56 protein-coding genes and 1 riboswitch (1 of these 57 cut by a window edge) are annotated in these 55,236 nt (G+C 64.3%); of the genes, 30 read left to right on the forward strand and 26 right to left on the reverse strand.

Annotated elements, in window-relative coordinates; translation table 11 throughout:
* The 3 genes from AC04SH_RS19950 to AC04SH_RS19960 form a co-directional block, all read left to right on the forward strand.
* Positions 1-164, forward strand: the 3' portion of a protein-coding gene (locus AC04SH_RS19950) for an electron transfer flavoprotein subunit beta/FixA family protein (protein ID WP_488576335.1). Its footprint begins 586 nt before the window's first position; 164 of the gene's 750 nt are visible here — the last part of the coding sequence; the start codon falls outside the window, past its left edge; the stop codon is at positions 162-164.
* A 23-nt stretch (positions 165-187) separates the two neighbouring features.
* Entirely contained in the window at positions 188-1,117 is a 930-nt protein-coding gene (locus AC04SH_RS19955; RefSeq protein WP_477236050.1) for an electron transfer flavoprotein subunit alpha/FixB family protein, read from the forward strand.
* A 119-nt stretch (positions 1,118-1,236) separates the two neighbouring features.
* Positions 1,237-2,115, forward strand: a complete 879-nt coding sequence (locus AC04SH_RS19960) for a 3-hydroxybutyryl-CoA dehydrogenase (protein WP_352585434.1) — start codon at positions 1,237-1,239, stop codon at positions 2,113-2,115.
* 85 nt (positions 2,116-2,200) lie between these two features.
* Here the strand turns inward: AC04SH_RS19960 and AC04SH_RS19965 are convergent, their stop codons facing one another.
* From AC04SH_RS19965 to AC04SH_RS19975, 3 genes are all read right to left on the reverse strand, one after another.
* A complete protein-coding gene (locus AC04SH_RS19965) occupies positions 2,201-4,081 on the reverse strand; it encodes a PAS domain S-box protein (RefSeq protein ID WP_488576531.1) in 1,881 nt (626 codons plus the stop codon).
* 252 nt (positions 4,082-4,333) lie between these two features.
* Positions 4,334-4,972 carry an NrsF family protein gene (locus AC04SH_RS19970; protein WP_477236045.1) on the reverse strand — a complete coding sequence of 213 codons (639 nt, stop codon included), beginning with the start codon at positions 4,970-4,972 and terminating at the stop codon, positions 4,334-4,336.
* Between the two features lies 1 nt (position 4,973).
* Positions 4,974-5,510, reverse strand: coding sequence for a sigma-70 family RNA polymerase sigma factor (locus tag AC04SH_RS19975; RefSeq protein ID WP_112562252.1), 537 nt, complete (start codon positions 5,508-5,510; stop codon positions 4,974-4,976).
* Positions 5,511-5,714: 204 nt separating this feature from the next.
* Here AC04SH_RS19975 and AC04SH_RS19980 point away from each other — a divergent pair, with 204 nt between their 5' ends.
* From AC04SH_RS19980 to AC04SH_RS19990, 3 genes are all read left to right on the forward strand, one after another.
* On the forward strand, positions 5,715-6,722 hold the full coding sequence (locus AC04SH_RS19980) for an iron ABC transporter substrate-binding protein (RefSeq protein WP_477236043.1): 1,008 nt from the start codon (positions 5,715-5,717) through the stop codon (positions 6,720-6,722).
* 154 nt (positions 6,723-6,876) lie between these two features.
* A complete protein-coding gene (locus AC04SH_RS19985) occupies positions 6,877-8,448 on the forward strand; it encodes an ABC transporter permease (protein WP_477236041.1) in 1,572 nt (523 codons plus the stop codon).
* The gene (locus AC04SH_RS19990; protein ID WP_477236039.1) at positions 8,445-9,527 is read left to right on the forward strand and encodes an ABC transporter ATP-binding protein; all 1,083 of its coding nucleotides are present in this window, start codon (positions 8,445-8,447) and stop codon (positions 9,525-9,527) included. The genes AC04SH_RS19985 and AC04SH_RS19990 overlap by 4 nt, the downstream gene beginning before the upstream one ends.
* A 12-nt stretch (positions 9,528-9,539) precedes the next feature.
* Here the strand turns inward: AC04SH_RS19990 and AC04SH_RS19995 are convergent, their stop codons facing one another.
* The 5 genes from AC04SH_RS19995 to AC04SH_RS20015 form a co-directional block, all read right to left on the reverse strand.
* Positions 9,540-10,343 carry a phosphodiesterase gene (locus tag AC04SH_RS19995; RefSeq protein WP_477236037.1) on the reverse strand — a complete coding sequence of 268 codons (804 nt, stop codon included), beginning with the start codon at positions 10,341-10,343 and terminating at the stop codon, positions 9,540-9,542.
* Positions 10,344-10,419: 76 nt separating this feature from the next.
* Entirely contained in the window at positions 10,420-11,520 is a 1,101-nt protein-coding gene (gene ugpC / locus AC04SH_RS20000) for a sn-glycerol-3-phosphate ABC transporter ATP-binding protein UgpC (protein ID WP_477236035.1), read from the reverse strand.
* Positions 11,521-11,530: 10 nt separating this feature from the next.
* A complete protein-coding gene (locus tag AC04SH_RS20005) occupies positions 11,531-12,445 on the reverse strand; it encodes an ABC transporter permease subunit (RefSeq protein WP_477236033.1) in 915 nt (304 codons plus the stop codon).
* Between the two features lie 7 nt (positions 12,446-12,452).
* Positions 12,453-13,337: a carbohydrate ABC transporter permease gene (locus AC04SH_RS20010; RefSeq protein ID WP_142866426.1), complete on the reverse strand. Its 885-nt coding sequence runs from the start codon at positions 13,335-13,337 to the stop codon at positions 12,453-12,455.
* 165 nt (positions 13,338-13,502) lie between these two features.
* Complete coding sequence (locus AC04SH_RS20015; protein WP_477236029.1) at positions 13,503-14,855, reverse strand: extracellular solute-binding protein; 1,353 nt, start codon at positions 14,853-14,855, stop codon at positions 13,503-13,505.
* Between the two features lie 281 nt (positions 14,856-15,136).
* Here AC04SH_RS20015 and AC04SH_RS20020 point away from each other — a divergent pair, with 281 nt between their 5' ends.
* The gene (locus tag AC04SH_RS20020; RefSeq protein WP_488576336.1) at positions 15,137-16,180 is read left to right on the forward strand and encodes an endonuclease/exonuclease/phosphatase family protein; all 1,044 of its coding nucleotides are present in this window, start codon (positions 15,137-15,139) and stop codon (positions 16,178-16,180) included.
* Between the two features lie 127 nt (positions 16,181-16,307).
* Positions 16,308-18,755, forward strand: coding sequence for a bifunctional diguanylate cyclase/phosphodiesterase (locus tag AC04SH_RS20025; RefSeq protein WP_488576337.1), 2,448 nt, complete (start codon positions 16,308-16,310; stop codon positions 18,753-18,755).
* A 98-nt stretch (positions 18,756-18,853) separates the two neighbouring features.
* On the opposite strand, the gene tlpA is transcribed toward AC04SH_RS20025, so the two are convergent.
* The gene (gene tlpA, locus AC04SH_RS20030; protein WP_477236023.1) at positions 18,854-19,549 is read right to left on the reverse strand and encodes a thiol:disulfide interchange protein TlpA; all 696 of its coding nucleotides are present in this window, start codon (positions 19,547-19,549) and stop codon (positions 18,854-18,856) included.
* A gap of 35 nt (positions 19,550-19,584) precedes the next feature.
* Between tlpA and argH the strand changes: the two genes are divergently transcribed.
* The 3 genes from argH to lysA all read left to right on the forward strand — a co-directional run bounded on the left by argH (position 19,585) and on the right by lysA (position 22,597).
* Positions 19,585-20,985: an argininosuccinate lyase gene (argH, locus tag AC04SH_RS20035; protein ID WP_488576338.1), complete on the forward strand. Its 1,401-nt coding sequence runs from the start codon at positions 19,585-19,587 to the stop codon at positions 20,983-20,985.
* A 71-nt stretch (positions 20,986-21,056) separates the two neighbouring features.
* The gene (locus AC04SH_RS20040; protein ID WP_488576339.1) at positions 21,057-21,263 is read left to right on the forward strand and encodes a hypothetical protein; all 207 of its coding nucleotides are present in this window, start codon (positions 21,057-21,059) and stop codon (positions 21,261-21,263) included.
* 65 nt (positions 21,264-21,328) lie between these two features.
* Complete coding sequence (gene lysA, locus AC04SH_RS20045; protein WP_488576340.1) at positions 21,329-22,597, forward strand: diaminopimelate decarboxylase; 1,269 nt, start codon at positions 21,329-21,331, stop codon at positions 22,595-22,597.
* 20 nt (positions 22,598-22,617) lie between these two features.
* Here lysA and AC04SH_RS20050 read toward each other — a convergent pair whose 3' ends face one another.
* Positions 22,618-22,920 carry an ArsR/SmtB family transcription factor gene (locus AC04SH_RS20050; protein ID WP_112562241.1) on the reverse strand — a complete coding sequence of 101 codons (303 nt, stop codon included), beginning with the start codon at positions 22,918-22,920 and terminating at the stop codon, positions 22,618-22,620.
* Between the two features lie 50 nt (positions 22,921-22,970).
* Here AC04SH_RS20050 and AC04SH_RS20055 point away from each other — a divergent pair, with 50 nt between their 5' ends.
* From AC04SH_RS20055 to AC04SH_RS20065, 3 genes are all read left to right on the forward strand, one after another.
* Complete coding sequence (locus AC04SH_RS20055) at positions 22,971-23,912, forward strand: threonine/serine dehydratase (protein ID WP_477236017.1); 942 nt, start codon at positions 22,971-22,973, stop codon at positions 23,910-23,912.
* Positions 23,913-24,049: 137 nt separating this feature from the next.
* The gene (locus AC04SH_RS20060) at positions 24,050-26,662 is read left to right on the forward strand and encodes a TIGR02302 family protein (RefSeq protein WP_488576341.1); all 2,613 of its coding nucleotides are present in this window, start codon (positions 24,050-24,052) and stop codon (positions 26,660-26,662) included.
* A 41-nt stretch (positions 26,663-26,703) separates the two neighbouring features.
* A complete protein-coding gene (locus AC04SH_RS20065; RefSeq protein ID WP_488576342.1) occupies positions 26,704-27,075 on the forward strand; it encodes a glyoxalase superfamily protein in 372 nt (123 codons plus the stop codon).
* A gap of 22 nt (positions 27,076-27,097) precedes the next feature.
* On the opposite strand, the gene AC04SH_RS20070 is transcribed toward AC04SH_RS20065, so the two are convergent.
* Positions 27,098-27,961: a LysR family transcriptional regulator gene (locus tag AC04SH_RS20070; protein WP_488576343.1), complete on the reverse strand. Its 864-nt coding sequence runs from the start codon at positions 27,959-27,961 to the stop codon at positions 27,098-27,100.
* A gap of 228 nt (positions 27,962-28,189) precedes the next feature.
* On the opposite strand from AC04SH_RS20070, the gene AC04SH_RS20075 reads away from it, so the two are divergent.
* Entirely contained in the window at positions 28,190-29,137 is a 948-nt protein-coding gene (locus AC04SH_RS20075; protein ID WP_488576344.1) for a DMT family transporter, read from the forward strand.
* 6 nt (positions 29,138-29,143) lie between these two features.
* On the opposite strand, the gene AC04SH_RS20080 is transcribed toward AC04SH_RS20075, so the two are convergent.
* The 3 genes from AC04SH_RS20080 to AC04SH_RS20090 form a co-directional block, all read right to left on the reverse strand.
* Entirely contained in the window at positions 29,144-29,515 is a 372-nt protein-coding gene (locus tag AC04SH_RS20080) for a response regulator (protein ID WP_112562237.1), read from the reverse strand.
* 64 nt (positions 29,516-29,579) lie between these two features.
* A complete protein-coding gene (gene hpt / locus AC04SH_RS20085) occupies positions 29,580-30,122 on the reverse strand; it encodes a hypoxanthine phosphoribosyltransferase (protein WP_023673315.1) in 543 nt (180 codons plus the stop codon).
* 26 nt (positions 30,123-30,148) lie between these two features.
* Positions 30,149-30,787 carry a hypothetical protein gene (locus AC04SH_RS20090; RefSeq protein WP_488576345.1) on the reverse strand — a complete coding sequence of 213 codons (639 nt, stop codon included), beginning with the start codon at positions 30,785-30,787 and terminating at the stop codon, positions 30,149-30,151.
* A gap of 180 nt (positions 30,788-30,967) precedes the next feature.
* On the opposite strand from AC04SH_RS20090, the gene ftsE reads away from it, so the two are divergent.
* The 3 genes from ftsE to AC04SH_RS20105 all read left to right on the forward strand — a co-directional run bounded on the left by ftsE (position 30,968) and on the right by AC04SH_RS20105 (position 33,469).
* Entirely contained in the window at positions 30,968-31,627 is a 660-nt protein-coding gene (gene ftsE / locus AC04SH_RS20095) for a cell division ATP-binding protein FtsE (protein ID WP_023685344.1), read from the forward strand.
* Entirely contained in the window at positions 31,620-32,609 is a 990-nt protein-coding gene (locus tag AC04SH_RS20100) for a cell division protein FtsX (RefSeq protein ID WP_488576346.1), read from the forward strand. The genes ftsE and AC04SH_RS20100 overlap by 8 nt, the downstream gene beginning before the upstream one ends.
* 134 nt (positions 32,610-32,743) lie before the next feature.
* Positions 32,744-33,469, forward strand: coding sequence for a YdcF family protein (locus tag AC04SH_RS20105; protein ID WP_488576347.1), 726 nt, complete (start codon positions 32,744-32,746; stop codon positions 33,467-33,469).
* A 5-nt stretch (positions 33,470-33,474) separates the two neighbouring features.
* Here AC04SH_RS20105 and AC04SH_RS20110 read toward each other — a convergent pair whose 3' ends face one another.
* On the reverse strand, positions 33,475-34,107 hold the full coding sequence (locus AC04SH_RS20110; RefSeq protein WP_488576348.1) for a pyridoxamine 5'-phosphate oxidase family protein: 633 nt from the start codon (positions 34,105-34,107) through the stop codon (positions 33,475-33,477).
* Between the two features lie 115 nt (positions 34,108-34,222).
* On the opposite strand from AC04SH_RS20110, the gene AC04SH_RS20115 reads away from it, so the two are divergent.
* Together AC04SH_RS20115 and AC04SH_RS20120 are read left to right on the forward strand one after the other, a co-directional pair.
* Entirely contained in the window at positions 34,223-35,128 is a 906-nt protein-coding gene (locus tag AC04SH_RS20115; protein WP_488576349.1) for a LysR family transcriptional regulator, read from the forward strand.
* A 90-nt stretch (positions 35,129-35,218) separates the two neighbouring features.
* Positions 35,219-36,019, forward strand: coding sequence for a lysophospholipid acyltransferase family protein (locus AC04SH_RS20120; RefSeq protein WP_488576350.1), 801 nt, complete (start codon positions 35,219-35,221; stop codon positions 36,017-36,019).
* 18 nt (positions 36,020-36,037) lie between these two features.
* On the opposite strand, the gene AC04SH_RS20125 is transcribed toward AC04SH_RS20120, so the two are convergent.
* From AC04SH_RS20125 to AC04SH_RS20135, 3 genes are all read right to left on the reverse strand, one after another.
* Positions 36,038-36,664, reverse strand: coding sequence for a LysE family translocator (locus tag AC04SH_RS20125; RefSeq protein WP_488576351.1), 627 nt, complete (start codon positions 36,662-36,664; stop codon positions 36,038-36,040).
* A gap of 85 nt (positions 36,665-36,749) precedes the next feature.
* On the reverse strand, positions 36,750-37,697 hold the full coding sequence (locus AC04SH_RS20130) for an aldo/keto reductase (RefSeq protein ID WP_488576352.1): 948 nt from the start codon (positions 37,695-37,697) through the stop codon (positions 36,750-36,752).
* Between the two features lie 117 nt (positions 37,698-37,814).
* Positions 37,815-38,336 carry a gamma-glutamylcyclotransferase gene (locus AC04SH_RS20135; protein WP_477235991.1) on the reverse strand — a complete coding sequence of 174 codons (522 nt, stop codon included), beginning with the start codon at positions 38,334-38,336 and terminating at the stop codon, positions 37,815-37,817.
* A 122-nt stretch (positions 38,337-38,458) separates the two neighbouring features.
* On the opposite strand from AC04SH_RS20135, the gene AC04SH_RS20140 reads away from it, so the two are divergent.
* Both AC04SH_RS20140 and AC04SH_RS20145 read left to right on the forward strand, forming a co-directional pair.
* Positions 38,459-39,457, forward strand: a complete 999-nt coding sequence (locus tag AC04SH_RS20140; RefSeq protein ID WP_488576353.1) for a DUF2125 domain-containing protein — start codon at positions 38,459-38,461, stop codon at positions 39,455-39,457.
* A 65-nt stretch (positions 39,458-39,522) separates the two neighbouring features.
* Positions 39,523-40,446, forward strand: coding sequence for a sugar kinase (locus AC04SH_RS20145; RefSeq protein ID WP_488576354.1), 924 nt, complete (start codon positions 39,523-39,525; stop codon positions 40,444-40,446).
* Between the two features lie 7 nt (positions 40,447-40,453).
* Here the strand turns inward: AC04SH_RS20145 and AC04SH_RS20150 are convergent, their stop codons facing one another.
* Both AC04SH_RS20150 and hisC read right to left on the reverse strand, forming a co-directional pair.
* Positions 40,454-41,389: a prephenate/arogenate dehydrogenase family protein gene (locus AC04SH_RS20150; RefSeq protein ID WP_477235985.1), complete on the reverse strand. Its 936-nt coding sequence runs from the start codon at positions 41,387-41,389 to the stop codon at positions 40,454-40,456.
* 4 nt (positions 41,390-41,393) lie between these two features.
* Entirely contained in the window at positions 41,394-42,503 is a 1,110-nt protein-coding gene (hisC, locus tag AC04SH_RS20155) for a histidinol-phosphate transaminase (protein ID WP_488576355.1), read from the reverse strand.
* A 129-nt stretch (positions 42,504-42,632) separates the two neighbouring features.
* Positions 42,633-42,710: riboswitch (SAM riboswitch) on the forward strand.
* Between the two features lie 61 nt (positions 42,711-42,771).
* Here hisC and metX point away from each other — a divergent pair.
* The 3 genes from metX (at position 42,772) to AC04SH_RS20170 (ending at position 45,813) form a co-directional block, all read left to right on the forward strand.
* Complete coding sequence (gene metX, locus AC04SH_RS20160; RefSeq protein ID WP_477235981.1) at positions 42,772-43,941, forward strand: homoserine O-acetyltransferase MetX; 1,170 nt, start codon at positions 42,772-42,774, stop codon at positions 43,939-43,941.
* Positions 43,938-44,552 carry a methionine biosynthesis protein MetW gene (gene metW / locus AC04SH_RS20165; protein ID WP_477235979.1) on the forward strand — a complete coding sequence of 205 codons (615 nt, stop codon included), beginning with the start codon at positions 43,938-43,940 and terminating at the stop codon, positions 44,550-44,552. The genes metX and metW overlap by 4 nt, the downstream gene beginning before the upstream one ends.
* A gap of 325 nt (positions 44,553-44,877) precedes the next feature.
* Positions 44,878-45,813, forward strand: a complete 936-nt coding sequence (locus AC04SH_RS20170) for a glycosyltransferase family 2 protein (protein WP_112562217.1) — start codon at positions 44,878-44,880, stop codon at positions 45,811-45,813.
* 28 nt (positions 45,814-45,841) lie between these two features.
* Here the strand turns inward: AC04SH_RS20170 and AC04SH_RS20175 are convergent, their stop codons facing one another.
* From AC04SH_RS20175 to AC04SH_RS20185, 3 genes are all read right to left on the reverse strand, one after another.
* On the reverse strand, positions 45,842-46,642 hold the full coding sequence (locus AC04SH_RS20175; protein ID WP_488576532.1) for a DUF1194 domain-containing protein: 801 nt from the start codon (positions 46,640-46,642) through the stop codon (positions 45,842-45,844).
* 62 nt (positions 46,643-46,704) lie between these two features.
* Positions 46,705-48,528 (reverse strand): ABC transporter ATP-binding protein/permease, encoded by a 1,824-nt coding sequence (locus tag AC04SH_RS20180; protein WP_488576356.1) that lies wholly within the window; start codon positions 48,526-48,528, stop codon positions 46,705-46,707.
* Positions 48,529-48,657: 129 nt separating this feature from the next.
* Entirely contained in the window at positions 48,658-49,440 is a 783-nt protein-coding gene (locus tag AC04SH_RS20185; RefSeq protein ID WP_488576533.1) for a class I SAM-dependent methyltransferase, read from the reverse strand.
* Between the two features lie 109 nt (positions 49,441-49,549).
* Between AC04SH_RS20185 and gloB the strand changes: the two genes are divergently transcribed.
* Together gloB and AC04SH_RS20195 are read left to right on the forward strand one after the other, a co-directional pair.
* Positions 49,550-50,317 (forward strand): hydroxyacylglutathione hydrolase, encoded by a 768-nt coding sequence (gene gloB / locus AC04SH_RS20190; protein ID WP_488576357.1) that lies wholly within the window; start codon positions 49,550-49,552, stop codon positions 50,315-50,317.
* 25 nt (positions 50,318-50,342) lie between these two features.
* Positions 50,343-50,777 carry a cupin domain-containing protein gene (locus AC04SH_RS20195; protein ID WP_488576358.1) on the forward strand — a complete coding sequence of 145 codons (435 nt, stop codon included), beginning with the start codon at positions 50,343-50,345 and terminating at the stop codon, positions 50,775-50,777.
* Here the strand turns inward: AC04SH_RS20195 and AC04SH_RS20200 are convergent.
* The 3 genes from AC04SH_RS20200 to AC04SH_RS20210 are packed head-to-tail and all read right to left on the reverse strand — an operon-like array spanning position 50,752 to position 53,156.
* Positions 50,752-51,426 (reverse strand): lysoplasmalogenase, encoded by a 675-nt coding sequence (locus AC04SH_RS20200; RefSeq protein WP_488576359.1) that lies wholly within the window; start codon positions 51,424-51,426, stop codon positions 50,752-50,754. The two genes, AC04SH_RS20195 and AC04SH_RS20200, sit on opposite strands and share 26 nt — an antisense overlap.
* The gene (gene yddG / locus AC04SH_RS20205; protein ID WP_488576360.1) at positions 51,423-52,310 is read right to left on the reverse strand and encodes an aromatic amino acid exporter YddG; all 888 of its coding nucleotides are present in this window, start codon (positions 52,308-52,310) and stop codon (positions 51,423-51,425) included. The genes AC04SH_RS20200 and yddG overlap by 4 nt, the downstream gene beginning before the upstream one ends.
* A 45-nt stretch (positions 52,311-52,355) precedes the next feature.
* A complete protein-coding gene (locus tag AC04SH_RS20210; RefSeq protein WP_488576361.1) occupies positions 52,356-53,156 on the reverse strand; it encodes a DUF3108 domain-containing protein in 801 nt (266 codons plus the stop codon).
* 261 nt (positions 53,157-53,417) lie between these two features.
* On the opposite strand from AC04SH_RS20210, the gene rpmB reads away from it, so the two are divergent.
* The 3 genes from rpmB to AC04SH_RS20225 all read left to right on the forward strand — a co-directional run bounded on the left by rpmB (position 53,418) and on the right by AC04SH_RS20225 (position 55,196).
* Positions 53,418-53,714 (forward strand): 50S ribosomal protein L28, encoded by a 297-nt coding sequence (gene rpmB, locus AC04SH_RS20215; RefSeq protein WP_023670682.1) that lies wholly within the window; start codon positions 53,418-53,420, stop codon positions 53,712-53,714.
* Between the two features lie 122 nt (positions 53,715-53,836).
* Positions 53,837-54,517 carry a queuosine precursor transporter gene (locus AC04SH_RS20220; protein ID WP_488576362.1) on the forward strand — a complete coding sequence of 227 codons (681 nt, stop codon included), beginning with the start codon at positions 53,837-53,839 and terminating at the stop codon, positions 54,515-54,517.
* Positions 54,518-54,521: 4 nt separating this feature from the next.
* The gene (locus AC04SH_RS20225; protein WP_488576363.1) at positions 54,522-55,196 is read left to right on the forward strand and encodes a polyamine aminopropyltransferase; all 675 of its coding nucleotides are present in this window, start codon (positions 54,522-54,524) and stop codon (positions 55,194-55,196) included.
* Positions 55,197-55,236 lie beyond the last annotated feature (40 nt).

Raw genomic sequence — 55,236 nt, forward strand, 5'->3', positions numbered from 1 at the left:
AGAAGCCGCTCGACGAAAAGAGCCCGGCCGATTACGGCGCCGACGTCAAGCCGCGCCTCAAGGTGATCAAGACCGAGGAGCCGAGCGGCCGCAAGGCGGGCGTCAAGGTCAAGAGCGTCGCCGAGCTGGTCGACAAGCTCAAGAACGAAGCCGGCGTTTTGTAAGCGATCGGGAAAGGAACAGATAAATGACCATTCTCCTCATCGCAGAACACGACAACGCAAGCCTTTCCGACCAGACCGCCAAGGCGCTGTCGGCTGCCCTGCAGATCGGTTCGGACGTGCATGTGCTGGTTGCCGGCAAGGGCGCCAAGGGTGCTGCCGATGCCGCCGCCAAGCTGAAGGGCGTCAGCAAGGTGCTGCTGGCCGAGGCAGACGAACTGGCCGAGCGCCTCGCCGAACCGACGGCGGCACTCGTCGTCTCGCTGGCCGGCGCCTACGACACCATCATTGCCCCGGCGACCTCGTCGGGCAAGAACATCGCGCCGCGCGTGGCGGCCCTGCTCGATGTCGCGCAGGTGTCGGAAATCATCGAGGTGGTTTCGCCTGATACCTTCAAGCGTCCGATCTATGCCGGCAACGCCATCCAGACGGTGCAGTCGAGCGACGCCAAGAAGGTGATCACCGTGCGCACGGCTTCCTTCCAGGCGGCGCCCGAAGGCGGTTCGGCCGCGGTCGAGACCGTCAAGGCAGCGGCCAATCCAGGCCTGTCCACCTTCGTCGAGAACAAGCTGTCGGAGACCGATCGTCCGGAGCTCACCTCGGCCAAGATCATCATCTCGGGCGGCCGCGCGCTCGGCTCGGCGGAGAAGTTCCAGGAAGTCATCCTGCCGGTCGCCGACAAGCTCGGTGCCGCCGTCGGCGCCTCACGCGCTGCGGTCGATGCCGGCTATGCCCCGAACGACTGGCAGGTCGGCCAGACCGGCAAGGTCGTGGCTCCCGACCTCTACATTGCCGTCGGCATTTCCGGCGCCATCCAGCACCTTGCCGGCATGAAGGATTCGAAAGTCATCGTCGCCATCAACAAGGACGAAGAGGCGCCGATCTTCCAGGTTGCCGACTACGGCCTGGTCGGCGACCTGTTCGTCATCCTCCCGGAGCTGCAAAAGGCGCTTTGACGCTCTCTGCCAAAGCGTATTAAATTGTGAAGGGTGGGGTAGACGAAGCTGCCCCACCCTTTTAGTTTGCACTGCACAAAAAGCAGGCCGCCAAGGCCTTTTCGATGGGATCGCTGCAAATGGCCAAGATCGAGACGATCGGCATTATTGGCGCCGGCCAGATGGGCGGCGGCATCGCGCATGTGTCCGCGCTTTCAGGCTTCAAGGTGCTGATCTACGATATCTCGCCCGACCGTATCGAGAAGGGCATTGCCACCGTCAGCGGCAACATGGCCCGTCAGGTTGGCTCCGGAAAGCTTGACGAAAAGCTGCGCAACGAAGCGATGGCGCGCATTTCGGCGGCTCCCGCCATGGCCGATCTAGCCGGTGCCGATCTGGTGATCGAAGCGGCGACCGAGGACGAGACGGTCAAGCGCAAGATCTATGCCCAGCTCTGTCCGCAGCTCAACCCGGAAGCTATCCTGGCGACCAACACCTCGTCCATCTCGATCACCCGCCTGGCCGCGCAGACCGACCGTCCCGAGCGGTTCATAGGCATACATTTCATGAACCCGGTGCCGTTGATGAAGCTGGTCGAACTGGTGCGCGGCATCGCCACCGAGGACCAGACCTTCGAGGCAGCCAAGAACTATGTGAAGCAGCTCGACAAGACGATCACCGTCTCCGAGGATTTCCCGGCTTTCATCGTCAACCGCATCCTGCTGCCGATGATCAACGAGGCGATCTACACGCTCTACGAGGGCGTCGGCTCGGTCGACGCCATCGACACCGCTATGAAGCTTGGCGCCAACCATCCGATGGGACCGTTGCAGCTCGCCGACTTCATCGGCCTCGACACCTGCCTGTCGATCATGCAGGTGCTGCATGACGGCCTGTCGGATTCGAAATATCGCCCCTGCCCGCTGCTGGTGAAATATGTCGAGGCCGGCTGGCTTGGCCGCAAGACCGGACGCGGCTTCTACGACTATCGCGGCGAACACCCGGTTCCGACGCGCTAACCATCAGAACGCTAGAGCAATTCCAGGAAAAGTGTGTAACGGTTTTCCGTCTGGAATTGCGTAAAAACAAATGCTTAGAGCGCCGTCAGGACGCTGCCGCGAGCGGCGGCTCGGCTTGGCCCTTTGACCCGTTATCGTCAGGCGCCACGGAAACACAGCCGCGACCGGCGGCCTTGGCCGCATAGCAGGCGGCATCGGCGCGGGCGATGATCTCGTCGACTTCGCCGGCGCGGATCGGCGCCACACCGATGCTGGCATCGATCGCATGCGGCCGGCCGTCCCAGGTGAACTGCAGGCCGCGGATGGCGTCGATGATCGAGCGGGCGGCAATCTTGGCGCCGGCGCTCGACCCCGATTTCAGGATGACCGCGAATTCGTCGCCGCCGAGCCGGGCGACGATATCCTCCGGCCCAAGCGCGCCGCGAATAGCCTCGGCAACCCGCCTCAGCAGGGCGTCGCCGGCGGCGTGACCACCAGTGTCGTTGACCAGCTTGAAATGGTCGAGGTCGATGAACATGAAATGATGCTCGCCCGCCGGTGGTGCCGAGCCGGCCTTGCGGCTCCGGTCGATCAGCTCTTCCATGGTGCGGATGAAGCTTGAGCGATTGGCAAGGCCGGTCAGCGCGTCATGCGCGGCGGCGTAGGCGAGCTGGCGCTGCAAGGCGCGCGCATCGGTGAAATCCTGGAAGACGATGACCAGGCCGCAGAATTCCTGGCGCTCGTTCATTATCGGCGACACCACATGGCGAATGCTGCAGCGCGTGTCGTCACGGCGGATCAGCACCGCGCGGCTGTTCTGGTCGGCGGGGGTGGAGCCGCCGAGCGCCGGCCGCGTCATGCCGATCCTTTGCCCGGTCTCCTCATCCACCGCCCAGTAGACATGGCCAAGCGTCTTGCCGAGCGCCTCGGCGCCGGCAACACCGGTCAGCTTTTCGGCGACCGGGTTCATGAAGGTGATGCGGTTGGCGGCATCGGTGCAGATGACAGCGTCGCCGATCGACTGCAGCGTTACCCTCAGCCGTTCCTTCTCGTCTGCCAGCATCGCCGCCGACACGATCAGGCTTTCCTCGGTCTGCTTGCGCTGGGTGATGTCGGTCAGGCTGCCTATGGCCCGGATCAGCCGGCCTTCGCTGTCGCGCTCGAGCGTCTTGCCGCGATCGAGGATCCAGACCCAGTGGCCGTCCTTATGGCGCATCCTGAACTCGGCTTCGAAGAACGGTGTCTTGCCCTCAAGATGCGCGCGATCGGCCTCGGCCACATTCTCGCGGTCGTCGGGATGGATCATCGTCAGCCAGCGGTCGGGGTCGCCGTCCAGCTCGCCCTCGGCATAGCCCAGCATCTTCACCCAGGCGGCGGAATAGGTGGTGCCGCCCTTGCGCATATCGAGGTCCCAGACGCCTTGTCCGGCGCTGGCCAGGGCAAAGTTCCAGCGCGTTTCAGCCTCGGCTATGCGTGCCTCGGATTGCTTGCGCGCGTCGATATCCTCGATCTGCGAGACGAGGTAGAGGGGACGGCCGCTCTTCTCGTCGCGAATGATGGAACCGGCAAGATGGGCCCACACCGGCGTGCCGTCCTTCTTGAGGTAACGCTTTTCGAACTGGAAGGCGTTGACGGTGCCCGCCCGGATGCCGTCCATGGTCTCACGGCCGATCTGTAGGTCGTCGGGATGCGTGATCTGGAAGAAAGTCAGCGCCTCGATCTCTTCCTTGCTGTAGTCGAGCATGGCGGCGAAGGCCGGATTGGTTTCGTGGATACGGCCATCGAGGCCGACAATGGCGATGCCGATCGCCGAATCCTCCATGGCGCGCCGAAAACGCTGCTCGCTCTCGGCGATCTGCCGGCGGTCGTCGAGTATCCGGTAAATGAACAGCGCGGCGAGCATCAGCGCAACGGCGGCGACCGGCACCGATATCAGCAGACAGAGCTTCAGCACTTCGGCGCTGACGTCGAGCCGCGACAGCAGCATCGCCACGACGGCGGCGCAAAATCCTCCGGCCGCGAGCACCAAAGCCACGTGACCGTCAGCCCGCAGGCTTTTTCGTTTCCATCGCGTCACCGTGCATGCCACCCCGTGCGCAACACATTTCTGCGGGAAACCTTGGATGATCGATTTTAAGGAAAGGTTGCGCCTGAGCCACCGGCAACACGGTTAACCCGCAAACAATTGCCGGCATGATTAAGGATCGGTGATTATTGCGGGCTATCTCAGGCGGGCCGGTTACCAGCGCACGAAGAACCGTCCCCCGAGCGCGCCGAGCCCGGCAAGGACGGCGATGGCGAGCGTATACCAGGTGGCGACGAAAAGCGGCGAATCGTCGAAGCAGTGCGCGGCATAGAAGGTCGCCGCCAGGCCGCCGGCGAGCAGGCCTGCGACCGCACCGGCAAGCACCGGCCGCGTCGGCGCGCCATAGCGCAGCATCCACAGGAACACAGCAAGCGGCCCGATGCCGATCAGCGGGATGAAGCCCATGCAGATCATCATGTTGGAGCCGACCATGCGCGTGCTCCACATCGGCTCCGGCACCATGAACAGTTCGAGAGCTACGGCCACAGCCACAAGCAGCGGCGCAGCCGCCATCCAGGCTGCGGCTCTCGCCGTCGAAGCGCCCGGTGTCGACAGTGCCCGGATCAGGCCAAACGCGGTGATGGCAAGCACGATGGTGAAGACGAATTTCGCCAGGAACCGCATCGTGTGCATGGCGATCATGATGTCGGGACGTGGCCCGATGGTGAGAAAGAAGACCACCGCCGCGATCACCACCGCCGCAGCCGCAGCCATCCACCAGGCCGAGCGCAGCGGCATCGCCTTGCTGCTGATATCAGCGTCGAGTGCCTTGATGAGATCTTCGGTTCTCATGTCACTGCCGCCCGAAGCGTTTGGCGATCGCGGCAAGCCCGCGATGCAGCGACACCCTGACCGCCGTCTCGCTGACACCGAGCTTGGCTGCCGTCTCGCCGATGGAGCGGCCATCGACAGAGATGGCCGAGACCACGGAACGCTGCGCCGGCGGCAGGCCGTCCAGCGCCCGATTGATGTCGCGTTCGCTGACGGTCTCGGTTTCCGGCTCGGCAAAGGTCTCGGCGATCTCGTCGATCTCGATCTCGATGCGCCGGCCGCGCCGCCGGAAGGCATCGATCAGCTTGAAGCGGGCAATCGCATAGATCCACGGCAACACCGGCGCGTCCTGGCGCCAGGTATGCCGTTTCACATGAATGGCCAGCAAGGTTTCCTGCACGACATCCTCGGGATCGACCCCGCCCTGTACGATCTTGCGCCTGACAAAGCCGCGAACCAGTGCGGCAATCCGGTGCAGAAAGTCGGCGTAGGCCCTTTCGTCTCCCGCGATTGCGGCCCGCATCAGCCGGGAAAGCTCGGCCTCATCCTTGCCGCTCACAAGAGTTCACTCCCCGATCTTCGCGCTTCGGCGCTGATTTGTTACGTGGCCAACGAAATAATGTCCAAGCCAAAGTGCCGCAAAATCACGAAAGTTTGCGGGCGAGCGACGGATTGAAGCAGCCCACCAATGTTGACTATGGTATTCAGGTATCGGTAGGTGCAGCCGTGCAAAACCAGAACCGCTGCGATCGAGGATGACGCCATGAAATATGCTCTTTCCACCCTGGTCGGCGCCACCGCGCTGGCAATCGGCATGATCGCCGGTCCGGCGATGGCGGAAGATGCCGGCATCATCGTCTACAACGCCCAGCACGAGAGCCTGGCCAAGGAATGGGTCAATGGTTTTACCAAGGAAACCGGCATCAAGGTCACGCTGCGCAATGGCGGCGACAGCGATTTCTCCAACCAGATCGTCGCCGAGGGCGCTTCTTCGCCAGCCGACGTGTTCCTGACCGAGAACTCCCCGGCCATGACCCTGGTCGAAGCGGCGGGCCTTTTCGCGCCGGTCGACGCCGATACGCTGGCCCAGGTTCCGGCTGAATTCCAGCCGAGCAGCGGCAAATGGGTGGGTGTCGCGGCGCGCAGCACCGTCTTTGCCTACAACAAGACCAAGCTCACCGCCGACCAGCTGCCCAAATCGATGCTCGATCTCGCCGATCCGAGCTGGAAAGGCCGCTGGGCCGCCTCGCCGTCGGGCGCCGATTTCCAGGCCATCGTCAGCGCGCTGCTTGAGCTCAAGGGCGAAGCTGCAACCGCCGACTGGCTGAAGGCGATGAAGGAGAATTTCACCGCCTACAAGGGCAACGGCACGGTGATGAAGGCGGTCAATGCCGGCGAGATCGAAGGCGGCATCATCTACCACTATTACTATTTCGGCGATCAGGCCAAGACCGGCGAGAACAGCAAGAACGTCGAGCTGCACTATTTCAAGAACCAGGACCCCGGCGCTTTCGTCTCGATTTCCGGCGGCGGCGTGCTGGCCTCGAGCAAGCATCCGAAGGAAGCCCAGGCGTTCCTGAAATGGGTGACCGGCAAGGGCGGTCAGGACGTGCTGAAGAGCGGCACGTCCTTCGAGTACGCGGTCGGCAAGGGCGCCGACTCTAATCCCAAGCTGGTGCCGCTGGCCGATCTGCAGGCGCCGAAGGTCGACCCGGCAAAGCTGAACTCCAAGAAGGTGACCGATCTGATGACGGCAGCCGGCTTGCTTTAGTCCGCGTTCGTCCTAAAAGGGCAACGTTTGCGCTCCTGCGAGGCTTTCCGCAGGAGCGCTCTGTTTTCGGGATGGCATTGTCCATGACGACACATTGCGTTTCCGGCCGCGCCTGCGGCGCCCCCGCTCCGGCGGCAGTGGCGCGGCCGAGCTGATGCAATCTGCGGTCGATCTCGCACGTTCAGGCCAGGCAGCCGGGCGCTCCCGCCGGCAGCCCATGTCCTGGATCGCTCTTGCCGCCATCATCGTCTCGCTGCTGTCGCTGCTGCCGCTTGCCTTCATCATCTGGATCGCGGTGCAGACGGGCTGGGACACTGTCTCGGACCTGGTCTTCCGGCCTCGCGTCGGCGAACTTCTGATCAACACCGTGCTTCTGGTGGCGCTCGTTGTGCCCATCGCCATCGTCCTGTCGATGGCGCTGGCCTGGCTGACCGAGCGCAGCGACCTGCCCGGCGCCCGGCTGTGGGCCTGGCTGTCGGTGGCGCCGCTGGCCATTCCCGCCTTCGTGCACTCCTATGCCTGGATTACCCTGGTGCCGGGACTGCACGGCCTTTGGGCCGGCGTGCTGGTGTCGGTCCTCGCTTATTTCCCGTTCCTCTATCTGCCGATCGCGGCGTCGCTGCGCCGGCTCGATCCTGCCTTGGAAGACGCCGCCGCAGCGCTCGGCCTCGGACCGTCGCGGGTGTTCGCACGCGTCGTGCTGCCGCAGCTGAGACTCGCCATTTGCGGCGGCGCGCTGCTGGTCGGCCTGCATCTGCTGGCCGAATACGGCCTCTATGTCTTCATCCGCTTCGACACGTTCACCACAGCGATCGTCGACCAATTCCAGTCGACCTTCAACGGCCCCGCCGCCAACATGCTGGCCGGCGTTCTGGTGACCTGCTGCTTCGTGCTGCTCGCTCTCGAGGTGCTGGTGCGCGGCGAAGAGCGCTATGCCCGCGTCGGCTCAGGTGCGGCGCGCCACCGGCAGCGCAGCAGGCTCGGACGCGCCACGCTGCCTTGCCTGGCTCTGCCTGCCATCACCACGCTGCTCGCCATCGGCGTGCCCTTCGTCACCATCGGCCGCTGGCTGGTCGCCGGCGGCGCCGATGTCTGGCGTTTCGACGAGATCGGCCTGGCGCTTGGCCAGACGCTGTTCCTGGCGCTCGCCGGCGCCCTGCTTGCGACCATCGCCGCCATGCCGATGGCATGGATCTCGATCCGGGCGCCGGGGCCGCTGCAGCGGCTGCTCGAGGGCTGCAACTACATCGTCGGCTCGCTGCCCGGCGTCGTCATTGCGCTGGCGCTGGTCACCATCACCGTGCGCATTGCCATGCCGCTCTACCAGACGCTGTTCACCATCCTGGTCGCCTATGCCCTGATGTTCCTGCCGCGCGCTCTGATCAGCCTCCGCGCGTCGATCGCGCAGGCGCCGATCGAGCTTGAACGCGCCGCCGCCAGCCTCGGCCGGCCGCCGCTGAAAGCGCTGTGGTCGACGACGATCCGCCTTTCGGCGCCTGGGGCCGCGGCCGGCATGGCCCTGGTGGCGCTCGGCATCATGAACGAACTGACCGCCACCCAGATGCTGGCGCCCAACGGCACGCGCACGCTGGCCATGGCGTTCTGGTCCTACAGCGGCGAGATCGACTATGCGTCCGCCGCGCCTTACGCCTTCATCATGGTGGCGATGTCGCTGCCGCTGACCTGGCTGCTCTATGTCCAGTCGAAACGGATGGCCGGACGATGAGCTTTCTCGAAATCAGCGGCCTCACCAAGCATTACGGCCCGGTCGCCGCGCTTGCCGGCGTCGACCTCAGCGTCGCCAGCGGCAGCCGCACCGCGATTGTCGGCCCGTCCGGCTGCGGCAAGACGACGTTGCTGCGGCTCATCGCCGGCTTCGAGGCGCCCGACCAGGGCCGCGTCGTGCTCGACGGCGAAGTGCTGGCCAATGGCGGCCATGCGGTTCCGGCGCATCGCCGCGGCATCGGCTTGGTGGCGCAGGACGGCGCCCTGTTTCCGCATCTCAGCATCGCCGACAATATCGGCTTCGGCATGGCCCGCGGCGAGGACCAGCGCACCGAGCGCATCGCCGAGCTTGCCTATACGGTCGGGCTCGACAAGGCGATCCTCAAACGCCGCCCGCACCAGCTCTCGGGCGGCCAGCAGCAGCGCGTGGCACTCGCCCGCGCCATGGCGATGAAACCCAGGCTGATGCTGCTCGACGAGCCGTTCTCGGCGCTCGACACCGGCCTGCGCGCCTCGATGCGCAAGGCGGTTGCCGAATTGCTCGAAGCTGCCGGGATCACCACCATCCTGGTCACCCACGACCAGGCCGAAGCGCTGTCGTTCGCCAGCCAGGTCGCGGTCATGCGTGACGGGAAGTTCTCGCAGGTCGGCACGCCGCGTGAACTCTATCTGCAGCCGAAGGACCGGATGGTCGCCGAGTTCCTTGGCGACGCCATCATCCTGCCGGCAAAGGTTTCAGGCGGCTTCGCCACCTCCTCGCTCGGCCGCATCGCCGTCGATAGCAAGGAGCGCCGCGACATCGCCCGCATCATGCTGCGGCCGGAGCAGGTGCAGGTGAACCGCACGTCGCGCGAAGGCATGTCGGGCCCGCCGGGCACGATCTTCGCGGAGGTGACGGACTCGGAGTTCGCCGGCTCGATGTGCACCATTGCGGTGCGGCTGTTGAACAACCCCGATCCGCCTGACGCAGCCGCGATCGGCAACACGCCGCTGATCCTGCGCAAGCCGGGCATGGACGCGCCCGCCGTCGGCGAGATCGTGCGCCTGACCGTCTCCGGCAAGGCGCACGTCTTCGCCTAGCGAGATCAGCTCCTAGTCAACCCTCTGGCCCGTCGCCGGTGACCAAAGCGGCCAAGTCTCGAGGAAGTCGTTGTTGTGCACGACCACGCGTCGCGCGGCGGCGTCGATGAGCACGATGCCGTAGGTCGGTGGCGCCTGCTCGACAACCTCCTCACCGACGAGGTCGAGCATGAAGCGGGCATGCAGGCCACGCTGCGCCGTGAACGGAATGCCGACGACCGTGCCGGCAATGTCGCGGTGGACGTGGCCGAAGAAGATATGGCCGACATTGCCATGGCGCGTCAAAAGGTCGAGGAAGCGCTGCGGCCGTTCCAGCCCGAGCGGATCGAGCAGCGGCAGACCGAGCTCGACCGGCGGATGATGCAGGAAGATGTAGGCCTGCCGTCCCGCCGCCTCAGTGAGCCGCGTGTCGAGCCAGGCAAGCCGTTCGTCACAGAGTTCGCCAGTGACGCGGCCTTCGGCCAGGCTGTCGAGGAACAGCAACGATGCTTCCGGCGTATCGACGACCGACTGCACGAAGCCATTGTCGTCGGTCGGGTTTTCGGGAAATGCCGCCACCAGATTGGCCCGCCGGTCGTGATTTCCCGGCAGCAGCCGGTATGGCAGCGAAAGCCGGCTCAAGGCCGATTTGAGATCGGCGTAGCTTTCAGGCGCCCCGGTCTCGGTCAGGTCGCCGCTGAAGACACAAAGGGCGGCATCACCATGGCGGGCATTGATGTGGTCGATGCAGCGGTCGAGCCGCTCATGCAGGTTCGCGCCATAGCGGATCTCGCCGCGCCGTCCCAGATGGACATCGGTGACCTGGATGATTTTCATGCGAACTTTTCCCTGGGAGATTGCTTTGCCGTCCGTCCGAAGCGGACGGAAATGCGCTTGCCGATGGCTGCAAAAATCAGAGTGCCGGTTCCGGCACCGAAGCCTTGAACACGTCGAGGCGGCTGCCGGTCTCCGACGAGAAGAAGTGCAGGTCGGCTTCAGAGAACTGCAGGCCGACCGTGCTGCCCGGCACCGGATGCACGGTCTCCGACGTCACCACCGAGAATGGTGCACCGTCGAGATCGACATAGACGACGCGTCCGGCGCCGAGTTCTTCGACCAGGTCGACGGTCGCTTCGAGAGCGCCCGGCGTGCCCGCCGCAACCAGACGTACGGACTCCGGCCGGATACCGACCGCGACCTTGCTGCCGACCGGCAGGCCGGTGCGCGAAACGTTGAGCTTGCGGCCGTCGCCAAGCAGCGACAGGCCGTCGAGCGTCACCGTGCCTTCGAGCATGTTCATTGCCGGCGCGCCGACGAAGGTGGCGACGAAACGGCTCGCCGGGCGGCTATAGACTTCGGCCGGCGTTCCGACCTGTTCGACGCGGCCGCCATTCATCACCACCAGCCGGTCGGCCAGCGTCATCGCCTCGACCTGGTCGTGGGTGACGAACACCGAGGTAGCGGCGAGCCGGCGGTGCAGTTTGCGGATTTCGGAGCGCATCTGCACGCGCAGCTTGGCGTCGAGGTTGGACAGCGGCTCGTCGAACAGGAACACCTTCGGTTCGCGGATCATGGCGCGACCCATGGCGACGCGCTGGCGTTGGCCGCCGGACAGCGCCATCGGCTTGCGGTCGAGCAGATGCTCGAGCTCCAGCGTGCGGGCAACCGCCTGGATGCGCTGGGTACGCTCGTCGGCGGGAACACCCGATACTTTCAGCGAATAGCCGATGTTCTGCGAAACACTCATATGCGGATAGAGCGCGTAGTTCTGGAACACCATGGCGCAGCCGCGCTCGCGCGGTTCGAGCTTGTTGACCACCGTGCCGTCGATGGCGATCGTGCCGCCGGAAATATCCTCCAGCCCGGCGATCATGCGCAGCAGCGTGGACTTGCCGCAGCCGGATGGGCCGAGAATGACGACGAACTCGCCGGACGCGAAGTCGAGGCTAACGCCGTGCACGACCTGCATCTTGGCGTAGCTCTTGGTGACGTCGCGGATGGTGATGGAGGCCATTGTTTGCTCCTTATTTTTCGGTGGCGATCAGGCCGCGCACGAACCAGCGTTGCATGAGCACCACGACGACCAGCGGCGGCAGCATGATGATAAGCGTGCCGGCCATGGCAATGTGCCATTCGGGCGCGCCGCCGACATTGGGGATGAGCTGCTTGAGTTCGGTCACCGCGGTCGCGTGCGACTGGTCGGTGGTGATGAGCAGCGGCCACAGATACTGGTTCCACGCCCACAGGAACATGATGGTGCCGAGTGCGGCCATGTTGTTGCGCGACAACGGCAACAGGATATCGATGAAGAAGCGCAGCGGTCCGGCGCCGTCCATGCGCGCTGCCTCGGTCAACTCGTCGGGAACGGTCAGGAAGAACTGCCGGTAGAGGAAGGTGCCGGTGGCGGTGGCGATCAGCGGCAAGATCAGACCGGGAAAGGAATTGAGCATTCCCAGGTTGAGCGCGACATGCACGCCCGAAACCTTCTCGATCAGCCAGGATAGACCGGTAAGATCCATGATCGTCTGATAGGGTTCGAGCACATTGGCGACGACCGCATAGGTCGGCACGATGCGCACCTCCAGCGGCAGCATCAGCGTCACGAAGATCAGCCAGAAGATGAAGGTGCGGCCGGGATAGCGGAAATAGACGATCGAGAAGGCGGTGAGCGCCGAGATGATCACTTTGCCGGCGGCGACACCGGTCGCCATGATGAAGCTGTTGAGCAGCTTCGGCCCGAGGTCGGCCGTCACCCACGCCGTCTTGATGTTGACCCAGAAGTCGCTGCCCGGCAGCAGCGACATCGGCACGTCGTTGACGTCCTTGAGGTTGTGCGATGCGGCGATGGCCACGATGACGAACGGCGCGATGCAAAATACGAAGCCGACGAACAGGATCACATGGGTGAAGAAATTCAGCAACGGAGTGCGCTCTACCATGGTCATCTCACCTGTAGTGCACGCGCCGCTCGATGAAGCGGAACTGGAAGATGGTGAGCACGATGATGAGCAGCATCAGGATGATGCTCTGCGCGGCGGCGCCGGAATAATCGAGCCCTTTGAAGCCGTCCGAATAGATCTTGTAGACCATCAGATTGGTGGCGTTGGCAGGGCCGCCCGAGGTCATGATGTCGACGATGCCGAAGGAATCCTGGAAGCTCTCGGTGATGTTGATGACGAGCAGGAAGAAGATGGTCGGCGTGATCAACGGGAACTGAATGTCCCAGAAGCGCCTGATGACGCCGGACCCGTCCATAGCCGCCGCCTCGATCAGCGAGCGCGGTATGGCCTGGAACGCGGCGAGGAAGAAGATGAAGTTATAGCCGACATATTTCCACGAAAAGGCAACGATGATCGAAGCCATGGCATCAGCGCCGTCAAGGCCGGGATCCCAGAAGCCGGGCCAGACCTGGTTGACGACGGCCATGAAGCCGGCTTCCGGCGCCAGAATGAAGCGGAACGCCAGCGCCAGCGCGGGCGCGGCGATGCCGTAGGGCCATATCAGCACCACGCGGTAAAAGCGCGAGCCGGCAAGCTGGCGATCGGTGAGCGCGGCAAGAACGAGCGCGATGAACATCGCCAGGCCGGTGCTGATGCCGGCGAAGATGAGGCTGGCGCTGATCGAGTTCCAGTAGTCGGCGTTGGACAGGATCGAGCGGAAATTGTCGAGCCCGACCCAGATGTTGCCGCCTCCCCAGGGCTGCTGCAGCGTCAGCGACCAGTATACCGCCTGGCCGGCAGGCCAGTAGAAGAAGGTGAAGATCAAAAGCAGCTGCGGCACCGCGAAGAGGATGCCGATAGTCCACCTGCTGAAGGTAACGCGTTTTTCCATTGATCCGCCCAGGCCGTTGAACCGCCGGCCCGTTTTCCTGCATGAACTAGAGCATGGTCCCAAAAAGTGGGTACCGGTTTTTGGAAAAGATCATGCTCCAAAGAGGGCTAGATACGAAATGGCCGCCCGTCGATTCTTGGCGGGCGGCCATACCGGTATCCGGGGTCAGGGCAGAGTCTTGCCCGGATAGGTCTGCTGGAAGCGCTCAAGGATGGCGTCGCCGTTCTTGACCAGCGTGTCGATACCTTCCTGGACGCTGACCTTGTTGGCGAAGATCGCCTGCATCTGGGTGCCGAACTCGGCGCGGATCTGGGTGAAGTTGCCCAGACGGATGCCGCGGGTGACTTCGGTCGGCTCGGACGCCGTCAGGCTGGCGATTGCGGTTTCACGGCCCTTGTAAGGCGCCTTGTCGTAGAAGCCGGTGGACTTCATGTACTCGAAGCCCGACTTGGTCACCGGGATGTAGCCGGTGTTGGTCGACCAGAACAAAGCCGTCTTGGGGTCGTGGATGAAGTTCAGGAACGCGGCAGCGCCCTTGTATTCCGCATCCGACTTGCCCGACAGCACCCACAGCGAAGCGCCGCCGACGAGCGAATTCTTGCGCTCGGTGCCGGCATAGACCGGCAGTTCGGCGACATCCCAGTTCATGCCTTCTTTCTGCGTCTTGCCAACGGTGCCGTGGTCGCCGACCGAGGTCATGATGACCTGGCAGGTGCCGGTGGCGAAGGACTGGACCATATCCTGGCCGAGGTCCTTGGACTTGATCTTGATCAGGCCGGCGTCATACCACTTCTTCAGATCGGTGACGTACTGGACGAACTTGGTCTTGTTGACTTCCAGACGGGCGTCGAGGCCGTCATAGCCGTTGTTCTTGGTCGCGATTGGCTGGTTGTGCAGCGCCGAGAACTGCTCCATCAGCTGCCAGCTTTCATTGGCCGAGATGTTGATCGCCATCGGGCATTCATAGCCGGCGTCCTTCAGGGCCTTGAGGTCGGCGCCGACATCTTCCCAGGTCTTGGGCGCTTCGGTCTTGCCGATCTTGGCGAAGGCATCCTTGTTCCAGTACATCAGCGGGGTCGAGGAATTGAACGGGAACGAGAGCATCTCGCCCTTCGACGTCGCGTAGTAGCGGGCGATGCCGGGGAAATAGTCGGCGTAGTCGATCTTGTAGCCGTTTTCTTCCATCAGCTTGTCGGCTGGCTTGTAGGCGCCCGACAGCATCATGGTAGCGGTGCCGACATCATAGACCTGGACGATGGCGGGCTGCTTGCCGGCGCGGAAGGCGGCGATGGTGTTCTGCAGCGTCGCGTCGTAATTGCCCTGGCTGGTGCAGACGACTTCATAGTCGGCTTGCGAAGCGTTGAAGTTCTTGCACAGCGTATCGACGACGCGGGCGAGGTCGCCCGACAGGCCGAACCAGAAATCAAATTTGACCGGCTCCGCGGCAGCCGGCTGCGCCAGCGCGATGCTGAAGGCGCCGGCGGCAAGGGCGGCAAGGCCCTGCTTGAAGATCGACATGGATTTTATCCCTCTTGAGTGGCTGATGACATCAGGCTTTGCGCAAGTCCCTTGCCGCTCTCATAGAGAAGGTATGTGACAGTTCTGTTGTGCCCTTTCAGGCCTGTGGACAGCCAGTCTCTCCTCCTCGACGGCCACGCCGGCATGAAACCGTCACATCGGCGCTCTAGGTAGCTAGGGCGCCTCGGAACGGCGAAAAGCCCCGGCCGAAAGAATGATTATCCGGCTAATGTATCCTGCCAGATGAAGGGGCCAGATGAGGGGCTTGAGTGGAGAGACGAATGCTGGTCCAGCAATTGACGCATGTGCCCGTCGCCGACCGCCAGGCGATGTGCGAAGGCCCGCGCGACAGCGCCACCCATCTGCGTCATGCAGCTACCATTCCCGCGCTCGGCCAGATCGAGATCGGCGGCGCGGCGTCGCGCGATAAGGCCGGCGAGGCCCTGACCGTTGTGGCCTGGAATGTCGAGCGGCTTCGCCATGGTGATGCCATAGCGACAACGCTTGCCGCCCAGTCTCCCGACGTGGTGCTTATGTCCGAGGTCGACAACGGCATGGCGCGCTCCGGCAATGGCCATCCATTGCGGGCGCTGGCTGATCGGCTCGGCCACGCCTATGCCTATGGCGTCGAGTTCGTCGAACTCGGCGGCGGTAACGAGGCTGAGCACGCAAAAACTGGCGAAGTCGCCGACAGCGAAGGCTTCCACGGCAACGCCGTGACCAGCGTCGTGCCCTTGCAGCGGCCCTTTCTGGTGCGCCTCGACGCGGCCGGCGACTGGTTCCGGCCGGAGCGCGGCCAGCCGCGCATTGGCGGCCGCATGGCAATCGGCGGCCAGGTGCAGCTCGGCGACCGTCGGGTAACGGTCGTCTCGGTGCATCTCGAAAACCGCACCGATCCTGCCGGCAGGGCCGACCAGACCCGCCACCTCCTCGATGCCATCGACAGATACGATCCCGAGGCGCCGGTGCTGATCGGCGGCGACTTCAACACGCTGACCGCCACCCATGAGCAACGCAATAACGATCCTGCCGCATGGCTGGCGCGCATCGCGGCGGAGCCCGGCCGGCTGATCGACAACGTCGAACGCCACGAACCACTGTTCGCCGTCCTTGCCGGGCGCGGCTATGGCTGGCAGGCCGCCAACAATCTCGATTTGCCGACACAGAGGCGCGAGGCCGGCAATCCGGCACCGGTCGGCCGCATCGACTGGTTCTTCACCCGTGGCCTTGCGGCAAGCGCCCCTTCAGTTCTGCCCGCGGTGCTTCCGGATGGCCGCCCAAGCTCCGATCACGAAGCGCTGCTCGTGACCGTCCGCCTGGAATGAGAAAAGATCGCCGCAAGGTACAACCCGAAAAACCCGCTGTAGTTGTGACGCGCATAACCGATTCTTCAAGCGTCCCGCACTAATCAAGTCGTTGGCTTGATTGCTGCGGGAGAGCAGGTGGGGCGAGATGCTGACGGTCTATAATTGCATCGTGCACGAGCACGATCTGAGACTGGTCGCACTGGCAGCCCTTATTTGCGGTATTTCTTCCTTCTCGGCGGTCAATCTGCTTCGCCATGTCGACCGCTCAAGCGAGCGCAACCGCTATACCTGGCTGATGATATCAGCCACTTCCACCGGCTTCGGTATCTGGGCGACGCATTTCATCGCCATGCTTGCCTTTTCTCCGGGAATACCCAACGCGTACAATGCGGAACTGTCGGCGCTTTCGCTCGCCGCTTCCGTCGCCCTGACAGCCGCCGGCATGTGGATTGCCACTTTGCGCCGGGGTATCGACTACGCCTTGGTCGGCGGCGCGATCCTCGGTGCCGGCATCGCCGCCATGCACTATATCGGTATGGCCGCTTTCGAGGTCGAAGGACGCATTGTCTGGAACACGCTTCTGGTCGCCGTCTCGCTGCTGGCAGGCGTCACCCTTGCCGCGCTGGCGCTGCTGGTCGTGCTGCGGCGCCCGTCCATGCAGGCGACCATCGGCGCCGCCGTCCTGTTGACGCTGGCGATCTGCACCCTGCATTTCATCGCCATGGGCGCGGTGTCGATCTTCCCGGACTCCTCCATCGAGATATCGCGGTTCACGGTCGAGCCGGTGTCGCAGGCCTTCGCCGCCGCTGCAGTCAGCCTGGTGATCCTGGTACTTTCAGCCGCGGCACTGTGGATCGACCTGCGCTTCCGTCGTCACAAGCTCGAGGCCGAGCGTATGCACGGCCTCGCAAACGCCGCCGTCGAGGGCCTGATTGTCTGCGACGGCAACCGCATCGTCAGCGCCAATGACAGCATCGCCGCTCTCACCGGCATGGCACCGGAAGCGCTGAACGCGATGCTGCTCGGCGACCTTTTCGGCGAACGCACAGCGACCAGCATGTCCGACTGCAGCGGACAGGCACTGGAAGCCGAGTTGAGAAGCCATGACAGCACCGCCATCCCCGTCGAACTGATCGCCAGGAACATCGACTATTGCGGCAAGCGGCACAGCGTCGTTGCAGTACGCGACATCCGCGAACGCAAGAAGGCCGAGCAGGAGATCCTGCGCCTCGCCCACTTCGACCCGCTGACCGGGCTCCCCAACCGCCGCAGTTTCTCCGGCCGACTCGCGGCCGAAATTGCCGCAATGAACCGCAGCGGCAAGCGCGGGCATCTTGCGCTGCTGCTGCTCGACCTCGACCGCTTCAAGGAAGTGAACGACCTGTTCGGGCACGGCGCCGGCGATGCCATGCTGCAGAAGGTGGCGCTATGTGCCTCCGGCGCGCTCCGCCAGGGGCAGATGCTGGCGCGTCTCGGCGGCGACGAGTTCGCCATCATCGCCCCGAACCTTTCTGATCCGCAGGCGGCCGGCCGCATCGCCGAGGCGGTGCTGGCGGCCATGCGCGAGGAAAACCGGCTTTCGGTCGGCGGCGGGCTGGTGTCGGCCAGCATCGGCATTGCACTTTATCCGCTCGACGCCGACGAGCCGACAGCCCTGGTCAGCCACGCCGACACCGCGCTCTATCGCGCCAAGGCCGAAGGCAAGGACACCTACCGTTACTTCGAGGCCTCGATGGGCGCCGAGGCGCGCGACCGGCGCGTGATGGAGCACGAACTGCGCCAAGCCATAGCGCGCAATGAGTTTCGCCTCGTCTACCAGCCGCAAAAGGAGATCAGCAGCGGGCGCATGGTCGGGTTCGAGGCGCTGATCCGCTGGCGCCATCCGCAGCGCGGTGACGTGTCGCCGGTAACCTTCATCCCGGTGGCCGAAGACAGCGGCGTCATCATTCAGATCGGCGAATGGGTGCTGGCGACAGCCTGCGCCGAGGCTGCCCGCTGGAAGAGCCCTCTCACCGTCGCCGTCAATGTCTCGGCGGTGCAACTCCACAACCCGAATTTCAGCCGCAAGGTCCACGAGGTCCTCCTTGCCTCCGGGTTAGCGCCCGGCAGGCTCGAACTCGAGATCACCGAAACGGCGCTGGTCAAGGACATGCCGCGCGCGCTCGCCACCTTGCGGCAAGTCAAGGCGCTGGGCGTGCGTGTGGCGATGGACGATTTCGGCACCGGCTACTCCTCGCTGTCCAACCTTCGCGCCTTCCCCTTCGACAAGATCAAGATCGACGGCTCGTTCATCAAATCGGTCGACAGCAACGGCCAGGTGGCGGCCATCGTGCGCGCCGTGCTGGGGCTTGGCCGTGGTCTTGGCCTGCCGGTTCTGGCCGAGGGCGTCGAGACGCTGGACGAACTGAAATTCCTCGACGCCGAGGCCTGCGAGATTGGCCAGGGCTATTATCTTGGCCGGCCGAGCCCGATCGAGGCGTTCAGCGAACTGACCGGCGTCACTGCACCGCCAGCTGAGGACGACGCCACGATCAAACCGCGCGGCGGCAGCATCCTGATGCTCGAACCGGCGGCGGCGCTTCGCTCAGCCTAGAGCAATTTCAGGAAAAGTGTGAAACGGTTTTCTGTCCGAAATTGCGTCAAAACAAAGAGTTAGAGTGGGTGGCCGTTTCCGTGAAACGGTAACCCGTTCTAACGCGCGAGCGCGGCCTCGACGAGCCGCTTGGCATCCGGTCCCGACCATTCGGCCGGGCCATTCATATGGGCGACCAGGCAGCCTTCGCCGTCGATCAGCATGGTGACGGGAAGGCCGAGCGCCAGGCCGCGTGTCTTGACGTCGTTGAACAGCGCCAGCGTCGAATCGCGGTAGTAACCGAGCTTCTCGATGCCGATGTCGCTGAGGAATTTCTTCGGCTTCACATCGTCGCCGGCATCGACATTGACCGCGATCACCTCGAAGGCGTCGCTGCCCTTTTCCTTCTGCAGCGCATCGAGCGCCGGCATTTCGGCGCGGCAGGGCGCGCACCATGTCGCCCACAGATTGAGCAGCACCGTCTTGCCGGCATGGTCGGCGATCGTCATCGGCTTGCCGTCGGGACCGTTGAAGGCCAGGCTTTTCAGCGATTGCGGCGGATCGGCGGGCAACAATGCGGCAACCTGGCCCGTGGCCGCAGATGCAACCTTCTTGGCGCGGTCGCTCTTGGCGGCACAGGCGACGTCGTCCTTGCCGCCGCCGGCGGCAGCTTGCGCTGGCGCGCTGCCGGAGGCTGCGTTGTTGCCAGAACCGCTCTCGCTGACATATACCGCGACCGCGCCAGCCAGCACGCCTGCCACCAAAGCGGCAAGGATCAGGCGCGGGGCCGGGAAGTATCTATTGCCGTCTGCCATTATTCTAAAGCTGCTCCGGAGCACGGGTTATAGCGATGAGCGACAAGAAGGCCAGCAACCAGATGTGGGGCGGACGTTTTGCCTCGGGTCCGGCCGCCATCATGGAAGCGATCAACGCGTCGATCTCGTTCGACCGCAAACTCTATGCGCAGGACATAAGAGGTTCGATCGCCCATAGCGAGATGTTGGCGCAAACGGGCATTATTTCGGCGGCCGATCAAGAAAAAATCGCTCACGGCCTGAACACGATCCTGAAAGAGATCGAGGCCGGCACGTTCGAATTCTCGACCCGGCTGGAAGACATCCACATGAATGTCGAGGCCCGCCTCGCCGATCTGATCGGCTCGGCCGCTGGCCGCCTGCACACCGCCCGCTCGCGCAACGACCAGGTCGCGGTCGATCTCCGGCTTTGGGTCAAGGACGAGTGTTTCCGTGTCGCCGAGGCGCTGAAGGGTCTGATGTCAGCCTTCCTCGAGCGGGCCGAGGAGCATGCGGCAACCGTCATGCCGGGCTTCACCCACATGCAGGCAGCGCAGCCGGTAACCTTCGGCCACCACTGCATGGCCTATGTCGAGATGTTCTCGCGCGACCTTTCGCGCGTCCGCGACGCCATCGAGCGGATGGATGAAAGCCCCTTGGGCGCGGCAGCCCTTGCCGGCACCAGCTTTCCGATCGACCGCCACCAGACCGCAAAGGCGCTCGGCTTCCGCGAACCGATGCGCAATTCGCTGGACAGCGTTTCCGACCGCGATTTCGCGCTGGAGTTCCTGGGCCTGGCAGCGATCTGCGCTACGCATCTGTCTCGGCTCGCCGAAGAGATCATCATCTGGTCGACGCCGCAGTTCGGCTTCATCAGGCTATCGGATTCCTTCTCCACCGGCTCCTCGATCATGCCGCAGAAGAAGAACCCGGACGCCGCCGAACTCGTACGCGGCAAGACCGGCCGCGTCACCGGCCATCTGGTCGGCCTGCTGACGGTGATGAAGGGCATGCCGCTGACCTATGGCAAGGACATGCAGGAAGACAAGGAATCCGTTTTCGACGCCGCCGAAACGCTCGATCTGATGCTGGCGGCGATGACCGGTATGGTGCGCGACATGACGGTGAACGCCGCTGCCATGAAGAAGGCCGCCGGCTCCGGCCACGCGACCGCGACCGACCTTGCCGACTGGCTGGTGCGCACGCTCGGCCTGCCCTTCCGCGAGGCGCATCATATCACCGGCCGCGCGGTGGCGCTGGCTGAAGAGAAGAAGGTCAGCCTGGAGAAGCTTTCGCTGGAGGACCTGCAGTCGATCAACCCGGGCATCACCGAGGACATCTTCTCGGTGCTTGCGGTGCAGAATTCGGTCAAGAGCCGCACAAGCTTCGGCGGCACCGCGCCATCGGAAGTGCGCAAGCAGATCCGCGCCTGGAAAAAGCGCATCGCCAAGGCATGATGCCGGGGTGCAATGCACCGAAAACTCGGTTAAAAGCGGCAGCACGTGAAAAGTTTCGGACGGATGGATCGATGACCGCTAGCAGGATTTTGGTGACGATGACGCTGCTGACGGCCATGGTTGCCGTGACCGCCTGCGGCCGCAAGGCCGGTCTCGACACGCCCTATGAAGCGGCCGTCCAGGCCCGCAAGGACGCCGCGCGCGCCAAGCAGCCGGTGCCGCCTGAGCCGGAAAAACCGGTCGTGGACAAGAAGTTCATCCTCGACCCGCTGCTCTAGAGCCGACGAGACCGGCTTAGTTTATCTGGACCAGGTCTCTTGCTCCAACTTCCGGAAACACTCTCGTGAACCATTTCGACTACCGCGACGGCGTGCTCCATGCCGAGGACGTGGCGATACCAGACATCGCCGCAAGCGTCGGCACGCCGTTCTATTGTTATTCGACGGCAACGCTGACCCGGCATTTCCGCGTCTTTGCCGATGCCTTCGCCGGGCTCGACACGCTGGTCTGCTACGCCTTGAAGGCGAATTCCAACCAGGCGGTGCTGCGCACGCTGGCAAGGCTGGGAGCCGGCGCCGACACCGTCTCGGAAGGCGAAATGCGCCGCGCGCTTGCCGCGGGCATCCCGGCCAACAAGATCGTGTTTTCCGGTGTCGGCAAGACCGCGCGCGAAATGGATTTCGCGCTCGAGGCCGGCATTCTCTGCTTCAACGTCGAATCCGAGCCGGAGCTGGAATTGCTGTCGGCCCGCGCCACGGCACTCGGAAAGGTGGCGCCGGTCTCGCTGCGCATCAACCCGGATGTCGACGCCAGGACGCACAGGAAGATCTCCACCGGCAAGGCCGAGAACAAGTTCGGCATTCCGTGGCAAAGAGCGCGCCAGGTCTATGCCCGTGCCGCCGGCTTGCCGGGCATCAAGCCCATCGGCATCGACACCCATATCGGCAGCCAGATCACCGAGTTGCAGCCCTTTGACGACGCCTTCGCGCTTCTGGCGGAACTGGTCGGCGCGCTGCGCGCCGATGGCCACGCCGTCGAGCACGTCGATGTCGGCGGCGGCCTCGGCATCCCCTACCGCACCGACAACAGCCCGCCGCCTCTACCGGATGCCTATGCCGAGATCGTCAGGAAGCATCTGACAAAGCTTGGGGTGAAGGTGATGTTCGAGCCGGGCAGGCTGATCGTCGGCAATGCCGGCATACTGGTCTCGGAAGTGATCTTCGTGAAGGAAGGCGACGCCAAGAATTTCCTCGTCGTCGACGCCGCCATGAACGATCTGATCCGGCCGACCCTCTACGATGCCTTCCACGACATCAAGCCAGTGGTGCAGCCGCCGGCCGACACGCCGCGCATGGCGGTCGATGTCGTCGGCCCGGTTTGCGAGACCGGCGACTATCTCGGCCTCGATCGTGACCTGCCGCGGCTGAAGTCTGGCGATCTCATTGTCGTCTCCACGGCCGGCGCCTATGGCGCGGTGCAATCCGGCACCTACAACACAAGGCTTCTGGTGCCTGAGGTTCTCGTCGACGGTGACCGCTTTCATGTCGTGCGCCAGCGCCAGACCTATGACGAACTGATCGGCCTGGATTCAGTGCCCGACTGGCTCGCATAGAAGCCGCCGCGCCGGCTGCGCTATAGCCGGTTCTGGATGAGCATCCTTGTGTCGGCGATCTTGTCCTCGTCGCGGCGGTAGAACGTCCATTGCTTGATGCGCTTGGGGCGCAGCAGGCCGGCCTGGGTAAGCACGCGCATATGCTCGGAGAGCGTCGCCTGCGTAATGCCGAGCTTCTCTGCGATCAGTAGCGCGCAAACGCCGTCCTCGACCAGATCGCCGTCCGCCTGGGCCGGGAAATGCGCCCGCGGATCCTTCAGCCAGTCGAGGATCTGCAGTCTGCGTTCGTTGGCGATCGCCTTGAAGACATCAACCTCTTGCATTTAGCCATTTTGCCAAGTTACTAATTGCTGTCAATCCCAAGGAGATGGTCATGACCAACGGCAACAGCATCACGCGCGAACGCATTGCCGCGATGGAGCCGCGCATCCGTCCCTATGTCAGACACACGCCGGTGTTGCGCGTCGACATGGCCGATTTCGACCGGCCGCCGCTGGCGGTCGACCTCAAGCTCGAATGCCTGCAGCATTCCGGCTCGTTCAAGGCGCGCGGCGCCTTCACCAATCTGCTGGAACGGCCGGTGCCCGCGGCCGGCGTCGTCGCGGCGTCGGGCGGCAATCATGGCGCCGCTGTCGCCTATGCCGCCATGCGGCTCGGCCACAAGGCGACGATCTTCGTCCCCGAAGTCAGCCCGCCGGCCAAGCTTCAGCGCATCCGCGGCTACGGCGCCGAACTGATCGTCGGCGGCGCCCGCTATGCCGAGGCGCTCGCTGCCAGCGAGGCTTTTGCCGAAAAGACCGGCGCCTTGCAGATCCACGCCTTCAACCAGGAAGAAACACTCGTCGGCCAAGGCACGCTTGGCCTCGAAATCGAGCAAGACTTGCCTGAAATCGACACGCTGCTGGTCGCCGTCGGCGGTGGCGGCCTGATCGGTGGCATCGCCGCCTGGTTTGCCGGCCGCATCAGGATCGTCGCCATCGAACCCGAAGGCGCACCGACGCTGCATCGCGCCTTCGAGGCCGGCCACCCGGTCGATGCGCCCGCCGAAGGCGTTGCCGCCGATTCGCTGGCGCCCAAGCGCGTTGGCGAGATGATGTTTCCGATCGCCGAAGCCTTCGTCGAGCGCTCCATCCTGGTCACCGACGACGCCATCATCGCCGCGCAGAAGGCACTGTGGGAGCGGGTGCGGATAATCGCCGAGCCGGGCGGCGCCGCAGCCTTCGCAGCGCTATTGTCCGGCCGCTACACGCCGGCGCCGGGCGAACGGATCGCGGTCCTGGTCTGCGGCTCAAACACCGATCCGGCGAAATTCTGATTCTTGCTTTGACTGAATTGCGGGTGGAAACCCGCCAAAGCTCTTCAAGTTTTCCGGAACCGCCTCGCCTTTGCCGTGTTTGCTGGTAAACTTCTGCTTGTTGAGTCCGGGCTATCCCGCCCGGGCAGGAAGGGCCGATGACGGAAAGCCCCATTTCCAGCGGCGATCGCAGCCTAGCCGGACGGCTTGCTCTAAGCCGGCTGGCGACACGGATCTCGATGACTGTCGAGCGCGGCTGGCCGCTGCTTCTGCCGCTGCTCATCGTCGCCAGCCTGTTCCTCAGCCTCTCCTGGCTCGGCCTTTTCCCACGCCTGCCTGACGTTGCGCGCATTGTCCTGGTCGTGGCGTTCGGCATTGCCGCGCTTGCAGCGCTCTATCCGCTGCGTTTCTTCAAGCTTCCCTCCGCCGCCGAGGTCGACCGTCGCATCGAGGCGGCCAACCACTTGCAGCACAGCCCGGTGCTGGTGCAGACCGACCGTCCGAGCGGCAAGGAAAGCATCTTTTCCCAGGCGCTGTGGCGCGAGCACCAAAAGCGCATGGCCGGCAAACTCGGCGATCTTGGCGCCGATCTGCCGCGTACCCGCGTGCCGGAACGCGACCCGTGGGGGCTGCGCGCCGTGGCGGCGCTGCTGTTGGTCACCGCTTTCGCCTTTTCTTTCGGACCGTCCGGCGGCAGGCTCTCCGATGGTTTCCGTGCCCATGCGGTGCGCGACATCGTGCCGCCGCGCATCGATGCCTGGGTGACCCCGCCGGCCTATACCGGCAAGCCGCCCATCTTCCTGACCACGCCAGTTCTCGATAGCAACGCCAAGCAGGCGACCGCCGCCTTCACCGTGCCGCAGGGCAGCGACGTCTCGCTGCGGGTCACCGGCGGCTCCGGCGAGGAAACGCTAAGCTTCGCCGACAAGGGTGGCAATGCCCGCGCCATCGACCCGACGGGACCGCAGGCAGCAGCGATCAAGGCAGCGGCGGTCAACCCGGCGACGCCCAAGCTGCGCCAGTTCACCGGCAAGCTGACGTCCGACGGCACGCTGACGCTGAAATCGGGCGAAGCCGATCTCGGCCAATGGGCTTTCGCGGTGATCCCCGACAAGCCGCCGACGATCCGCTTCGTCGGCGAGCCCAAGCGCGCCGTGAACGGCGCCTTCGAGCTCAACTACCAGATTGACGACGACTATGGCGCGGCCACCGCCAAGGCGGTTTTCGCGCTGGCCGATCCGGCAGCGCCCGATGTGCATCCGCTCTACGGCCCGCCTGAGATGCCATTGGCGCTGCCGCGCCGCGGCGGCAAGGCGAATGCCGCCAAGACGACCAAGGACCTCACTGAACATGTCTGGGCCGGCGCCAGCGTCAAGCTGTCGCTTGTCGCCACCGACGATGCCGGACACACCGCGACCAGCGAAACCAAGACGATTGTGATGCCCGAGCGGCCCTTCGCCAACCCGCTGGCGCGGGCGGTGATCGAGCAGCGCCGCCTGCTGGCGCTCGACGCCAAAGCCAAGCCGCGGGTGCTCGACCTGATGGACGCGATCACGCTTCGGCCCGAAGACACGTTCGACAACATGTCGCATTACCTCGCCATCATGAGCGCCCGCAGCCGGCTGAAGATGTCCGACGGCGATGACCAGTTGCGCAGCGAGGTTGCCTATCTCTGGGAAATCGCGCTGGGCATCGAGGAAGGCAATCTGTCGGCGGCGGAAAAGCGGCTGCGCCAGGCGCAGCAGGCGTTGCAGGACGCCATCAAGCGTGGCGCCAGCGATGAAGAGATCGAAAAGGCGATGAAGGAACTGCGCGAGGCGATGAACGAATTCCTGCAGGAATTCGCCGAACGCGCCAAGCAGAACCCGAACGCGCCGCAGATGCAGCAGAACGGCCGCGAGCTACGCCAGAGCGACATCGACCGCATGATGGACCAGATCGAGAACCTGGCGAAATCAGGCGACCGCGACAAGGCGCAGGAGCTGCTGTCGCAGCTGGAAAACATGATGAACAACCTGCAGGCCGGCCGTCAGCAGCAAGGCGGCGAGCAGGACAGCGAGATGCGCCAGCAGATGGACAAGCTGGGTGAGATCATGCGCCGCCAGCAGGAGATGATGAACGACACCTACCGCATGGACCAGATGCAGCGCGGCCAGGGCCAACGAGATCAAGACCAGCAACAGGATGGCGACCAGCAGCTCGGCGGACAGGATCAGGACAAACCCGGCCCCGGTGACGATCGCGATCCACTTGCCCGCAAAAAGCCGATGACGGCGCAGGAATTCGCCGATGCGATGAAGCAGCTGCAGGAAGGCCAGGGTCAGCTGCAAAGCGAACTCGACAAGCTGAAGAAGGGCCTGGAAGGCATGGGCATGCAGCCCAATGAAGGATTTGGTGAGGCCGGCAAATCCATGGGCAATGCCGAAAAGTCGCTTGGTGAAGGTGAAGGCGACCAGGCCGTTGGCCATCAGGGTCGTGCGCTGGAAGCGCTGCGCAAGGGCGCCAAGGAGATGATGAAGCAGCTGCAGGCGATGCAGGGCGACCAGGGCGGAAGCCAGGAGGGCGGCCGCCAGCAGGACGCCGACCGCGATCCGTTGGGTCGGCCACGCGCCAGCCGCGGACCCGATTTCGGCGATTCCGTGAAGGTGCCCGACGAGATCGACGTGCAGCGTGCTCGCCAGATCCTCGAAGCAATCCGCAAGCGGCTCGGCAACGCGCTCAGCCCCGACATCGAGCGCAGCTATCTCGAGCGGCTGCTGGAGCTGAAGTAGCCTCCAAGGCAACATCCGTCGAACTGAATGGTATCAGCGCCATGCCGAAACTCGGTGCCGTAACGCCCATCCTGCGCATCTTCGACATCGCCAAGGCGCGCGAATTCTATCTCGACTTCCTCGGCTTCGAGGTCGAGTTCGAGCACCGCTTCGACGACAATGCGCCGCTCTACATGGGTGTAATCCGCGACGGCTGCGTGCTGCATCTGAGCGAACATCATGGCGACGGCGCTCCAGGCATAGCCATGCGCATCAAGGTCGAGGACATAGCGGCGCTGCATCGCGAACTGATCGGCAAGAAATACCGCTACGCCCGGCCGGGTCTCGAAACCACGCCGTGGGAGAGCCGTGAAGTGACGGTCGGTGACCCCTTCGGCAATCGCCTGCATTTCTACGAGGATGCGACAGGCTAAGCAGTTCCAGGAAAGAGCCTCTCTAATCGGACCTGTTGACGAACGCGTCGCGGATCGCTTCCTGCATGCCGTCGATCGCCTCGCCTGACGCGTTTGGGTTGCGATGCATCACCACATTCGAGGAGTCGATGTGGCCGAACCCGTCGGCGGCAGTGAGCTCCCGACAGCCGTCCGGAATGTTGCTGTGCGAGATCGGCGCGATCGCAAGGCCAGAAGTGACGGCAAGCTTCAGCCCGCCGGTGGTGTCGCTGGTATAGGCGACTCGGTAGGCCAGCCCACACTGCTCCAGCGATTTAATAGCGAAGTCCTTGCACCAGCCGGCCCGGTTGTAGAGCGCGATCGGCACCGGCCGCTCCTCATGCATGTGATGCAGGCTCGATGTCACCCAAACCGTCGGATCGTGCATCAGCACCTCGCCGCCGCCGGGATCCTGCCATTCGAAGACCACGGCGAGGTCGAGCTCGCCGGCGGCAAGTGCGGCCAGCTGCGCGCCTGAATGCGCATAGCGCACCGTGACCTCAACCTTGGTGTGGCGCTTCGAGAAGGCGCCGAGCGCGCGCGACAGGATGGCATGGCCATATTCCTCGGGAATGCCTATCCGCACCGGCCCGCCGAGAGGGGCCGCCGCCATCGACGCCGCCGTCTCGTCCAGCAGCGAGACGATACGGCGGGCATTGACGATCAGCTCGCCGCCACGGCGCGTCAGCGCTACGCCGCGCGAGCCGCGTTCGAACAGGCTGTCGCCGACCAGCTCCTCGAGCTTCTTCATCTGCATCGACACCGCCGACTGGGTGCGGCCGGCCTGCTCCGCCGCCCGGGTGAAATTGCCGGCTTCGGCAATGGCGACGAAGGTGCGCAGAAGATCGCTGTCGAGGGCTGGCCGCATCGAATCCGTCATAAGAAAATTTGATTGCTGGTATCATTCCAATTCGTTTGCAACATGTCAAACGCCGGACGATAGTCAGCCTACCCATTGGATATGCGGCCGCGAAATCGGTTGCGGACCAATCGAAGAGTCCTCACTCATACCCGCTGCCCGAAACGGTGGCGGGTTCTTTTTACCCCGCAGCCGGGCGGCTGCGGGCACTTCAGGCAAGGGGCCGGCAGCAACGACATGCGCAACCGGATCGTTCTCGGCATCATCAGCCTGTGCCTTGGCGTGCTGGTGTTCTCGCTCCAGGACCCGCTGGTCAAGGCGGTATCGGGCGGCTATCCCGTCACCGAGGTGATGTGGATCCGCTCGATCGTCGCCCTGCCGATTCTGATCGTTCTCGTCCGCGCCGATGTCGGCCTGCGGGCCATCGCCTCGAAGCGGTTTGGCCTGCTGACCATCCGCGCCTTCATCCAGTTCAGCTCCTATACCGTCTACTATCTGGCGATCGCCGCCTTGCCGCTGGCCGACGCGGTGGCGCTCTACTTCATGGCGCCGCTGTTCATCATGGCGATGGCCGGACCCTATCTCGACGAACGCGTGTCCTGGCAGACGCTCGCCACCGTGCTGATCGGCATGCTGGGCGTGGTCGTGATGCTGCGCCCGGGCGCCGGCCTCTTCGACTCGGCGGCCTTCCTGTCACTGGGTTCGGCGCTGCTCTACGGCTTTTCGCAGCTGATGGCGCGCAAGATCGGCGACACCGAATCCTCCACCGTCATGGCCTTCTACCAGAACGGCGCCTACCTCGTCGGCGCTGCCGCGGTTGCCGGCACATTCTGGCTTGCCGGCATTACCCATGCTGTCCACCCCAGCCTCGAATTCCTGGTGCGGCCGTGGGTCTGGCCGACGACGCCGGATTTCCTCAAGATGGCGACCTGCGGCTTCGTCGCCTCGGCCGGCATGATTCTTCTGTCGCAGGCCTACCGGCTGGCGCCGGCCAACCGCGTGGCCACCTTCGAATACACGGGGATCATCTGGTCGCCGCTGTGGGGCTTTCTGTTCTTCAACGAGGTGCCGCGCTCGACCACCGCCATCGGGGCGGCGCTGATCATCGGCGCCGGCTTGCTCGCGCTCAACACCGAACGGCGCCGGAGCACCCCGGTCCTAGCCGCAACTCAGGATGCGGCTTGAATAGTGTCAGGCAAAGCAGGCCAGCGCCTGTTCGACGCGGGAGCGGATTTCGGCCAGCGTGAAAGGCTTCTGCACCACATCGATAATGATGCCGTTCAACTCCTCGGCGCGCTCGCGCTGGTCGGCATAGCCGGTCATCAGCAGGATCTTCATCGCCGGGAAAAGCCTGGCCGCCGCGATCGCCATCTCGATACCGTCCATCTCCGGCATGCGGATATCGGAGACGACGAGGTCGTAACCGCCGCCCGCCGCGCTGATCATCGCCAGCCCCTGCGCGCCATCGGCGGCAATGTCGATTGAATGCCCGGCGCGTTCGAGCGCGCGGGCGGCGAGGGTACGGACGGACTCATCGTCCTCGACGATCAGAAGCTTTGCCATGGGCCGGAATTTGGCGGGCAAAAGTTGACTTTTTCTGAAAATTTGAAGCGTCGGAGGTCTTTTCTCAGGCGTCGCCTTTCACGACGCCGACAAACGGCAATTCGCGGAAAGCGTGGGCGACATCCATGCCGTAACCGACGACGAAATAATCGGGACAGTCGAAGCCGACATAATCGGCGTTCAGCTCGGTCTGGCGACGCATGCGCTTGTCGAGCAGCACCGCGATGGCGCAGCTTTTGGCGCCGCGCGACAGCATCAGATTGCGGGTGAAGGAGAGCGTCTTGCCTGATTCGAGAATATCATCGATCAACAGCACGTCGCGGCCGGCGACCTCATTGTCGATGTCGCGCAGCACCCTCACCTCGCCGCTGGTGGTTCCGGCGCCATAGCTGGAGATGAAGATGAACTCGACCTCCGGCGACAGCCCGACATCGTGCATGGCGCGAATGAGATCCGCGGCAAAGATGAAGGAACCTTTCAGCACCGAAATCACCAGCAGGTCGTGATAGTCGTGCTCGGCGATCTCCTTGGCGAGTTCAAGATTGCGCCGCGCGATCGCGGACGCCGAAAACAGGACTTCGATGTCCTTGCCGCGCACAACTGGCATCAATAACCTTTCCGAGAGATCATCGCCTAACCGGCGAAAGTGACCGAGACGGCCTTTACACCGTTTCTAGGCACGTCGAGACGGCTGGAAAAGCCGAATCTTTCGCCGGGCGCCAGCGAACGACGGGATGTCCCCAACGTATAGCGCGTGATGCGGCTGTCGTTGCCGGTAACGCGGATTTCCAGCGGCGGCAATGGTCCCGCCTTCACACCGTCATTCACGGCCTCGCCATCGACGAACAGCACCGGGGTGGACCCGGAAGCGTCGACATGCGAGGTGACGCCGGCAATGCTGAGTACGGCGCCCGCCGGCTGTTCGACTGTCCAGAACGGCGTCTGGCGCACCAGCGCGTGGCCGCCCGAGACCCAGAAGGCGGCGAGCGCCGCACCGACGCCGGCGATCCAGAAGATCGGCCCGCCTCGCGACGCCGGCGGCCGCACGGTTGCGGCTTCCGGCTTGCGCAGCATCTCCATGCCTTCGATCGACGGTGTGGCCACGTTGCGCGCAGGCGGCTGGATGGCATCCGCCCTCGAGACACCGCGTGGCAGCACCTCATAATCGGCATCGACGATGTCGGTCGCCAAAGGACGCAATTCCGGCGCGACACTTGTCCCGGTCATGATTTCGCCGGAAACCGGGCGCGCGGTTCGTTGCTCAGCCATCATGGCCCCGCTGTTCGCTCTTCGTTTCTTTTGCGTAAATGGAAATGGTTAACGCTTCCCCACCGGAACCCTTGTGACGCATTCAAAAACAGCGAAAATTAACCGTCGGTTAACCATGGCGGCCGATGGTCGTTGGACAGAAAGGGCTGGCACGCCGCCGCCACACATTTCAGGTCGTCGCACGTGATCCGCTTTGAAAATGTCGGCCTCCGCTATGGCATGGGTCCGGAAATCCTCCGCGACATCTCCCTGCACATTCCGGAGAGCTCCTTCCAGTTCCTGAGCGGGCCCTCCGGCGCCGGCAAGACGACGCTGCTGCGCCTTCTGTTCATGTCGCTGAAGCCGACGCGCGGGCTGATCACCATCTTCGGCAAGGACCGCTCGCGCATCTCGCGCGCCGAACTGCCGCATCTCAGGCGTCGCATCGGCGTGGTGTTCCAGGATTTCCGCCTGCTCGACCACATGACCACCTATGAGAATGTCGCTCTGCCGCTACGCGTGCGCGGCCGCGAGGAAGCGAGCTACCGCACCGACGTCACCGAACTTTTGAAATGGGTTGGTCTCGGCGAGCGCATGCATGTGCTGCCGCCGGTCCTGTCGGGCGGCGAAAAGCAGCGCGCCGCGATTGCCCGCGCGCTGATTGAACAGCCCGAGATCCTGCTCGCCGACGAACCGACCGGCAATGTCGACCCGCCGCTGGCACGCCGTTTGCTGCGACTGTTCATCGAGCTCAACCGTCTCGGCACCGCGGTGGTGATCGCCACCCACGACCTCGGTCTGATGGAGCAGGTCGACGCGCGACGCATGATCCTGGCCGGCGGAAGGCTGGATATCTATGACTGAGCTATCCGCCGAACAGCTGCATGAAGCGGCCGCGGAGCAGGCAGGTACGCCGCAGCGCGTCCAGCGTCGCATGGCGCCGATCGTGCCCGCGCAGAACATTGCCGGCCGCGCTCTGGTGCTGGTCATCGCCATCATGACCTTCCTGTCCTGCCTGACCTTCGGCGCCGTCACGCTGGTGCGCGACACCGCCTCGGTCTGGGAGAACCAGATCTCGCGCGAGGCGACGATCCAGATCAAACCTGTCGACGGCCTCGACATGGAGGCGGCCCTTGCCCAGGCCTCGCAGATCGCCGGTGAATTCCCCGGCGTGAAAGCGACCAGGATCATCGACCGCGATGCGACGGCCCGACTTTTGGAGCCGTGGCTGGGCTCGGGGCTGAATATCGACGAACTGCCGGTGCCGCGGCTGATCATCGTCACCATCGACGAGACCAGCCCGCCCGACTTTGCCGCCATCCGCGCAGCGATCACGCCCAAGCTGCCCAGTGCTTCGCTCGACGATCACCGCACCTGGGTCGACCGGCTGGTCGCCATGGCCCGCACCACCGTCACCATCGGCATTGCCGTGCTGGTGCTGATGTTGTCGGCGACGGTGCTGACGGTGGTGTTCGCGACCCGCGGCGCCATGGCCGGCAATGGTCATATCATCGAGGTGCTGCACTTCGTCGGCGCCGAGGCGCGCTTCATCGCGCGCGAATTCCGCTGGCATTTCCTGGTCACCGGCATGAAGGGCGCTGCCGCCGGCGGGGCCGCCGCGATCCTCGTTTTCATCGTCTTTTCCTGGTGGTCGTCGCGCAACATGGCAACGCCGCAGGCCGACCAGGCGACCGCTTTGTTCGGCAATTTCGCCATCGGATCGGCCGGCTATCTCGGCGTCGGCCTGATGGTGCTGGTGATCGGCGGGCTGACGGCGGCGACCTCGCACGCCACCGTCGTCGCCTATCTTAGCGATATCGATGTCCGCCAGCCGGATGCGGGCTGAGCAATGACGGCAGAAGCGAAAAACAGTTCGGAGGCCAGGGACAGGAATAACGGAGCGATCACGGATCGAAAAACGACGTAACGCAATGTGCGCTTTTTTCCTTATCAAAGCGGCATTTCAGGATTAACCATAGGATGATGGACGCGCGGAACTCGACCGGGACGGCTGGACAGATGCCAGTGGTGGGTGCGCCTTCACGTGTACGCACCGGCCCGGGTCGTTTGCGGACGGCGTTGCGTCTCGCCTCCCTCTGTCTGCTGCTGCTGGTGGCGCTGTTTGCCGGCGGCTTCGGCTGGTTCGCCAGCAAGGTCAGCCACATGACCACCCCGGCCGATCCGGCCAAGGCCGATGCGATCATCGTCTTGACCGGCGGTCAGGCGCGCCTCGACGCCGCACTCGATCTGCTTGCCTCCGGCAAGGGCGAGCGGCTGCTGATCTCAGGCGTACATCCCTCCGCCAGCCGCCGCCAATTGCAAGCCGCGACCGGCGGCGACAAGGCGCTGTTTTCCTGCTGCGTCGACATCGACCGCGCCGCGCTCGACACGATCGGCAATGCCCAGGAGAGCGCCAAATGGGTGGAGAGCCACGCCTATGGCAGCGTCATCCTCGTCACCAACAATTATCATATGCCGCGCAGCCTGCTGGAGATGGGCCGTCTGCTGCACGGCGCCAGGCTTGAACCCTATCCGGTGGTCAACACCAACCTCGACAATGGCGACTGGCTGACTAAACCGGAAGCGCTGCGCGTGCTTCTGACCGAGTACAGCAAATATCTGCTGGCGCTGGCGCGCGGCATCGTCCCGGTCCGCCAGACCGCCGACAGCGTCGCGCTGGCCGAGGTTTCGACCGCAAAGGACTGAGTCGATTACCCCTTGGCCGCGCCGTCCGAGGCGCCGCGCAGCCGCGCAATCTCCTGTTCGAGCCGCTCAATCCGCTTGTCGCGTTCGGCAAGGGCCGCCGCCACATCGGCGGCCTCGAAACGCTGCGGAATATGCTGCGGGCAATTGGCGTCCCAGGCCGAGACGGTGAACAGGATGACCTGCTCGGGGCGCGCCTTGTAGTCCTGCGGCATCAGCTTTGCCAAAAGTTCGGCATCGTCCTCGACGACGCGCGCCGTGCCCCAGATCTTGACGCGCTGCCGATGCGCATAGTCGATCAGGAACAGGAAGGCCTGGTTGTTGTCGGCAAGATTGCCTTGGGTGATGAACTGCCTGTTCCCCGAGAAATCGGCAAAGCCGATGGTCTTCTCGTCCAGCACCTTGAGGAAGCCGGCAGGCCCGCCGCGATGCTGGATATAGGGCTGGCCGTCGACATTGGCCGTCGACAGGAAGACGCTGGTCTGCGCCGCGATGAAGTCAGCGAGGTCCGGCGTGATATGGGCGCGCCATCCGCCGCGCTCCTCGGCGCTGGCATAACCCCTGCGCGACCCCTTACGGGTCTGGATTGCCTTGACCGTCGGTGTGAAGGCGACGTCGCTGGTGAAGGTATGCGCGTTCATGAAAGACTCCGCGAGGCCAAATCTCTGGCCATTGTCTGCTCCGATGTAGAGGCTTCCATCTTCCGGATGTAGATGGCATATTCGCAACCTATCCTTCCAATTTCCGGAAGAAGCCGTGGATCGCCTCGAAGCCATGTCGCTGTTCGTCGCTGCTGTGGAAGCCGGCAGCCTGTCCGCTGCCGGTCGCCGTTTCGGCATTCCGCTGGCGACGGTCAGCCGCAAGGTCTCCGACCTCGAACAGCATCTGCAGACGCGCCTGCTGAACCGTTCGACCCGGCAGTTGACGCTGACCGATGCCGGCCAGGCCTATCTCGCCGCCTGCCGCCGTATCCTGGGCGAGGTCGGCGAGGCCGAGCGCACCGCCGCCGGCGAATACAGCACGCCGACCGGCGACCTGTTAATCACCGCCCCGATCGTCTTTGGCCGCCTGCACGTGCTGCCCGTCGTCACAGAGTTCCTCGCGGCCTACAGCCAAGTCAACATCCGCCTGACGCTGGCCGACCGGATAACCCAGCTGGCCGAGGAGCATCTCGATCTCGCCATCCGCATCGGCGAGCTTGCGCCTTCGAGCCTGGTCGCCATCCGCGTCGGCGCGATCCGCCGCGTCGTGTGCGCCAGCCCCGCCTATATCGCCGCGCACGGCATGCCACTGGCGCCGGAAGATCTGGCTGCGCATGAGTGCATCAGTTTCGAGGGGTCCTCCGCTCTCGCCAGCTGGAGCTTTGCTGGCGGCAAGGGCGAACTGATCGTGCCGATCCGCTCCCGGCTGCGCGTCAACACCGCCGAAGCGGCGATCGATGCCGCGATTGCCGGCGCCGGCATGACCCGCGTGCTGTCCTACCAGATCGCCGACGCGGTACGCTCCGGCGTGCTCGTCCCGGTCTTGCAGCCCTTCGAGCCACAGCCATGGCCGGTGAGCCTCGTCCATGCCGGCCAGGGCCTGCTGCCGGTCAAACTCAGGGCATTCCTCGATTTAGCCGCTCCGCGGCTGAAGCAGCGGCTGCTGCAGGCCGCGTGGTGAGCTGAGGGCTGGCTGCGGTCATTGCGGAGTTTCCTTTTTGCCCGCGCTTGGTGTAACCAACGCACACCTCCTCAACGGGCCCTTCCCCGCATGCTCTATATCCGCTCGCTGGCGTTCAACTTCGTCTTCTACGTCAACCTGATCGTCCAGATGATCCTCTGGACCCCGTACTATTTCCTGTCGCCGCGCCACCGCGCCTGGTTCGTGCCGAAATTCTGGTCGCGCACCAGCCTGTGGCTCTACGACAAGATCGCCGGCACCAGGAGCGACATCACCGGTCTGGAGAACCTGCCGGAGGGCTCCTTCATCCTGGCGCCGAAACACCAATCGTTCTGGGACGCGATCGCTTTCTTTCCGCTTCTCCAGGACCCGCTTTACATCCTCAAGCGCGAGCTGACCTGGATCCCCTTCTTCGGATGGTACATCATGAAGATGCGGATGATCCCGGTCGACCGCGGCAGCCGCTCCAAGGCGCTGAAGCAGGTCGTCGCCTCGACCAGACAGGAAATGGCACGCAATCCGCGCCAGCTGATCATCTATCCCGAAGGCACGCGCCGCGCACCTGGCGACGAGCCGGCCTACAAATACGGCATTGTCGAACTTTACGCGCAGCTTGGCGTGCCGGTGGTGCCGGTTGCCCATGCCGCCGGTCTCTATTGGCCGCGCCGCAAATTCATGCGCTTTCCCGGCACCATCAAGGCTCGCTTCCTGCCGCCGATCCCGCCCGGGCTCGGCAAGGACGAATTCATGGACCGGCTGATCGGCGAGACCGAAGCCGCCTGCGATCAGTTGCTGATCGAAGCTTCCCGCGCGCCGAACCCGCCGCCAATGCCGCCAACAGCGGTGAAACGGCTGGCCGAACTCGCCGAGGCCGCGAAAACCAAGGCCTGATCTCCGGCACCTTCTGGCTCACGGCCACGCCGCCAGAGCCGTGGTCAGCACCAGCGTTGCCGCGAACACCAGGTTGATGATCCGCGACGCCAGCGGCTGGCGCAGGGTGCGGGCGAAGGCAGCGCCGGCCAGCAGCCACAGCACATGAATGGCGACGATCATCAGGGTGAGAACCGCGAGCCTCGCCGGAACGCCGAGAGCATCGGCGCCGACCGCCGTCGCGGAGCCGGCAAGGACCGCGGCAATCGCGACATAGGCCTTCGGATTGGCGACGGCGAGCAGGAAGCCGCCGAGGAAGGTTGGCAGCACAGCCCCGCTGTCGCGTGCCGCCAGCGGCGGCGCCGTCGTTATTTTATAGGCGAGATAGAGGATGTAGGCGGCGGAAGCGACCGCCAGCACCGGCGCCATCCCCGGCATCGAGGCGAGCACCGCCGTGATGCCGGTGGCCACCACCAGCAGCACCGCGGCTGTACCCAGAATGATCCCCGATGTGTAGCGTAGCGAATTGCGCAGGCCGAAGGCGGCGCCTATCGCCGTGACGCTGATCGTCGCCGGGCCTGGACTGCCCATGACGACGCTTGCCGCCAGCACCAGCGCCAGCAATTGCTGCCAGGGCTGTGCCTGCGAAAGAATGTCTGCGGCCATGCTGCTCCCTCTCCCACGACAGTGGAGAGCAGTGTGGCGAGCCGGACAGCCGTCGTCTTGAACGATCGTGCCGAACGTGGCGCGGCTAGGCGCTGGCCTTGTCCAGCGCCGCGAGATCCTCCGCGCTGAGCTTCAGCGATGCTGCGCGCATCAGGCTGTCGACCTGATCGAGCGTCGTGGCGCTGGCGATCGGCGCGGTGATGCCGGGCTGCGCCATCACCCAGGCGAGCGCGACTTCCGCCTGGCTGGCCGAATGCCGCGCCGACACAGCGTCGAGTGCCGCAAGAATGCGCATTCCGCGCGCATTGAGATAGCCCTTCACGCCACCGCCGCGTTCACTTTTGCCAAGATCGGCCTCGCTGCGGTATTTGCCGCTCAAAAACCCTTTGGCGAGAGCGAAATAGGTGATGACGCCGATATCCTCCGCCGCGCACAGATCATGCAGCGGCCCGTCGAAAGATGAGCGATCGTAAAGGTTGTATTCCGGCTGCAGCACGGCATAGCGCGGCAGCCCGCGCAGGCTGGCCACGTCGAGCGCCGCACGCAACTGGCCAGCGTCGAGGTTGGAGGCGCCGATATGGCGGACCTTGCCCGCGGCAAGCAGCTTCTCGTAGGCGCCGAGCGTTTCCTCGTAAGGCGTGGTCGGATCAGGCCAATGCGACAGATAAAGGTCGATGACGTCGGTCTGCAGCCGCTTCAGCGATGCCTCGACCGCCCTCTCGATATGGGCGGCCGACAAATCCTTTTTGCCTTGCCCCATATCCGAGCCGACCTTGGTAATGACGACGATCTTGTCGCGGTTGCCGCGGCTTTTCATCCATTTGCCGATGATCGTCTCGGACTCGCCGCCCTTGTTGCCGGGCACCCAGCGCGAATAGGCGTCGGCCGTGTCGATGGCGTTGATGTCGGCGCCGGCGAACCGGTCGAGCAGGTCGAAGGAGGTCTTCTCGTCGGCGGTCCAGCCGAAAACATTGCCGCCCAGAACCAGCGGCGCGATGGAAAGGTCGGTTTGACCGAGACGGCGTTTCTGCAAGATCTGGCTCCGTGAGGCTGGCGGCGGGCGACCCCGAATGCTTCGGGCCGCAGCTAAGCTAGGTCTCGCCACGCCGAGGTCAAAGGCCTCAGCCAATTTTTCCAGCGGACCAGCGCTTCACAAAGGCGCGACCCGTTTCGCCACCTCTTCCAGCCAGTGATCGCTGATACCGAGCGCTTCGAGGTGCTCGACCGCGCTCAGCACATAGTCCTCATTATTTCCGGACTGGCCGATGGCGCCGCGGACGACGCTTGCCGCATGCGCCGCATCGAGACCGCCGGCATACTGCTGATGCTGGCGGTCGACGATATAGGCAACCGCTGGGACCGTTTCGCCGCCGTCGAGGCGGATGTCGAGCACACGCTCAAGGTAGACGCTGGTCACCAGTTCGCGCTCGCGCAGATAGGCAAGCACCTCATCGCGCAACTCACCGGGCACGCGAAACGCCAGTCCGATGCAGGAGCCGCCGCGATCGAGGCCGAGCACCAGGCCCGGCCGCTCACGCGTGCCGCGATGCACGAAGGAATAGACGCAGAGCGACCGGCGATAGCCGTAAAGGCGCGCGCGGCGGGTCTCGACATGCGCGAATCCCGGCCGCCAGATCAGCGAGCCGTAGCCAAAAACCCAAAAATCGCCCATATCGCCAAGCCTGATTGCACGAGAGTGACGACACCGCATCGGAATCGGTGCCCTTCTGCCTATTTGCTTGTTGCGTAAACCACAGTCCACCCGCAACACGCCGCGTTAATGAAAGCCGCAGCATGACGTCAACTGACGAGCGTCCGTCAAAATTTCGCCGCCGGCTGTTCTGGCTCGCCGCTTTCGTCGTGATGCTGTTCGGCGCCTACAGCGCGGTATGGTTCTATGTTGCCAGCCGCGTCAGAACCGAAGCCGACAAGGCGGTGGCGCAGCTGAACACCAAAGGCATCGAAGCCGGCTGCGCCAACCTTACGGTTAGCGGCTATCCCCTGAGCTTTGCCGTTTCCTGTGATACGCTGGCTTACGAGGACGACGCCAGGAACGTCGCCGCCTCGACCGGCAGCTTCAACTTTCTGGCCGAACTCATCCGCCCGCTGTCGCCCGCCGCGAAGTTGCGCGGACCGCTGCGCACATCGGTGCCCGGAATGCCCCCGCTCTGGATCGACTGGGACAAACTGCAGGCCGGTGCAAAGCTGTCCTGGCCCTTGCCCCGTAGCATTTCGCTGCAGGCCGAGGGACTGTCCGGCCAGACCGATCCGGCCGATGACACCGATCCGGTATCTCTGTTCAGCGCTGGGACCGCGGCAGGAGAGTTGCGCCCCGATGGCCAGGACCTTGGTTATGTCGGAAACTTCACCGATCTTGAGATCGATGCCGATGCGATCGGCGGGCGCGTGCTGCCGCCACTCGACGGCAGCGGCGACGCGACGCTGAAGGACGGCGTGGCGCTGATACGAACCGAGGCCAGGAGCCTGCGCGGCCAGGCGGCCGACATCCACAAGCTCGATCTGTCGTCGGGAACCGCGCGCATCACCGTTTCCGGCCCGGTATCGGTCGACGCCAAAGGCCTGGTCAACGCCGACCTGACGATCAAGCTCAAGGATCCCAAAGCCGTGGCGGCAATCCTCGCCACCGCCATCCCCGAGCAGAAGAGCCAGATCGAACAAGGCTTTGCCGGCCTGGCGCTGCTCGGCAACGAACCGACGATGCCGCTCAAGGTGGTGAAGGGCAAGGCCTCGCTCGGCTTCATTCCGCTGGGCAAGATCAAGCCGCTCGACTAGACCATGATCCCAAAGGCGGGAACCGCTTTCGGGGGAAGATCCATGCCTAGCCAAGCCAACAACACATGAGCCGGCCGGTGAAACTGCTGAGTGTCGGCGCGCTGACGCTGGACACCATCCTGCGCGTCGAGACCCTGCCCACGCATCAGGGCAAGTTCATCGCCTCGGACGGCGTCCAGCTCGCCGCCGGCATGGCGACAAGTGCCGCCTGCGCCGCACACCGTCTCGGCGCCGAGGTGTTTTTGTGGGCAAGTGCGGGTGACGATGCCATCGGCGACCAGCTGCTGGCCGGCGTAGCGGCCGAGGGCGTCGACTGTAGTTTTGTCCGCCGCGTTCAAGGTGCGCGTTCGGCGCTGGCCTCGATCCTGGTAGACACCCATGGCGAGCGCGTTATCGTGCCTTTCTACGACCCGAAGACGCAGGCTGATCCCGAGACGCTGCCCGTCACAGACCTTGCCGCCTTTGACGCCGTTCTGGTCGATGTGCGCTGGCCGGGCGCTGCCGCCCTTGCCTTGACCGCCGCGCGCGGCGCCGGCAGGCCGGCGATCCTCGATGCCGACACAGCGCCGCTCGAAGTGCTGGAGCTTCTGTTGCCGCTGGCCTCGCACATCGTCGCTTCGGAGACGGCCGCCCGCATCGTCTGTGGCCATGCGCTGGACCCTGAAACCGCCTGTGCCGACCTAGCCAGCCGCACCGATGCCTTCGTTGCGGTCACCGGCGGCGCGGCGGGAAGCTGGTGGCATGACCATTCCGCCGGCTGCGTGCGCCACATCGCAGCGCCGAAGATCAAGGCCATCGACACGCTGGCCGCCGGCGACATCTTTCACGGCGCCTTTGCCGTTGGGCTCGCCGAAGCCATGCCGATCGAGCAGGCCTTGCGCTTTGCCAGTGCTGCTGCCGCGCTCAAATGCCAGCGCTTCGGCGGCCGGCTGGGCGCGCCGGATCGTGCCGAGACAATGGCCATGGTCGCGGCGACATGGCCTGCCTGAAACGGATTTAGCTCTTGACGGGGTGTTCGACCGCCTGCCGGCCAAAATCCGGCACGTCAATGTCCTGGCCGGCCTCGATGATCGAGCGGCGCACGGCACGCGTGCGGGTGAAGAGGTCGAACAGCTTGTCGCCGTCGCCCCAGCGGATCGCCCGCTGCAGGAAAGCCAGATCCTCCGAGAAGCGCGCCAGCATTTCGAGGATGGCGTCCTTGTTGTGCAGGCACACATCGCGCCACATGGTCGGGTCGGAGGCGGCAAGACGGGTGAAGTCGCGGAAACCCGAGGCCGAATATTTGATGACCTCGGTCTTTGTCACCGATTCCAGGTCGTCGGCGGTGCCGACGATGTTGTAGGCGATGATGTGCGGCAGATGCGAGACGATGGCCAGCGTCATGTCGTGATGCTGCGGGTCCATCGTGTCGATGTTCGAGCCGCAGCGCCGCCAGAACTCAGACAGCTTTTCCAGTGCCTGCGGGTCGGTGCCCGACAGCGGCGTGAAGATGCACCAGCGGTTTTCGAACAGCTCGGCGAAACCCGCATCCGGTCCCGACTTCTCGGTACCCGCCAGCGGATGTCCGGGGATGAAATGCACGCCGTCCGGCACGTGGGGCTGCATCTGCGCGATAACGGAGGCCTTGGTCGAACCGACATCGGTGAGGATGGCACCCTTTTTCAGCGCCGGCGCGATCTCTTGCGCCACCTCGCCCGACGATCCCACAGGCACCGAGACGATGATGAGGTCGGCATCGCGAACCGCTTCTTTTGCGTCCGTGGTGTAGGACTCACCGAGACCGAGTTCCTTCGCACGCGCCAGCGTGGCCGGGCTGCGCGTCGCGATGGCGACATGGCGGGCGAGGCCCTCGCGGCGGATGATGCGGGCCAGCGACGAGCCGATCAGGCCGATGCCGACCAGCGCGATTTTCTCGAACATCGGTGATGTCATGTCTTCAGCTTTTCAGGAATGTCGTGAGGGCGTCGATCACGCCGCGATTGGCTTCTTCGATGCCGACGCTCATGCGCAGCGCGTTGGGAAAGCCATAGCCGGTAACCCGTCGCAAGATATAGCCGCGCTGCGTGAGGTACTCGTCCGCCGCTTCTGCCGAGTGCTTCTTGTCCTCAGGGAAATGGATGAGAACGAAATTCCCAACGCTCGGTGTCACCCTGAGACCAAGCTTCGTCAGCTCTTCATTCAGCCAGGTGAGCCATGTCTCGTTGTGCACGGCGCTGCGCTCGACATGCGCGCGGTCGCGAATGGCGGCAATGCCGGCCTCGATGGCGGTTGCGTTGACATTGAAAGGGCCGCGGATGCGGTTGATGGCATCGACAATGTGCAGGGGACCGTACATCCATCCGATGCGCGCGCCGCCTAGGCCTAGCTTGGAGAAGGTGCGGGTCATGACAACGTTCTGCGCGCTGCCCGCCAGCTCGATGCCGGCCTCATAATCGTTGCGCCGGACATATTCGGCGTAGGCAGCATCGAGCACCAGAAGCACGTTGCCGGGCAACGCGGCATGCAGGCGACGGACCTCCTGGAACGGCAGATAGGTGCCGGTCGGATTGTTGGGATTGGCAAGGAAGACGATTTTGGTCCGCGGCGTCACCGCGGCGAGGATCGCGTCGACATCGGCGCGCTCGTCGGTCTCCTTGACCGTCACCGGTGTCCCGCCGGCCGACTGGATGTAGATCTTGTAGATCATGAAGGCGTGTTCGGTGATGATGGCCTCATCGCCGGGCGCCAGATAGGTCTGGGCCAGAAGGCCGAGGATCTCGTCAGAACCGTTGGAGCAGATGATGTTCGCCGGGTTCAGGCCATGCACTTCGGCGATCGCCTCGCGCAGCCGGCGGGCGGTGCCATCGGGATAGACATCAAGCTTGGCAGCGACCTCGCGCGCGGCCTCGATTGCTTTCGGTGACGGGCCGAGCGGGTTCTCGTTCGACGACAATTTATGGACCTTGGCGACGCCGGCCGGCGCCGTGCTCTTGCCCGGCACATAGGCGTCGATGTCCATGATGCCCGCGCGGGGCGTTGGCCGTGCCTTGTCCGCTGTCTTGTCCATGTCGCAAATCCGTCGAGAATGCCTCCGTCCGGAGGCCGCAGCGGAAATACAAGCCGTAGCCGCGAATGTCGAGAGGCGGCGGCAATAGGTGGCCGTTGACGCCGGCCCGCGCGAGTTCTAGAAGAACGGGAACAGTTCCGTGGTGATTTGGCCGGTCGGCTTGCAGCCACGTTAAACAACTCGCTAAAGGGCCGTTTGCGTGACGTAACCGGCTTTGCGATCGCATTGCCGGTTTTTTTATTGCCTGACGGCGGGCAAGGAGAGTCACATGACCGCGCTCCGCGCCGCAAAAACCAACAACGAGGCCGACAACCCGTCGAGCCCGGTGTTGCGTTTTGGCCCTGACAAGCCGCTCAAGCTCGACGCCGGCACGCTGTTGTCGCCATTCCAGATCGCCTACCAGACCTACGGCACGCTGAACGACGCCCGCTCTAACGCCATTCTGGTCTGCCACGCGCTGACCGGCGACCAGCACGTCGCCAACACCAATCCGGTGACCGGCAAGCCCGGCTGGTGGGAAGTGCTGATCGGCCCCGGCAAGATCATCGACACCAACCGCTTCTTCGTCATCTGCTCCAACGTCATCGGCGGCTGCCTCGGCTCCACGGGTCCGGCCTCGACCAACCCGGCCACCGGCAAGCCCTACGGGCTCGACCTACCAATCATCACCATTCGCGACATGGTGCGGGCGCAATTGATGCTGGTCGACCATTTCGGCATCGAAAAGCTGTTTTGCGTGCTCGGCGGCTCGATGGGCGGCATGCAGGTGCTGGAATGGGCATCGTGCTATTCCGATCGCGTCTTCTCGGCGCTGCCGATCGCCACCGGCGCGCGCCATTCCTCTCAGAACATTGCCTTCCACGAGGTCGGCCGCCAGGCCGTCATGGCCGACCCGGACTGGCATGGCGGCAAGTATTTCGAGCACGGCAAGCGCCCGGAAAAGGGGCTGGCGGTGGCGCGCATGGCGGCCCACATCACCTATCTGTCGGAAGCGGCACTGCACCGCAAGTTCGGCCGCAATCTGCAGGACCGCGAAGCGCTGACCTTCGGTTTCGACGCCGACTTTCAGATCGAGAGCTATCTGCGCCATCAGGGCATGACCTTCGTCGACCGCTTCGACGCCAATTCCTACCTCTACATGACCCGTTCGATGGACTATTTCGACCTCGCCGCCGACCATGGCGGCCGGTTGGCCGATGCCTTTGCCGGCACCAAGACGCGCTTTTGCCTGGTGTCGTTCACTTCGGACTGGCTGTTCCCGACCGAAGAGAGCCGCTCGATCGTGCATGCGCTGAACGCTGCCGGCGCGTCCGTCTCTTTCGTCGAGATCGACACCGACCGCGGCCATGATGCCTTCCTGCTCGACGAGCCGGAATTGTTCGCCGCCATCAAGGGCTTCATCGGCTCGGCGGCTCGCGCCAAGGGGCTCGCCTCATGAGCGTCAACGGCAGCCAGCGCGTCGACCTCGAAGTCGTCGCCAACCTCATACCGCCGCAGTCCAGGGTGCTCGATGTTGGCTCCGGCGACGGCCTGCTGCTCGAACTCCTGCAGGAAACCAAGCAGGTCGACGGCCGCGGCCTGGAACTGTCGCAGCGCGGCGTCAACGAATGCGTGGCGCGCGGCCTCTCGGTCATCCAGGGCGATGCCGACACCGACCTCGAATTCTATCCCGACAAGGGTTTTGACTTCGTCGTCCTGTCGCAGACGCTGCAGGCCACCCGCAACCCGAAGCTGGTGCTCGACGAACTCCTGAGGATCGGCAACCGCGCCATCGTCTCCTTCCCCAATTTCGGCCACTGGCGGGTGCGGCTGTCGCTGTTCTTCAAGGGACGGATGCCGGTGACCGAGGACCTGCCCTATTCCTGGTACGACACGCCCAACATCCATTTCTGCACCATCCGCGACTTCGTTAATCTGGTCGAGGAACTCGGCGCCTCGGTCGAGAAAGCCACCGCCCTCGACGGCAATGGCCAGAAGATCGGCCTGTCGATGCCATGGTGGTTCTGGAATTTCTTCGGCCAGCAGGCGGTGTTCTTGCTGAAGCGATAGAGTTTGCCCCTATTCCAGCACGTCGGTGGCCTTGTGCGGGTGCCTGACACCGTCGGCGATGACCACATCGGTCATGGCTGAACTCCCTGTTCGATCGAAGCGCAATAACCGGCTCCGGTGGCGCAATCTGCGGAAATGACGACCATCGGTCGATTACGTCAGGGGTAATCGGCTGGCCTACGGGCATCCTGGCTCAACAGTTTGTGATGACATTGCCGCTGGTTTTTTGTAGCGTCGAATCGAATGCCATCCCGAGGTAAGGCTTGGAAGGCGAACCTGTCAAAGCATCCGGCTTCCAGGGAATTCGGGGCATAATCGAAGCAGCATGTCCAAGACAACCGACCTCGCTCCGCTGATCTCGGTGATCACGCCGACGCACAATCGCCGCAGCAAGGTGGTGCGCGCCGTCGAGAGCGTGCTGGCGCAGAATTTTGCCCGGTTCGAGCACATCGTCGTCGATGACGGCTCGACCGACGGCACGGCTGCGGCACTCGCCGAAATCCGCGATCCACGGCTGATCTATGTCGGCTCGAAATGGCGTGGCGCCAATGCCGCCCGCAATGCCGGCATCGAGCGGGCACGGGCGCCGGTGGTGACATTCCTCGATTCCGACGACGTCTATTTGCCGGATCGGCTGGTGCGGACGCTGGAGCAGTTCGACAACAATCCCTCGCTCGAAGTGCTGATCAGTTCCTTCGTGTCGTTGAAGGGCAATCGCCGCACCAATTGCGTCAACCGCGAAGCTCTCCTGAGCCGCGACTCGCTGGAACGTGCCCTTGTCGCGCAGACCATCTTCATTGCAGGCTCCGCAATCACCGCCCGGCGCGAGTCGCTGCTTGCCATTGGCGGTTACGACAGCGACGTCACGCGCATGCAGGATCGCGAATTGCTGCTGCGCTTTGCCCGGCGCAGCGGCGCGCAGTTGTCCGAAGTGATCGACTGGAAAAAATACAATTCGGAGAATTCCATCTCCGGACAGCGCGATGGCTATGTCGAAGCCTATGCCAGTTTGATCGACAAGCACCCCTATATCGCCGACCGCTACCCCCACATTCCGCCCTACATGATCGCCCGGCAGCTCATCGCCGACGCGCTCAAGGGCAGGGTTTCGCAGGCGTTCTCCGGCTATCTGGCCAACCGGTCATCCAAGGCGCTCGGCTATTCGCTGCCGCAACTGTTTCGCGGCTATGTCGGCGGCCGGCGCTGGCGCCGCGATCTCTACGCCGAATTTCGCGACAAATACGGTGCGCGGCCCGCCTAGAGCTTCCGTCGGGAACTGTCTCTAGGCGTCATTTGTCGAGTTCCGGGAAATAAGGGTCGGAATAAAGCCGCCGGTCGCGTTCACCCTGCAGGCAGTCCATGGGCGCTGCCGCGTCGATCGTGACCACGGTCGCATCGGCAATGCCGCTCACCTCCAGGATAAGCTTGCGGCGTATGGCGGTGGCGAATTCGGAGGCCGCGTAGATCGGCAGCACGAAGGAGCCGGGCCCACCGGTGACGCAATCGTCATAGTACTGGTCGAGATGGCTGAAGGTCGGTGACGGGCTGATCAGGATCGGCAGGCCGTTGATGACGATGCCCTTGGCCACCGCGGCATCGCGTGTGGTGGCGACCGGCAGCCCGGTGTTGTTGGGACCGTCGCCAGAAATGTCGATAACGCTGCGCGGCGCATCGAAGCCGGTGCCGTCGAAAAGCCCGGCGCCGAAGGCAAGCGCGCCGGAAATCGAGGTGCCGCGAAAGCTGCGGAACGGCCGCGCGGCAATTTTGTCGGCGAAGGCGTTGGCGCTCTCTGCGCTGTCGATCACCTGCCAGGCGATGACGCCATCCTCGCGCACGACGCCCGCCCATTCGAAATAGGCAAGCGCGATGCGGCCGGTCGTGCCCGAGCGCACGGCCTTGATGAAATCGGGATGCCTGAGCGCCTCGACATAGCCGGCGCGCTGCAGGGCGAACTCCCTCTCATCCATCGACAGCGAGATGTCGACCGCCAGCACCAGCTCGACATCGACGGCAGTGCTGTCGGCCGAGACAGCCACAGGCGTTGCCGGGGTGCAGGCAAGGCAGGCAAGCAGGCTGAGCGCGTCGAGCATGGCCGGACCCACGATGTTTCCATCGGAATCTTCGCCGCGATCGCGGCGAAATAAAGCCCCGCCTACTTCTTTCGCCGCGCGACCGCCTTCGGCGGCGGGTCGATGGCGCCGGCCCTGACGCGGGCCGGTTTCAGCGCTGGTGCGCCCAAATCCTTCACGATGCTCAACGCGCGTGGAAAGAAATGAGCGTTGTGCAGACCGCGTCCGATATTGAGGATCGCGGTGTCTGGCAGGCGTTTCTCCAGCATCGACAGCACGCGCCGCAGCGACGGGCCGTCGAACGCATCCATCGCCTCGTCGATGATCACCCATTTCGGCTGCCGCAAGGCAAGCCTGGCGAAGGCGAGCGCACGTTGCTCGTCATCGCCCAGTTCGTGATCCCACCGCGCCGTGCGGCCGAGTGAGGACGACAGCCGCTCGAGACCGACCTCGGCGAGCACCGCCGAAATGTCGGCATCGCTCGCCGGCGCAGGTCCATTCGGGTGGTCGAGGACCTCGCGCAGAGTGCCGACCGGGAAATACGGCACGCGCGGCACGAAGATCGGGACCTCTCCCGCCGGCAGGCCGATGCGTCCGCTGCCCCATGGCCACAGGCCGGCGATGGCACGGAAGAACAGCGTCTTGCCGGCGCCCGGCTCGCCGGTGATCATGACGCGCTCGCCGGGATGGATTTCGACATGGCTGTCGGCAAGCTTGGTGCAGCCCTCGGGCGAGGCCACCTGGAGCTTTTCGAACGTCAGGCTGCCATTGGCGCTGTCGCCGAATTCGATGCGCCTTTCCTTGTCGTGCAGCACATCGGTTTCATCGAGCGCGATGCGGAAGTCGGCGACACGCATCAGCGTCGCGCGCCAGTCGGCGATGCCGCCGATATTGTTGATGAACCAGCGCAGCGACGAATGCACCTGGTTGAAGGCGCCGACCGCCATCATCAGCCCGCCGAAGCTGATATCGCCCGAGAAATAGACCGGCGATGCCACCAGGATGGGCGCCACCACGGTGATCCAGCCATAGGTGTCGGTCACCCAGGACAGGTTGATCTGCGCGGTGTAGATACGCCGCATCGCGCCCAGCACCGTGCCGAGGTCGATTTCGAGCCGTCGTTTGGCGTCGGCTTCGCCATGGTAGAGCGCAATGGCATCGACGTTTTCGTTGACCCGCACCATCGAGGAGCGCAGCTCGGCCTCACGCGTGTAGCGATCGCTGTTGAGGCGAATCAGCGGCCGCCCGACCAGCCAGCTCAGCCAGGAGGCGATTCCGGCATAGAGGAACGCTGCCCAGACCATGTAGCCCGGTATCGCCAGCGACCAGCCGTTGATGTGGAAGACGAAACCCGACGACAATTGCCACAACACGCCGACGAAGGACACGAGCAGGATGAATGATTGCAGCAGGCCGACGCCGAGGTCCGTCGTCAGATCGGACAGATGCGCGGCATCCTGCTGCATGCGCTGATCGGGATTGACGCCAATGGCGCCGGCATTGGCCAGCCGGAAGGCCCGCGCCGGCCGCATCCACTGAGCGATCAGGTCGAGCGTCAGCGCCTCGCGCAGCTTCAGCCGGATCATCTGGTTGAGCCAGGTCTGAGCGATGTTGAGCACCAGCAGCGTGCCGGCGATCATCGCAAAGATGAGCAACTGGTTCAGGAAGGCCGCCATGTCGCGGCGCGCCAGCGCATCGTAAAAGGGCTGGTTCCAGCGGTTGAGCAGAACCTGGCCGATCGACGTCGCGACGATGACGGCCATGATGCCGACCGACGTCCACAGCAGCCAGTTGCGCACCGGCGACCCGACCAAAGCCCGTTTGATCGTCGCCACCTGATCGCGCAGGCTGCTGGCTTCGACGGTTACCGGCTGAGCGGTGGCGTTCGTGTCCGGTTGATCAGCCATGCGCGAGGTCCTTGCGTTCAGAAGCGTTGCTGAAACCGGATGGAGGGACGTGAAGGCACCGGCCGCTCAAACGGACTGCGAATGCATCGGCGACAGATAGGTGGGAAATCCCCACGCAACACCTCATGATCACGAAAGTGTCATCCGGCGTGTGGTCGGTGTCACCCGGTCGGCCCGACGGCCAAGCCTTGTCGCGCCGTGCGGCGACAGCACCGGCACGAAGACACGGCGCGAGGCGCGCTGGGCGACCGGCACGCCCTGATAGAGCCGCTTCTGCGCCTCGACCACGATGACACCGGAAAAGATCGGCCAGAACCGCCTGCCGGCGCGCTCCAGCACATTGTGGAACCGCATCATGAAGCGCCGCGGCGATGGCGGGAAGAACAGCGCGTCGGACCAGGAGGCCGGCGTGAAGTTCGCCTCGCGCAGCAATTCGGTGAGCTGGCCGCGCGAGAACGGCCGGCCATTGCCGAACGGCGTGTGCTCGAACCGGGCCCAGACGCCGCGCCGGTTGGGCACGACGATGACGACACGCCCCGCCGGCGACAACACCCGCCAGATCTCGTTCAGCGTCTCGCGCGGGTTTTCGACATGCTCCAGCGAATGCACGAGCAGCATGCGGTCGATGCAGGAATCGACCAGCGGCAGTTCCTCGTCGAAGACCAGCGCCGTCGACGTCGGCCCGCTCGCCGGCCAGACCACCGCACCTTGGGTGGCCGGCATGAAGGCAAAGACCCGCTCGGCATCGGTGCCGAACCGCTCCAGCCACGGCAAGGTATAGCCGAGCCCGACCAGCCGCTCATTGGGCACGGCAGCCCATATCGAGGACAGCGCCATGGTGATCGAGCGTTCGGCCAGGCGGCCGAGCGTGGTCGAATAGAAGGAACGGAGATCGACGATATCGGAATGCATGCGCGGGACGGTAGCTGCGATGCCGCTGAAGTTCAACAAAGGTGCCAAGTTCCGGATGACATCGGCGGGCAAGCGCCCTATGTCTGCGGCGACAGATGGAGAGATGAAAATGCCGGTCGAAATCGAACAGTTCATGTGCCGCAGCGACAATTTCGGCGTGCTGGTGCATGACCCCAAGAGCGGCGAGACCGCCATCATCGACGCGCCCGAAGAAGCGCCGATCCTGGCCGCGATCGAGCGAACCGGCTGGAAGCCGACGATGATCCTGACCACCCACCACCATGTCGACCATGTCGAGGCCAATCTGGCGCTGAAGGAGCGCTTCAAGCTGCGCATCGTCGGACCGGAGGCGGAAAAGGAAAAGATCCCCGGCATCGATGAGACCGTCGGCCAAGGCTCGGTCGTCCATCTCGGCGGCGAGCGGATCGACGTCATCGCCACGCCGGGCCACACGGCGGGCCACGTCTCCTATCACCTGCCGGCCTCGAAAGTGGCGTTCACCGCCGACACGCTGTTCGCGCTCGGCTGCGGCCGGCTGTTCGAATGCAAGCCGCGGGTGATGTATGAATCGCTGAAGAAGCTCGCCGCACTGCCGGCCGACACGGTCATCTATTGCGGCCATGAATATACGCTCTCCAATGCCCGCTTCGCGCTGACTGTGGACCCGACCAATTCGGCGCTGAAGGAGCGCGCCGCCAAAATCGAGACGCTGCGCGCCGACAACAAGGCGACGCTGCCGACGACGATCGGCGAGGAACTGTCGACCAATCCGTTCCTGCGCTGGCACGACCCGGCGATCCGCAAGCATCTCGGCATGGAAAAGGCCAGCGATGCCGACGTGTTCGCCGAGATTCGCAAGCGTAAGGACAATTTCTGACCATCGTGACATTCCGGGAGCAGCCATGACCAGCGCCGCTGAAATCATCGCCACGCTTGGCCTCAAGGCGCATCCGGAAGGCGGCTGGTATGCCGAGACCTTTCGCGACGGCGCCGGGCGCGGCCATTCGACGGCGATTTATTTCCTCCTGGAGCAGGACCAGATTTCGGCCTGGCACCGGGTCAAGGACGCGGCCGAGGTCTGGCATTTCCACGCCGGCGCACCGCTGGCGCTGTCGATGTGCGAGGAAGGCAGTGCCGTGATCGAGCAGGTGCTCGGCATTGAACTTGCGGCGGGCGAGCGGCCGCAGATCGTGGTGCCGGCCGGCTGGTGGCAATCGGCACGCAGCCTCGGCGAATGGACCCTGGTCGGCTGCACCGTGGCGCCGGGCTTCGACTTCGCCGCCTTCGAGATGGCAGAACCCGGCTGGGAACCTAGCTCAGCAAAAAGCCAAGCGTAATCGCCAGCTGGGCTGCGTAATACAGCACCCAGACGGCATAGCGGATGCCGGCGCGATAGGGCGCGATGGCCGGCACCAGGAATTTTTCCGTGGCAAGCAGCCCGTCCGACGCCATGAACAGCACGGCACCGCCGATGACCCACGGATTGTCCAGCGTCAGCGCCGAAATGCCCATCGCCAGAATGGCGGCGATATAGACGGCAATCGGCATCCGCAGGCCGGGGCCGACACGGCGCCAGAGTGCCGCCAGCATGACGACCACGAATGCCGCCATGGCGAGTGCGATGGCGCCGCGCCATGTCTCGGTGCCCAGCACATCCAGCCTGCCGCCGCTGCGCAGGAAGAGCGGCACATAGAGGATATGCGCCGCCAGGAAACTGGCCAGCCCGCCGAGGAAAGGCGTCTCGCCGTCACGCGACAGAAAAGCATCGCCGACGGCGCTGAGGGCCAGCGCCGCGACGAGCAGCAACGGCCCACCTTGCATGAAGGCGAGCACCGCAAGCATGGCCACGGACAGCGTCTTTGCCGCCGAGCGGGCAAGCGTCGGCCGCATATCCAGGGTGAAGGCGTAGATCACCGCCGCCACCAGCGAAAAAATCAATGTCGCATTGGCATTGGCGTCGATGCCGCCGGCAAACGGCATCGTCATGCCTTGGCTCCGATCTCAGCCGGCTTGAGCAGGAACAGCGACTTCGCCGCCAGGGCCGCCCCGCCGGTGATCAGCACGCAGGCGGCGAGGATACGCAGCGACGGCTCGGCGACGCCGGCCGCTATCAGCACCAGGGTCGACAGAAGCGGCGCCGCATAGCTGGCAGCCCCCAGCACCTGGATGTTGCCGCGCTTGACGCCGATGTCCCAGGCGTAAAAGGCGGCGCCCACCGGCATCAGCCCGAGACCAAGCACCGCCAGCCACTGGCCGAGGCCATCGGGCAGCACCGTCTTTTCCAGCAACAGATGGCAGACGAGGGACAGCGCTGCCGTGGCTGCACAGAACCAGGTGACGATCGAGGTCGGCACCGCCGGAAAACGCCGCGACAGCAGCGAATAGGACGACCACAGCAGCGCGCAGACCGCCGCCATCGCATAGCCGAAGGCATAGCGCGCATCGAAGGCAAGACCGCCACCCTTGGTGACGATGAGGACAGTGCCGGCCAGCCCAAGCAGCGCGCCGACGACATGGTTCCAGGCCAGCTTCTCGCCCGGCATCAGCGCCGAGCCGAGCACGATCAGCAGCGGCCACAGATAGGCGATCAGGCTTGCCTCCACCGCCGGCGCGTTGCGCAGCGCGGTGAAGTAGAAGAAGTGGTAGCCGAACAGGCCGGCAATGCCGATCAGCCAGACCTGGCGCGGGATCTTCTGGCTTTTGTCGGTCGCCGGCATGAACAGCCGGGCGACCAGCCCGACCGCGGTGCCGATGGTGAAGGTGATGGCCGACAAAAGGAAAGGCGGCACGGCGCCCGAGGCGTCGGTGAGCAATGCCAGCAGCGCCCACATGGCGACCGCCGAGAAACCGATCAGTGTTGCGCGCCCCATGCCCGTCTCCGGCGGCGCGCCCCATTTCAATTCGGGTGGGCGCGCCTATTCTGTTGCTTCGAACCGCCCCGCGCTGACGGTCAAGGTGCCTATCTGCGTCCCGACCGTGGCGTGGATCGGCGCATATACGCCGGTTTGGCCGAGCGGTGCAAACGTCACCATCATCTTGCTCTTGTTCTTCAGGTAATTCAGCGCCTTGCGGCCCTTTCGGTAGCCCGCCACCGGCTCGAAGCTCATCTTGCAGGTGACGGTGTCGCCCTTGTAGCCCTTGACCGAGATCGAGCCTTTCGAGGCATAGGTCAGCGTCAGGTCGGCGCGCATCTCGCCATCATAGAACTTCACCTTGCGCCCGCAGACCTTGTCGAGGCTGTCGGCATGGATGACGGTGGCGGCCATCGGGTCGAGTACCGATGTCAGATCGTTGCCACCCAGCGGTATCCAGGTCTTGGGATTGCGCTTCTTCGGTTCGGGGATGACCTGGGTGGCGGTAACCGCGCCATTGGCAAAGCGGATATCGACGACGGAAGCCTTCTTGCCGGACTTATAATCGGCGCGAAACGCCTGCGGCTGCATCTGCTTGCCCAGGATCTTGCCCGTTGACGAGATCGTGCCGCTCGTATCGTCGAACAAGGTGGCGATACCGGCGCTGGAGACCGTGCCGTCGATGGAATAGCTATCGCCTTCGTAGTGGCTGTTAAATTTCGCCTTGGCCACCGAAAGGCCGAGGAACGACACGGTATATTCGCCCTTGAAGGACTGCGGGGCAGTTGCCGGCGCGGCGGCGAGGGCTGACGTCGGCAAGGCAGCGGCAAGCATGGCGACAACGGCATGTGGCGGGCGAAGCATGGCGGGGATCGTTCCTTGAATTTTCAGGCCGCAGATGGGCAACTCCGGCCTGGCATGTCCCTATGCGCCCGCTTATAGGCTGAATTTCGGCCTTTATATGAAAGGACCGCCGCATCCCGAGGGAAGCCGGAGCTTGACGCCTCGGCGAAATGCAACTATGGAACGCCAACTTTTCCATAAGGCCGCCTGACTAAAACCGCGCGCCGCCCGGCGCGGGCGAAAATGGTTTGGCAGGCTTAGAAAGAACTGAAGGTTAGAACCATGTCCCGTACCTGCGAACTCACTGCCAAGGCAGTCCAGACCGGCAACAATGTGAGCCACGCCAACAACAAGACCAAGCGCCGCTTCCTGCCGAACCTCGTCAATGTGACGCTGATTTCGGAAGCGCTGAACCAGAATGTGCGCCTGCGCATTTCGGCCAACGCGCTGCGTTCGGTCGAGCATCGCGGTGGCCTCGATGCCTTCCTGGCCAAGGCCGACGCCAAGGAATTGTCGCAGCGTGCGCGCCTCTTGAAGAAGCAGATCGCCAAGAAGCTGGCCGACCAGCCCGCCGCTTAAAGAGATTAAGGCGGGGGACGACCGCCTTGCGCATCGGAGCGATCCGGTGCTCAAAACTTGCAAGGCAGCGCGATCCGCATTTCGGATAGCGCCTGGCTGGTTCCATTACCCAGGATAAAAAAATGACTTCCTTCTCGCGATATCTGCCCTTTGTGGCCGCCATGGCGCTTGTCGTCGTGGCATCGAACATTCTCGTGCAGTTCCCGATGCAGGGCCAGGTCGGCGGCCTGTCGCTGGCCGACATCCTGACCTGGGGCGCCTTCACCTACCCCTTCTCCTTCCTGGTCACCGACCTTGCCAACCGCCGCTACGGCCCGACCGTGGCGCGCCGCATCGTCTTTGTCGGCTTCATGACCGCGGTGATCTGCTCGATCCTCGTCCCGCCCTTCCTGTTTCGCCACGGGCTAATCGAATTCGAGACCGCAGCCGACCGGCTGGTGCGCATTGCGGCGGCTTCGGGTGCGGCGTTCCTTTGCGCGCAATTGCTTGATGTGACCGTGTTCAACCGGCTGCGCCGGCAGAGCTGGTGGCGCGCCCCGATCGTCGGCACGCTGGTCGGCTCGGTGTTCGACACGCTGGTGTTCTTCAGCGTCGCCTTTTCCGCCCTCTTCGCCTTCGCCGGCCCGAACGACAGCTTCGCGCTGGAGACGGCGCCGCTGATGGGCGTGCTGCCGGTCGAGACCATGCGCTGGGTGTCCTGGGCGCTCGGCGACCTCTCGGTGAAGCTGATCATCGCCGTGGTGGCGCTGATCCCCTACCGGCTGCTCGCCGCTCGCTGGAGCCAGCCGGCCGTGGCCGCTTAACGCTGTGATCCCTTGGGTCCAGCTCGACTCGGCCAAAACGCCGGACGGCGGCCAGGAATTGCGCCTCAAGCAGCGCGGAACTGAATTTTCGATCATGCTCGGTACAAACGAGCTGATGAACAGCCGCCTCAGCGGCTCAGAAGAGGCGCTGGCAAAACTGTCCTGCGACAGGATTGCCGGACACAGCCGACCGAAAATCCTGATCGGCGGCCTCGGCATGGGCTTTACGCTGCGCGCAGCGCTTGCCGAACTTGGCGCCGACGCAGGCATCACCGTCGCCGAGCTTGTCCCGGCGGTCATTGCGTGGGCGCGCGGCCCTTTGGCAGCGCTGTTTGCCGGCTGTCTCGACGATCCCCGTGTGAGCGTCCGCGAGGCCGATGTCGGACACGTCATAACATCCGACAAGGCGGCCTGGGACGCCATCCTGCTCGACGTCGACAATGGTCCCGATGGCATCGTCTACAAGAGCAATGACGCCCTCTACGGCGCCGCCGGCCTCGGCGCGGCGCGTGCCGCATTGAAGCCCGGCGGTGTGCTGGCGGTGTGGTCGCAAGGGCCGGACAGCGGCTTCACGCGCAGGCTGAAGCAGGCTGGTTTTGCCGTGGCCGAGGTGAAGACGCGCGCCAATGGCAAGCGCGGCGCCCGCCATGTCATCTGGATCGCAACCAACCCGCGATAAGCCTGCCGGGCGAAACTGAGATCATCGGCAGCAAGAGCCA

This window comes from Mesorhizobium sp. CNPSo 4688, assembly GCF_057784295.1.

Coding starts and splice junctions, on each gene's coding strand:
- AC04SH_RS19955 (WP_477236050.1), top strand. CDS start 188: ATGACCATTCTCCTCATCGCAGAACACGACAACGCAAGCCTTTCCGAC.
- AC04SH_RS19960 (WP_352585434.1), top strand. CDS start 1,237: ATGGCCAAGATCGAGACGATCGGCATTATTGGCGCCGGCCAGATGGGC.
- AC04SH_RS19965 (WP_488576531.1), bottom strand. CDS start 4,081: ATGCTGCTGTCGCGGCTCGACGTCAGCGCCGAAGTGCTGAAGCTCTGT.
- AC04SH_RS19970 (WP_477236045.1), bottom strand. CDS start 4,972: ATGAGAACCGAAGATCTCATCAAGGCACTCGACGCTGATATCAGCAGC.
- AC04SH_RS19980 (WP_477236043.1), top strand. CDS start 5,715: ATGAAATATGCTCTTTCCACCCTGGTCGGCGCCACCGCGCTGGCAATC.
- AC04SH_RS19985 (WP_477236041.1), top strand. CDS start 6,877: ATGCAATCTGCGGTCGATCTCGCACGTTCAGGCCAGGCAGCCGGGCGC.
- AC04SH_RS19990 (WP_477236039.1), top strand. CDS start 8,445: ATGAGCTTTCTCGAAATCAGCGGCCTCACCAAGCATTACGGCCCGGTC.
- AC04SH_RS19995 (WP_477236037.1), bottom strand. CDS start 10,343: ATGAAAATCATCCAGGTCACCGATGTCCATCTGGGACGGCGCGGCGAG.
- ugpC (WP_477236035.1), bottom strand. CDS start 11,520: ATGGCCTCCATCACCATCCGCGACGTCACCAAGAGCTACGCCAAGATG.
- AC04SH_RS20005 (WP_477236033.1), bottom strand. CDS start 12,445: ATGGTAGAGCGCACTCCGTTGCTGAATTTCTTCACCCATGTGATCCTG.
- AC04SH_RS20010 (WP_142866426.1), bottom strand. CDS start 13,337: ATGGAAAAACGCGTTACCTTCAGCAGGTGGACTATCGGCATCCTCTTC.
- AC04SH_RS20015 (WP_477236029.1), bottom strand. CDS start 14,855: ATGTCGATCTTCAAGCAGGGCCTTGCCGCCCTTGCCGCCGGCGCCTTC.
- AC04SH_RS20020 (WP_488576336.1), top strand. CDS start 15,137: ATGCTGGTCCAGCAATTGACGCATGTGCCCGTCGCCGACCGCCAGGCG.
- AC04SH_RS20025 (WP_488576337.1), top strand. CDS start 16,308: ATGCTGACGGTCTATAATTGCATCGTGCACGAGCACGATCTGAGACTG.
- tlpA (WP_477236023.1), bottom strand. CDS start 19,549: ATGGCAGACGGCAATAGATACTTCCCGGCCCCGCGCCTGATCCTTGCC.
- argH (WP_488576338.1), top strand. CDS start 19,585: ATGAGCGACAAGAAGGCCAGCAACCAGATGTGGGGCGGACGTTTTGCC.
- AC04SH_RS20040 (WP_488576339.1), top strand. CDS start 21,057: ATGACCGCTAGCAGGATTTTGGTGACGATGACGCTGCTGACGGCCATG.
- AC04SH_RS20050 (WP_112562241.1), bottom strand. CDS start 22,920: ATGCAAGAGGTTGATGTCTTCAAGGCGATCGCCAACGAACGCAGACTG.
- AC04SH_RS20055 (WP_477236017.1), top strand. CDS start 22,971: ATGACCAACGGCAACAGCATCACGCGCGAACGCATTGCCGCGATGGAG.
- AC04SH_RS20060 (WP_488576341.1), top strand. CDS start 24,050: ATGACGGAAAGCCCCATTTCCAGCGGCGATCGCAGCCTAGCCGGACGG.
- AC04SH_RS20065 (WP_488576342.1), top strand. CDS start 26,704: ATGCCGAAACTCGGTGCCGTAACGCCCATCCTGCGCATCTTCGACATC.
- AC04SH_RS20070 (WP_488576343.1), bottom strand. CDS start 27,961: ATGCGGCCAGCCCTCGACAGCGATCTTCTGCGCACCTTCGTCGCCATT.
- AC04SH_RS20075 (WP_488576344.1), top strand. CDS start 28,190: ATGCGCAACCGGATCGTTCTCGGCATCATCAGCCTGTGCCTTGGCGTG.
- AC04SH_RS20080 (WP_112562237.1), bottom strand. CDS start 29,515: ATGGCAAAGCTTCTGATCGTCGAGGACGATGAGTCCGTCCGTACCCTC.
- hpt (WP_023673315.1), bottom strand. CDS start 30,122: ATGCCAGTTGTGCGCGGCAAGGACATCGAAGTCCTGTTTTCGGCGTCC.
- AC04SH_RS20090 (WP_488576345.1), bottom strand. CDS start 30,787: ATGATGGCTGAGCAACGAACCGCGCGCCCGGTTTCCGGCGAAATCATG.
- AC04SH_RS20100 (WP_488576346.1), top strand. CDS start 31,620: ATGACTGAGCTATCCGCCGAACAGCTGCATGAAGCGGCCGCGGAGCAG.
- AC04SH_RS20105 (WP_488576347.1), top strand. CDS start 32,744: ATGATGGACGCGCGGAACTCGACCGGGACGGCTGGACAGATGCCAGTG.
- AC04SH_RS20110 (WP_488576348.1), bottom strand. CDS start 34,107: ATGAACGCGCATACCTTCACCAGCGACGTCGCCTTCACACCGACGGTC.
- AC04SH_RS20120 (WP_488576350.1), top strand. CDS start 35,219: ATGCTCTATATCCGCTCGCTGGCGTTCAACTTCGTCTTCTACGTCAAC.
- AC04SH_RS20125 (WP_488576351.1), bottom strand. CDS start 36,664: ATGGCCGCAGACATTCTTTCGCAGGCACAGCCCTGGCAGCAATTGCTG.
- AC04SH_RS20135 (WP_477235991.1), bottom strand. CDS start 38,336: ATGGGCGATTTTTGGGTTTTTGGCTACGGCTCGCTGATCTGGCGGCCG.
- AC04SH_RS20140 (WP_488576353.1), top strand. CDS start 38,459: ATGACGTCAACTGACGAGCGTCCGTCAAAATTTCGCCGCCGGCTGTTC.
- AC04SH_RS20145 (WP_488576354.1), top strand. CDS start 39,523: ATGAGCCGGCCGGTGAAACTGCTGAGTGTCGGCGCGCTGACGCTGGAC.
- AC04SH_RS20150 (WP_477235985.1), bottom strand. CDS start 41,389: ATGACATCACCGATGTTCGAGAAAATCGCGCTGGTCGGCATCGGCCTG.
- hisC (WP_488576355.1), bottom strand. CDS start 42,503: ATGGACAAGACAGCGGACAAGGCACGGCCAACGCCCCGCGCGGGCATC.
- metX (WP_477235981.1), top strand. CDS start 42,772: ATGACCGCGCTCCGCGCCGCAAAAACCAACAACGAGGCCGACAACCCG.
- metW (WP_477235979.1), top strand. CDS start 43,938: ATGAGCGTCAACGGCAGCCAGCGCGTCGACCTCGAAGTCGTCGCCAAC.
- AC04SH_RS20170 (WP_112562217.1), top strand. CDS start 44,878: ATGTCCAAGACAACCGACCTCGCTCCGCTGATCTCGGTGATCACGCCG.
- AC04SH_RS20175 (WP_488576532.1), bottom strand. CDS start 46,642: ATGCTCGACGCGCTCAGCCTGCTTGCCTGCCTTGCCTGCACCCCGGCA.
- AC04SH_RS20180 (WP_488576356.1), bottom strand. CDS start 48,528: ATGGCTGATCAACCGGACACGAACGCCACCGCTCAGCCGGTAACCGTC.
- AC04SH_RS20185 (WP_488576533.1), bottom strand. CDS start 49,440: ATGCATTCCGATATCGTCGATCTCCGTTCCTTCTATTCGACCACGCTC.
- gloB (WP_488576357.1), top strand. CDS start 49,550: ATGCCGGTCGAAATCGAACAGTTCATGTGCCGCAGCGACAATTTCGGC.
- AC04SH_RS20195 (WP_488576358.1), top strand. CDS start 50,343: ATGACCAGCGCCGCTGAAATCATCGCCACGCTTGGCCTCAAGGCGCAT.
- AC04SH_RS20200 (WP_488576359.1), bottom strand. CDS start 51,426: ATGACGATGCCGTTTGCCGGCGGCATCGACGCCAATGCCAATGCGACA.
- yddG (WP_488576360.1), bottom strand. CDS start 52,310: ATGGGGCGCGCAACACTGATCGGTTTCTCGGCGGTCGCCATGTGGGCG.
- AC04SH_RS20210 (WP_488576361.1), bottom strand. CDS start 53,156: ATGCTTCGCCCGCCACATGCCGTTGTCGCCATGCTTGCCGCTGCCTTG.
- rpmB (WP_023670682.1), top strand. CDS start 53,418: ATGTCCCGTACCTGCGAACTCACTGCCAAGGCAGTCCAGACCGGCAAC.
- AC04SH_RS20220 (WP_488576362.1), top strand. CDS start 53,837: ATGACTTCCTTCTCGCGATATCTGCCCTTTGTGGCCGCCATGGCGCTT.